This window comes from Methylobacterium sp. NEAU K, from assembly GCF_030700285.1.
GTDB lineage: Bacteria > Pseudomonadota > Alphaproteobacteria > Rhizobiales > Beijerinckiaceae > Methylobacterium.
This window is the reverse complement of the sequence record NZ_JAUYZJ010000001.1, coordinates 167,650-222,089: the sequence shown is the minus strand read 5'-3', so window position 1 is coordinate 222,089 and position 54,440 is coordinate 167,650. Positions and strand designations below refer to the sequence as shown.

Genomic DNA, 54,440 nt, shown 5'->3' with positions numbered 1-54,440 from the left:
GCCGTCTTCGGGCAAAAGGATTTCGCTCTGCCGCAGCCGGTTCCGCTCGAGGGTGACAGCGAGGGTAACGCGGATCCAGGGGCCCTCCACGGGAACGCCGTGCGTCCGCGCCATGGCGAGGATAGGGACCCAGTGCGGGACGCGCGGCGTCTCATTAGGCCGTCCCGACGGGACCGGCCTGCCCGGCGATCCAGCTCGATCCGCATGCTCCCTGAAATCCGCAGACGACCATGACCCGGTCGACGCCTTTGCCCTTCAGCGCAGTGAAGACCCGCCGCCAGGCCTCCGCGCTCCGGGCGGGAGTCCAGACCCGGCGGCCCCCGTCATTCGAGGAAGGTTTCCGGGTCGATGGCCCGCGTCGGCGCACGCGGCTCAGCCCGGAGGTGCTCCGGGCGCCTCGGCGCTGGTCTGCCGATCGCTGCCCGGCCGTTCCGCGCCGGCCTCGGGCTTGCCGCGATCGGGGACCGCGGTATCCGGGTAGCGCTTGCGATACTCGGACAGAAAGGCCGACAACGTCTCGGCTTTCGTGGCGCGGGCCGCGATGGCGCGGAATTCCGGCGCGCGGGTCGGGTTGGCGCCCGTGAGCAGCGCGAAGGTGCGCGCGTCCGGGCTGTCCGCCATCGCCTCCGAGAACTTCGCCTTGAGCCGTTCCAGGCCGATGGCGTCGCCGGCGAGGTCGTACGCGATCGCGGCGCGCACCGCATCGGCCCGGGACTTGTCGTCCAGCGGCTGGCCGGCGCGCCACACCTCTCCGAGCAGCGCCTCGTGCGCCTCGCCGGCCTCGCGCCAGCGGCGGGCGCCCCAATAGATGTCCGCCCGCAGGCGCTCGATGTCGGAGCCGCTCTCGCCCTCGATCGTCTCCAGGGCGAGATCGGTTCGGGTGAGGTCCGAGAGGGCGCGGGCGCGGACCAGGGCGCGGGCGCGCTTCAGCTCGCCGGGAAGCTCGGGCAGGTTGGTCCCGTCGAGAGTCTGCAACGCCTGCAGCGGCTTGTTGTCCATCAGCCGGATCGTGGCGAGCCGGGCGGCGACGGCGGAGCGCGCCGGCCCGGTGAGCCGGTTGTCGATCTGGTACTGAAGGAGATCTGCGGCCGAATCGAGCAGGTCCAGCCCGACCAGACGGTCCGCGAGCCTGCGCACCACCTCGTCGCCGCGCCGCCCGATCGGCGCCAGCTCGCGGAAGTCAAAGTAGAGCGCCACGGCGTCGAAGCCGGAGAGCCGGTCGCCCTGGTCGGTAAGGTAGAGGTCCTCGAATGCCGCCCGGGCATCGCGGGCCAGCGCCTGCGTGGCGGGGGCATTGGGCGCGAAGGCACTCGCCCGCCGCAATGCCGTGAAGGCGTCGCGCCAGCGTCCGGCGGCGAGATGGAGGCGCGCGAGGCCGACCGTGATGCCCTCCTCGGTCAGGCCGCCGTGCCATGCCAGCGCGAGCCGCTCCAGGCGATCGATCGCCGCCTCCGGGGTGAGCTTGCCGGCGGCTCGGGCGAGCAGCGTGCCCCGCAGCGCGGCTTCGGCCGCCACCGGCCGCTCGCCCTTCTCCTCGAGGCGGCCATAGGCGTCCAGCGCCGCCGCGGTCTGGCCGGTCGCTTCCGCCACGCGGGCGCGGACCACGGCCAGCCTGTCGCGGATCAAGGGCGTGAGCTGGGGGCCGTCCTCCGCCCGCGCGGCGGCGGTCTCGACATCACCGTTCTCGATCGCCGATTCCGCCGCCGTCGCGCGGATCGGCAACGCGAGGTCGGCGGGGTAGCGGTCGGCGAGCGGCAGCGCCTTGAGGAAGCCGGTCTCGGCCGCCTTCCAGTCGCCCAGCTCGGCGGCCGCCATCGCCCGCCAGAGGGCGGCTTCGGGGTCATTGGCGAGTTGCGGCCCGGTGAGAGCCTTCATCGCAGCCGCGCTCCGCCCCATGCGTACGAGCGCCAAGCCGCGCAGGATCGCGGTGTCGCGCTGCGAGGCGAGGAGCGGATCGTCGGCGGCCGCGGCCTCGAGGGCGGCGAGTCCCTCGGGGTCGAGGCCGTTGGCGAAATAAGCACGGGCGACCGCGAGGCGGGCCGGCCCACGCTCGGCCGGGCGCGCCGCGGCGGCGGCGTTGACGAGGCTGCGCAGGGTCTCCCGCACGTTTCCGGACCGCGCCAGCTCCCAGGCCGCCGGCGTGACGGCGAGGGCGCCGGCTTCGGCCAGAGCCGGGTCGCCAGTTCGAGTGGCCGTTGAGGCGGCCAGCCCACCCTCACGGCCGATCATGACCGCGTCGAGCTCGGGCCGCACGGCGAGGTCGTCGGCGCCGGCGAGCACCGCAACGCCGTGCCGGCTCGGCAGGATCTCGAAATCCACAAAGCGCCGGCTCTTCGGATTTCCGATGGCGCGCTGCGCCGCCGAGGTGACCACCGCGATGCGCTCGCCGTCGAGGTCGAGCCACGTCGCCGAGCCGGGCCGGGGCAGCGCCAGGGAGACGGTGATGCGGCCCGCCGGATCCGGCTTGCGGACCGGGTCGAGGCTGTCGCTCGGATTCAGAGCGTCCCCCGCCGAAAGCTCCCAGGCCACCCCACCCCCGGTCGAGACCGCCGCGAGATCGACAAGCCGGCCCTGCGGTACTGCGAAGCGCAGGACCGTGACCGGGCCGGTCCGCGCCGGCTCGCCGATCGGAGCCAGTCCCTGGCTGCCCGCCGGAACGGGCACCGGCTCGGCAGTCTCGAGCACCAGCGTGGCGATGCCGCCGCGCTCGAACAGGGCGGCGGGCGGCAGAGCGTGGAACGGGAAGACGAGGCCGGCCCCGGCCGGGCGCTTCGGCGGGGCCTCGGGGGGATTGTCCCGGGCGGCCGGCGCCTCGGCCGGCCGGCCGGCGGCGGGACCGGCAGCGACAGGCTTCGGTGCGGCCGGTTCGGCCGAGGCCGGGCCGGGCACCTCCACGGGGCCGGGCTTGGCCGGGGCCGACGGGATCTTCCGGGGGACGACGTCGAGGGTGAACGCGCCGTCCTCGCGCTCCGTGGCGACGGTGAACCCCTCGGCCGGCGTCACCAGGATGCTGGCCGAGCCCCCGTCGGATTCGGTAGCGAGCTTGGCGATGCCGGGCCGCGGACGGCCGCGGGTCTCGTCAGCGTCGATGGTCCAGGCCCCGACCACGCGCAGGCGCGTCGTCGGCCCCTCCGCGGTCACGGTCGTGACCGCCGCATCGGGAAGGCGCAGCGACAGGCGCGTCAGGGTCGGGAGCAGCGCCAGTTCCAAGGGCAGCGGCTTGCGCACGGGAGGCGGCATGCGCGCCTTCAGGGCCTCCTCGGCGACCCGCGCGCGGCGCGCGAGCTCGGCCACCACCTCCGGCGGCAGCGGCGGCGGCAGGCCCGCCCACCCCTCCGGCAAGAGGTCGACGAACACGCGCTCGCCGGCCGCCTGCACGTTGGCCCGGAACGGCCGCTGCAGGGCGATCCGCAGGCCCGACCCGTCAGGATCACGCCGGACGCTGGAGACGAAGGCCGGCATCTCGTCAGTGAGGTGCTCGGGGCCGGCCACGACACGCTCGCCGTAGCCGAGCAGCAGCACGCCGCCGGTGAGCTTCGCCTTGACGGAGACGGGCTTGTCGAAGGCGAGCACGATCCGGCCGTAGCCACCGGCGCCGCTGCCGGTCTCGCTACCCTGAGCGCTGATCAGCCGTGCGGCCAAAGCCGGGTCGATCGCCGCCAGGAGGGCGAGCACGGGCAACGTCGCGCGCAGCAGCCGCGCGGCGACGTTTCGGCCGATCCAGGATCGCCTGCCCTCCGAGCCCATCGCCTCGCCGATCCGATCCCGGCGCGCGGCCTGAATGGGGCCGCGGCGCCCGGCGCCACACATCCGACTCATCCTGCGGCACCGCGGCTAACGCTGGCTTAACCGTAACCCGGAGATTCGCCGGATCACCCGGACGTGGTTCAGCCGCTCAAGGCGACGGCCCGGTCGAACGCCTGCGGGAAGCCCTCGAGCGGCACCGTGATCATGGCGGGCTCGGTGCCGCTCGCCTTCTGGCCGGTCACGTACAGCTTCTTGGCGGTGCGCATGCCGTCGAGGGCCAGAGCCGGGAAGCTGATCGGCACGAGGCAGCCGTCGACGCTGCACAGGGTATAGGGCGCCCCTTTGCCGAGGGTCTGCTCGTCGAGCTTGAACGTCACGCCGGACTCGATGGAGAGGCCGAAGGGCATCAGCACTATGCCCTCGGAGCGCCCCTCCGCCGGGGTCTGCAGCTCGAAGCCGAACTTGCGCCGCCCGGTCTGCGAATCGCCCTGCGACTGGGCGACGATGCAGGTGACCTTCTCGCTCGGGCGCGTGCAGGTCATCGTCCAGTCGCCGTAGCTCTCGCTGACGGTGCTGGCACCGACGGGCCAGGCTGCCGCGTGCGGTGCGGCCGCGGGCGTGGCCGACGCGGACGGCTTGACCGCGGGCTTGGGGGCGGGCGGCTTCGGTCGCGGCTTAGTCTTGGCCTTGGGGGAGGCCTCGCCGGACGTCGGCGCATCGGGCTCGGCATCCTGGGCACGCGGCGGCGTGGACGGAACGGCGAGCAGCAGCGTCGCAATCAGACTGAGGCGAGCGAGCGCTCGAATCGTCGGCATGGAATCACGATCCCCCGGGGCCATTGGACGGCAGAGCCGCCTAACGTCCAAGCTGGGGCGAAGCAATCGCCCGCCCCCGCGGTCCACGCCATCGCGAGGCCTCATTAGAGCGGGCTCGGTCCGCCGACGGCCTGGGCCAGGGCGCAGCGGCGCGCGAAGGCGGCCTCGGTCCCGCTGCGGACGGCCCGCGTCAGGGCGAAAACGAGGGTCAGGATGCCGGGATCGCAGTCGGCGGTCTCCGTGACCGGGCCTGGGATCCGGGAAGCGATGAGCGCGAGCATGACGACTCCGATATATCGTGATCTCGGACGTTTCCGCGGCCCTGGATGCGACCGCTCGTTCGGGCGACCTTTGCTGCGGCGCAATATGAGCCATGCTTTCGAGGCTCGCCACGCGCGCATGCGCACAGGCATCATGCATCGAAAACATGCACATGGCCGCGCGTCGGCGAACGAGCCTCGAGCGTCCGATGCTGCGGCGCGGTTGACCGGGGGCGGGCGAGCCGCCATTGAGCGCGCTTCCGACGACCGGATTCGAAGGACGCGCCGGCCCCGCCCGCGCGGCGCGAGCTCTGTCGCCGCGCTGTCACACGTGAGCCATAACCCGCCCGTGAGCCGAGAGCGCGGATCCCAGCGGTCCGCCAGACAAGGATCTTCCGCATGACCGACCAGCCGACCCGTCACCCGATCCATGGTCGCATCAGTGGCCCCATCGTGATGATCGGCTTCGGCTCGATCGGCCGGGGCACCCTGCCCCTCATCGAGCGGCATTTCGCGTACGACCACGCCCGCTTCACCGTGATCGACCCGGTCGACACCCACCGGGCGTTGGCCGAGAAGCACGGCCTGCGCTTCGAGAAGGTGGCGCTGACGCCGGACAACTACCGCGACGTGCTTACGCCCCTCCTCACCGAGGGGGGCGGCCAGGGCTTCTGCGTGAATCTCTCGGTCGACACGTCCTCGCGGGCTATCATGGAGCTCTGCCGCGAACTCGGCGCCCTCTACATCGACACCGTGGCCGAGCCCTGGCCGGGCTTCTACTTCGACAAGAGCCGCGGCCAGGGCGACCGGACCAACTACGCCTTGCGCCAGGACATCCTCGACGCCCGCGCCCAGAATCCCGGCGGCACCACGGCGGTCTCCTGCTGCGGCGCCAATCCCGGCATGGTCTCGTGGTTCGTCAAGCAGGCGCTCCTCAACATCGCCAAGGACACGGGCGTCACCGACCCCGAGCCCGAGTCCCGCGAGGCGTGGGCCGCCCTCATGAAGACGCTCGGCGTGAAGGGCGTCCACATCGCGGAGCGCGACACCCAGCGGGCCAAGAACCCCAAGCCCCGGGGCGTGTTCGTCAACACCTGGTCGGTGGAGGGCTTCGTCTCGGAGGGCAACCAGCCGGCGGAACTCGGTTGGGGCACGCACGAGACCTGGAAGCCCGCCAACGCCCGCGAGCAGGAGAAGGGCTCGCTTTGTGCCATCTACCTGCTGCAGCCGGGCGCCGACACGCGCGTGCGCACCTGGGTGCCGACCGCCGGCGCGCAGTTCGGGTTCCTGGTGACCCACAACGAGGCGATCTCGATCGCCGACTATTACACGGTGCGCGAGGGCGATAAGCCGGTCTTCCGCCCGACCTGCCACTACGCCTATCACCCGGCCGACGACGCCGTGCTCTCGCTCCATGAGATGTTCGGCAACGCCGGCAAGGTGCAGGAGAAGCAGCACATCCTCGACGAGACCGAGATCGTCGACGGCATCGACGAGCTCGGCGTGCTCGTCTACGGCCACGCCAAGAACGCCTACTGGTACGGCTCGCAGCTCTCCATCGAGGAGACCCGGGCAATCGCCCCCTACCAGAACGCCACCGGCCTCCAGGTGACCTCGGCCGTCCTCGCCGGCATGGTCTGGGCCCTGGAGAACCCGCAGGCGGGCATCGTCGAGGCCGACGAGATGGACTTCCGCCGCTGCCTGGAGGTCCAGACGCCGTATCTCGGCCCGGTCGTGGGCGTCTACACCGACTGGACGCCGCTCTCGGACCGCCCGGGCCTATTCCCGGAGGACATCGACACGCGCGATCCCTGGCAGTTCCGCAATGTGCTGGTGCACGGCTGAAGTCTCCGGGCTCCTCCCTCTTCCAAGGGGAGGAGCCCGGCTACACGGCCTGCCACTAGGTTTCGAAGGTGTCGTTCGGCTCGATTTCGTCCGTGGGCTGATAGAGCGGCACGATCGTGCGCAGCCAGACGCGGGTCTCGCGGCCGCGGTCATCGGACCCGATCGCGTCCTGGGGAGGTAGGCCTGCAGGTTCACCGGGCCGAAATTGTATCCGACGAGGCCGCCCACGGCGACCTGACCCGGGGGCCCGTAGACGGCCACGCCCACCGTTCGGTCGCTCAAGCCGAGCGCGATGGCGCCGACCTGCCGCTTGCCGAACTTCTAGGCCGCCGTCGGGTCGCGGTTCAGGAACTCCGGGTAGCGGGTTCCGCAGGGCGAATGCGTATCGCGGAAGACGCCGTAAAGCAGGTTGGCGGTGCGATCCCGGTCGTGGCCCGTGTCGCTGACCGCAAAGCGGTGGGTCGGCGCCCCATGGCGACGCGATCGGGCACGGCCCTAACCTTTTCCGACCTCCACGAAAAAATCCGCCCGGTAGCTCGCCCCCTCCACGGGGTTCGAGACCCAGCGGCAACGCCCGACTGCGAGGTCGTGGCCCGCGTGGAAATGGCCGGAGATCCACAGGTCCGGCCGCACGGGATCGGCCAGGTCATCGAGGGCGGTCGTGGCGTAGAAGGCCGGCACCCACCAGGGGACGCCGGGCTGGTCCCGGAAGCGATCGGCGGACAGCGGGCTCGCCGGGTGATGGGTCACCACCACGGTCGGACCGTGATGCGGGGCGCGGAGCGCTTCGTGCAGCGCCGCCCGGTCGGCCCGGTGCGCCGCCATCGCGTCCTCGGGCTGCCACGGGCCGCCATCGGCCTTGCGGATCGATCCGAGATACTCGCGCGAACCCGTCACCGGATCGGTCATGCGCGCGGAAGCGTAGGCCACCGGATCGTCGGGGCGCTCGGGCGCGTCCGGGGCGAGCCAGCGCCCGGCGAGCCGCCAGTCGCTCCATAGGGTCGTGCCCACGAAACGCACGCCGTCGATGACGCAGCTCTGAGCGCCCTGGAGCAGATGGATGCGGGCGCCCAACGCGTTCACCCGGGCGACCTCAGCCGCCAGGTCAGCCAGCAGCTCCGGCGCGGTGCGCGGGTCGCCGGTCGGCGCGTAGCGCTCGTGGTTGCCGGGAACCAGCACGATCGGATTGCCCTGCGCCAGGTGCAGCAGGGCCGCCAGCCCACGCTCCGGATGCCCCTCGTAGAGGTCACCCGGGCAGGCGAGCAGATCGAATGGCTCCGCGGGTGGCGCGATCAGGTCGAGCCGCCGCCGCTCCAGGTGCAGGTCGGAGATGGGGAAGATGCGCATGCCTGTGCCTATCGCGCCGCCCGGCGCTCGTCCGCAGCGGCCCGGAAGATGTCGACGGCCGAATCGGCGTTAAGGATCGCGATGCCGGCCGAGACGACGAGGTCCGGCCACGGGGTCGGGTCGCGGACGGTCGCCGCCCCGGCGGCGGCGATCGCCGGGCTGGCGAAGGCGTCGTTACGGGCGGAGAGATAGGCCGCCCGGGTCAGGCTGCCAAAGCCGGCCCGGTGCCGGGTGAGCATCAGCGCGCGGGTGAGGTTCACGGCGAGCGTCCCGAGGCCGGTGAGCGTCAGCGGCAGCGCGGCCGGGGCTCCGAAATCGGCAACCTTCTCGTAGGCCGCATGGGCGGCCGCCAGCGCGGGCACGAGCAGGACGAACGCCATCGCAGTGCCCAGCCGCGCGCGGTTGCGCGCGCTCCAGGACAGGCCGGCGAAGATCAGCAGGTTGGTCACCGCACCTTCCAGGAAGTCGAGGCTGTCGGCGATCAGCGCCATCGATCCGATGGCGAGCGCCACCGCGATCTCGATGCCGAAATGGCCGAGGTTCAGCGCCGCCACGCCGGCGACGACCGGGCACAGGGCGGGCGGCTCGGATCGGGCGGCATCATCGACGGTCACGGCGCGCGTCATCGCCGAGAGCGGCGCACCTGTCGAGCGGATGTTGAGAAAAGCCTTTCGGCGGCTCAAGAATCTTCAAGGATCTTGCGCCTTCGTCCGGGTGGATTCGGCGGCGCGATCGTGCGAGGCGATGTGCGGGAGCCGGCCGCGAGACGCGCTACCGGCCGGAACTGGAGGTCTGCCGAGCCATGCTGCCCGAATTGCGCGTGCTCTATTTCGAGGATCTCGAGGTCGGGCTGTCGGAGACCCTGTCGAAGACCATCGCCTCCTCGGACGTGGTCGGGTTTGCCGAGATCACCGGCGACCGCAACCCGATCCACCTGTCCGAGCACTTCGCCGCGCGCACGCCGTTCGGCACCCGCATCGCCCACGGCCTGTACACGGCTGGGCTGATCTCGGCGGTGCTCGGCACACGCCTGCCGGGACCGGGTGCAGTCTACATCTCCCAGACGCTTAACTTCCGGGCGCCCGTGCGCATCGGCGACACCGTGGACGTCACGGTTACGGTCGCCGAACTCATGCCGGAGCGGAGGCGCGCGCGCCTCGCCTGCCGCTGCACGGTGGCGGGGGAGATCGTCCTCGACGGCGAGGCGCTGGTGAAGGTGCCGACCAAGGCCGAGGCCGATCCGCTGGCGGTCCGCGCCGAGCGCTCGCAGGGCTGAGGTGCCCCAGGTCGCGGAGACGATCGCGGACCCGGACGACCCACGCCTCGAACCCTACGCACGGATGCGCGAGCGCGACCTCGTCGGCCGTGCCCGGCGTTTCATCGCCGAGGGCGAGGTGACCCTGCGGCTTCTGCTCGGCTCCCGCGCCCGCTTCCGTGCGGAATCGGTCCTGCTCGCCCCGGAGCGCTGGCCGGCGCTCGCCGGGGCCATCGCCGCCTGCCCGCATCCGCCGCCGGTCTACCTCGCCGCCAAGGCGGTGATGAGCGCCGTCACGGGCTTCCCGATCCATCGCGGCGTGCTGGCGGTCGGCCTGCGCGGGCCGGAGCCCGACGCCGCCGCCGTGGTCCCGCCTCCGCCCGCACCCGCGCTGGTGCTGGGGCTCGCGGGCCTGACCAACCACGACAATGTCGGGGCCGCCTTTCGCAATGCCGCGGCGTTCGGGGCCGACGCAGTGCTCCTCGACGCCGCGAGTTGCGACCCGCTCTACCGCAAGAGCATCCGGGTCTCGGCCGGCGCCGCGCTGATTCAGCCCTTCGCGCGGCTCGCCTCCGGCCAGGACTGGCACGACCTGTCCGACGCGCTCGGCCTCCAGGCCTTGGCGCTCAGCCCCAGGGCGGCGGAGTCTCTGGACGATCTGTCCGTGCCGGTGCGCGCGCTCCTGATCCTCGGAACCGAGGGACCGGGGCTCGACGCGGCGACGCTCGGGCGGGCTCGTCCGGTGCGCATCCCCATGGCTGCGGGCTTCGATTCGCTCAACGTGGCCACGGCGGCGGGGGTCGCCCTGCTGACGATCGCCCGCGCCCAGGGCCGGCTCACCGGCGCGGGCTGAGGGCAGGCCGCCTTTTCCGTGCAGGCCCGGCACTCTACACGCGACAAAGGGCTGCAATTGCCGCCGCGCGATGCCAAGCTAGCTTGGCCGGAGATGTTCCGGGGGTCTTGAGAGGAGTCGGCTGCGTTGCTTCAGTCTGGGGATGGCTTGCGGGCGCTGACCGGTCGCCGGGTGGCCGTGGTCGGCGCCGGTCCGGGCGGGCTTGCTTCCGCCCTGCTGCTGGCCCGGGCCGGAATCCACGTCACCATGTTCGAGAAGGATGCGCAGGTCGGCGGCCGCACCAAGACCGTCGAGGCGCCTGGCGGCTACCGGTTCGATATCGGCCCGACCTTCTTCCTCTATCCACAAATTCTGGCCGACATCTTCTCGAGCTGCGGCGAGCGGCTTGAGGACCACATCAAGCTCGAGCGCCTCGATCCGCAATATCATCTGGTGTTCGAGGGCCAGGACGGAATCTCCGGCACGATCCGCGCCACCGGCGACATCGCCCGCATGGAGACGGAGATCGCCCGCATGGCGCCGGACGATGCCAAGAACGTCAAAACCTTCTTCGCAGAGAACCGGACGAAGCTCGAATACTTCAAGCCGATCCTGCAGCAGGCCTTTCACACGCTCCGCAGCATGGCGAGCCCGGCGATGCTGGCCGCCCTGCCCTATCTGCATCCCGGCCGGAGCGTCGACCGCGACCTCAAGCGCTACTTCGCCGATCCGCGGGTGCGCCTCGCCTTCTCGTTCCAGACCAAATATCTCGGCATGTCGCCGTTCCGCTGCCCGAGCCTGTTCACGATCCTGTCGTTCCTGGAATACGAGCACGGGGTCTACCACCCGGTGGGCGGCTGCGGCGCGGTCTCGGAGGCAATGGCCGGGCTCGCCGGGCGCATGGGCGTCGATCTCCGGCTCAACGCCAATGTCGAGCGGGTGCTGTTTGATGGCAAGCGCGCCAGCGGGGTCGTGGTGGATGGCGAGACCTTCAACGCGGATGCGGTGCTGATCAACGGCGACTTCGCCAAAGTGGTGCGCGCCCTGGTGCCGGAGCGGCACCGCCCGCGCTGGCGCGACGCCAAGATCGAGAAAGCTCGGCTCTCGTGCTCGACCTTCATGCTCTATCTCGGCATTGAAGGGAAAATGCCCGCGAGCCTCGGGCATCACACGATCCTGCTGGCCGACGGATACGAGCGCAACATCCGGGAGATCACCGAGGGAACGCTGCCGATGCAGCCGTCCCTGTACGTGCAGCATGCCGGTTACACCGACGGCGGCATGGCGCCCCCCGGGCACACCGCCCTCTACGTCTTGGTGCCGGTGCCCAACCTGAAGGCCGGGATCGACTGGCCCGCGACGCGGGCGACCTACCGCGCCCTGATCCTGGAGCGGCTGAAGCTTCTCGGGATCGAGGATCTCGAGTCGCGGATCCGCTACGAGCGGATCATCGATCCGACCCAGTGGGAGGAGGATTTCACGGTCCACGAGGGCGCCACCTTCAACCTCGCGCACGACCTGATGCAGATGCTGTATTTCCGGCCGCACAACCGCTTCCGGCCGGGGCTCTACATCGTCGGCGGCGGCACCCATCCGGGTTCCGGCCTGCCGGTGATCTACGAGGGCGCCCGCATCTCGTCTCGACTCCTGATCGAAGAGTTGGCCGGCGCCCGCGCCGCCGCCCAGGCGGGGATCCCCGAGACGGCGCCGCTGGCGACCTCCGGCGAGGCCTCGTGATCAGGCGATCGGGCCGGGCCGCGCCGATGGCCGGCCTCTGCGTCGTCGCGGTGCTGTCCGCCCTGCCAGCCGCAGCCGCGACCGTGCAGGTCGAGGTCGACGCGATCGAGCCCGGCGGCGGCCCGGTCCGCGTGACCCTCTGCCAGGGCGGCCTGTCGGAGCCGTTCTGCACCCGGGGCGACGAAGCGACGGCCTCCGGGGGACGGGCGCTGTTCACCTTCCGGGACGTGGCCCCAGGAGTGTATGCGGTCGCGGCCTTTCAGGATTCGAATGGCGACGGCCGCCTCGACCGCACCGGGCTCGGACTGCCGCTGGAGCCCTACGGATTCTCCGGCGCCGTCGCGCGGCGGGCGCGGCCGGATTTTTCCGACGCCGCTTTCGCGCTTCGTGAGCCGGGCGCCTCCGTGCGCGTACGCCTCGCCCGCGCCTTGCCGGGGCGGTGACGCGGTGGGCGATCCCCTCGTCCGGATCGAGGGCGTCGACCTGGAGCTTCGCGGGCGTCTGGTGCTGGAGCGGGTCGATCTCGACCTCGACGTCGGTGAGACACTGGCGCTGCTCGGGCCGAACGGGGCCGGCAAGTCCTCGCTGATGCGCCTCGTGGCGGGCCGCCTCGGCCCGAGTCGGGGATCGGTGCGCGTGGCCGGCGCCGCCCCGTTCCGGGAAGGGCGCGCACGCCGCGGCATCGGCTGGGTACCTCAGGAGATCGCCCTCTACCCGCGGCTCACCGTGTCGGAAAACCTCGGAATCTTCGGCCAGCTCGCGGGCGTGCCCCGACGCGAGCGGCGCGGGGCAGTGGATGCCGCCCTGGCGATGGCGGACATCGCCGACGTGGCGCACCATCCCGTGGGCATCCTGTCCGGAGGCTACCGGCGGCGGGTCAACATCGCGGCCAGCCTGATGAACCGGCCCCGGCTGGTGCTCCTCGACGAGCCGACGAGCGGCGTCGACCTCGCCGCCCGAGCGGCGATCCACGCGGTGCTCGACCGGCTGAAGGCGGCGGGCACCGCGATCCTGATCGCCACCCACGACTTCGCCGAGGCCGAGCGCCTCGCCTCCCGGGTCGCGTTCCTGGCGCAGGGGCGGATCGTACGGGCGGGGCAGCTGGCAGACCTGCTCGCACAGCTGCGCGCCGGAGCGCCGGAGCGGGAGTTGAGCCTGACCGTGCCGGCGGACGGGCCCGGCGAGGCGGTGCTGCGCCGGGCAGGCTTCACGCCGGCCGAATCGGACGGCTTGGTCTGGCGCACGGTCGAGCGCTCCGGCCTTGACGGCGCGGCCCTGCTCGGCGCCCTGCGGGCGCAGGGTGTGCCCGTCGCCGAAGTGCGGGTCCGCGCCCCGCGGCTGGAGGCGCTCTACCTCGACGCGCTCCGACCCCGGGGCGTGGCGGTCCGCGACGCGGCGGCCCCGCGCCTTGCGGGAGCCGGCGGATGATCGGCGCCGCTTTCCGGGTGATGGCCCTCAGCCTCCTGCGCGACCGCGCCGCTCTGGTCATGGCCTTCGTGCTGCCGACCGTCATCTTCGTGATCTTCGCGGCGATCTTCTCCGGGGCGACGGGCGACCGGATCCGCATCCATCTCGGGCTGGCCGATTTCGCCCAGACAGCAGCCACGCGGCGCCTCTCCGATGCCCTCGAAGCCGATCCATCCCTGCGGGTCACGCGCCTGCCCGCGACGGGCCTCGCGGATGTGACCCATGCCGTCCGCTCCGGCGAGGTCGACGTAGCCCTGGTTCTGCGCGGCGACCTGATCGCCGCCCCGGTGGGTGCGGCGCCCGCCGACCAGCCGGTGGTGCTGGTCGAGAACCCGGCGAAAGCCTTGGCCACGCCGATCGCCCTCGGCCAGCTCCAGCGCGTGCTGAACGAAGCGCTGCCCGACGTGGTGCTCTCCCGGATCGTCGCCGACGTGGAGCGCACCGGCAAGATCGGCCCGGACGAGCGCCGATTCCTCGAGGAAGCCTTCGCCGAGCAGCGCGCCAAGAAGGAGCCGTTCAGCTTCGCCTCTCTGGTCGAGCGCCGCAGCACCGCCGCCGGCACCGCCAACGCCCGGGTTAGCTATTACGCGGGTGCCATCACCGCGGTGTTCCTGCTGTTCGCCGCCATGCAGGGCGCGCTGTCGCTGGTGGAGGAGCGCGAGACCGGGATCAGCGAGCGCCTGATGGCCGGCCCCGGCGGCTTGCCGGTGGTGGTGCTCGGCAAGTTCGGCTTTCTGACCCTCCAGGGCGTCGTCCAGGCAGGCCTGATCTTCCTGGCCGCCGCGCTCCTCTACGGGGTCGAGATCGGCCCGCACTGGCCGGCCTTCCTGGCCGCCTGCCTGCTGGTCTCCGCGATGGCGGCCGGACTGGCACTGGCGGCCTGCGCGCTGGCAGCCTCGCGCCAGCAGGCCCACCTCGCTTCGACCTTCGGGGTGCTGCTGCTCTCGGCGGTGGGCGGCTCGATGGTACCGCGCTTCCTGATGCCGCCCTGGCTGCAGCAGGCCGGCTGGCTCACCCCCAACGCCTGGGCGATCGAGGCGTATCAGAATGCCCTCGGCGAGGGCTTTTCCGCCGCGGCGCCGGCGCTCGGAGTGCTGGTCGCGCTGACGCTCTGCGGGCTCGGCCTCGCGCTCGCCCTGGTGGCACGGCGGACGGCCTGACCCGGGGCGCGACCGGCCGCGCCGGTGCTGCGACGAGCCGTCCCCGGACAAGGCGGGCCCATTCGGGCACGGTCTCCGGCCTCACGCAACGAAAGCACTGCATGCTCCGCCTGCTCAGCGCCGACGGCAACGACCGCGCGGCCCGCGAGCGGCACGTGACGGCCACGGGCAGGACCTCGGCCGAATCCTACGCCGTGGTGGTGCAGGACCTCGCGCCGGAGGCCGCCTGCCGCCTGGTCAGCCCTGCGGATGCCGGCGCGGCCCTTCCGCAGGGGCTGTCGGATTTCGACGGGCTGATTTTCACCGGATCGACCCTCAAGGTCTCCGAGGGGACGCCGGCTGTGACCCGGCAGCTCGATCTGATGCGCGCGGCGCTGGGCGCGGGACTGGCGGTGTTCGGTTCGTGCTGGGGCGTGCAGGTCGCCGCCACCGTCGCGGGCGGCCGGGCGGCGGAGAACCCGCGCGGGCCGGAATACGGCTTCGCCCGGTCGATCACACCGACCCAGGAGGGCCGCACCCATCCCCTGCTCGCTGGCCGTCCGGCGGTCTGGGACGCACTCGCGATCCACTCGGACGCAGTGCTGGAACCGCCTCCGGGCGCCCGGGTGCTCGCCGGCAACCGGCTTCTGGGCGTCCAGGCCATCGAGATCCGGCACGGCGCCGGCTGGTTCTGGGGCACGCAGTATCACCCGGAACTCGACCTCGACGAACTCGCCGCGATGCTGCGCCTCTGCGACACGGCGATCGTCGAGGCGGGCCTCGCCGCGGATCCGCGTGTGGTGGCGACGTATGCCGACGAGGTCGCGGCCCTGCAGAAAGGCGATCCCGAGACCGTGCGCCGTCTGGCCTGGCGCCACGGCCTCGGCCCGGAGGTGCTCGAGGCGGATCTGCGCCGCAGGGAGATCGGCAACTTCCTGGCGCGCCTGTCCACAGGTGAGGCTTGATCGACCGCCTCCGCGACCGGGTGGCGCGTTGACCCGCCCGGCCCCAAGTCTAGCTTCCCTGTTGCGGGCCACGCCCTACCGGCCCGGGGAGCGACCTACCAGGATGAGCCAGGATTCCACGGTCGCCGTCATCGGCAGCGGGCTCGGCGGGCTTGCGGCCGCCTGCGTCGCCGCAGCGCGCGGCCACCGCGTGACGGTCTACGACAAGAACGGCTGGCTCGGCGGCAAGGCGGCGGTGCTGCACGAGGGTGGCTTCCGCTTCGACATGGGCCCGACCATCCTGACGGTCCCCCGGGTGCTGGAGCGGATCTTCGCGGAGGCCGGCCGCTCGGTCCACGACTACATGGACCTGCGCCGCCTCGACCCGCAATGGCGCTGCTTCTTCGACGACGGCACCCGCATCGACCTGATGCAGGATGTCGAGCGGATGGCAGGCGACATGGATCGCTTCGCCCCAGGCACCGGCGAGGGCTACAAGAAGTTCCTCTCCATCTCGGAGCACTTGCACGGGGTGTCCGAGAAATTCTTCTTCTGGAAACCGGTCGAGGACCTGTTCGACACGATCAACATCCGCGCCAACATGAATCCCGGCACGCTGCGCGACGTGCTGTCCCTGCGCATGCACGCCTCCGTGGCTTCGACGATCCGCGGCAAGGTGAAGGATGCGCGGCTCGCCCAGATGCTCGACCACTTCGTGCAATATGTCGGCTCGTCGCCCTACGGGGCGCCGGCGGTGCTGTGCGCCATCGCCCACATGCAGACCGCGGACGGGGTCTGGTACCCGATGGGCGGCACCCGCGCGGTGGCGGAGGGTCTGGCCAAGCTCGCCCAGGAACTCGGCGCCACCTGCAAGACCGGCGTCGAGGTGACCGGCATCGAGACCGCGGGCGGCGCGGTCCGGGGGGTGCGCACCGCCGAGGGCGTCACGCCCTTCGACGCGGTGATCTCCAACATGGATTCGGTGCGCACCTACCGAGAACTCGTCGGCGGCGAGGCGGCCAAGATCTATGCAAAGAAGAACCCCGAGCCGGCCTGCTCGGGCGTCGTGCTCTATCTCGGCCTGAACAAGCGCTACGAGCACCTGAACCACCACGACTTCGTCTTCTCCCGAGACCCCGAGGAGGAGTTCGACTACATCTACAACAAGGGCGAACCGGCGCCGGACCCGACCGCCTATTTGGCGGCCCCCTCCTCAACCGACCCGAGCGTGGCCCCGGAGGGTGGCGAGGCGCTCTACGTCCTGGTGCACACCCCCTACCTGCGCCCGCACCACGACTGGCGACCGGACGGGCCCCTGTTCCAGAACTACCGCCGGACCATTTTGGACAAGCTCAAGCGGACGGCGGCCATGCCGGATCTGGAGGAGCGCATTGTCGTCGAGCGCCACCTCACCCCGCAGGACATCCACGAGCGCTACCGGGTGCTCAACGGCGCGATCTACGGGCTGGCCTCGCACGGGCGGGTGATGGGCGCGTTCAAGCCCGGCAACCGCTCGCGTCAGGTGCGCGGCCTCTATCTCGCAGGCGGCGCCGCCCATCCGGGTCCCGGCATGCCGATGGTGATGATGTCCGGCTGGATCGCCGCCGACGCGCATGATCAGGACGCGCGCGGCACTCTGCGCGAATCCGCGTGACCCAGGCTGCGCCCTCCCCTCCCCCCTCATCGGGGGAGAGTGGCCCGCGAAGCGGGCCGGGAGAAGCGCATCGCGAGGGTACCATGTCGCGCGCCGGTTGCGACCCTTCCGGCAATCCCGCTCCCCGCTCGCGGGCCTTCGTCCCGGCCCGCGCCCCGCTGTCGCTTGCTCCACCGCCACCTGCAGACGGGAGAGGAAATCCGTCCGCCCCCTCGGCGGCCCGCCTGCGGCCGATCCATCCCCTGGTCTGGCGCTTCATGGTGGCGTGGTTCGAGCGCTACCTGCACCGCCATTTCGACGCCCTGCGCCTGCCTCACTGGAGCGCGCAGCCGGCCCAAGACCATCCTGGCCCGCTGGTTATCTACTGCAACCATCCCGCTTGGTGGGATGCGGCGCTGATCATCGTGCTGGCGGGCCGGCTCTACCCGGAGCGGGAGAGCCGGGCACCGTTCGACGCCTCGATGCTGGCGCGGTACCAGGTGTTCGAACGGATCGGCGCCTTCGGGGTCGACCTCGACAGTCCTCGCGGCGCGGCACAGTTCCTGGCCGCCGCCCGGGCGATCCTGACGGCTTCCGGCAGCATGCTCTGGATCACCGCGCAGGGTCGCTTCGTCGACGTGCGGGCTCGACCTCTCGGGCTGCGCCCGGGCGTGGCGCGGCTCGCCGAGATGGCCCCCAACGCGCTGTTCGTGCCGCTCGCCCTGGAATATGCGTTCTGGGACGAGCGCGGCGCCGAAGCCTTCGCGGCCTTCGGGCCTGCGATGACGGGCGCGGAACTCGCAGCGCTGCCGCGGCCGGCGCGGCTGGCCCACATGGAAGCAAGCCTGACCGCACTGCTCGACCGGCTGAGCGCCGACGTGATCAGCCGCGAGCCGGAGCGCTTCCAGGCGCTGGTCTCGGGCCGGAAGGGCGTCGGCGGCATCTACGACCTCTGGCGGCGCCTCGCTGCCAAGCTGGCGGGGCGCCGCTTCGACCCGGCCCACCGCGCCGCCGACGAGCACGATCGCGCCGCATGATGATGTTCCGCCCGATCCGCCCGCGCGCGATGCCGGATGCGGGGGGCGCCTTTTCTCTGCGCGGGCGATGACCGACCTGATCCCCACGGCCCTGGCTCTCCTCTGCCTGCTCGCAGCCCTCCTCCCGACCGTGCTGGCGGCAATGAACCTCCTGGCCCTGCGCCGGCCGGCCCCGGAGGCGGATCCCGGCCTGGTCTCGATCCTGATCCCGGCGCGCAATGAGGCCGACAACATCGACGGCACGGTCCGCGCTGCGCTGGCCAGCATCGCGGTGCCGGTGGAGGTGATCGTCGGCGACGACCATTCCACGGACGATACCGCACGGATCGTGCGCGCCATCGGCGACCCGCGCCTGCGCATCGTCCCCGTGCCGCCGCTTCCGGAGGGCTGGACGGGCAAGAATCACGCCTGCGCCCATATCGCGGGGCTCGCCCGCGGCCGGCACCTGATGTTCATCGACGCCGACGTGCGCCTGGAGCCCGACGCCGCCGCGGCGCTCGCGGCGCAGGCCCGGCGCACCGGCGCGGCCCTGATCAGCGGCGTGCCCCGTCAGCGCACCGAGACGCTGGGCGAGTTGCTGACCGTGCCGATGATCGACTTTTTGCTCGTCGGCTACCTGCCCGTTCCGCTGATGCGCCGCCGCCTCGACCCAGCCCTGGGGGCGGCCTGCGGCCAGCTCATCCTGATCGAAGCTGCATCCTACGCGGCGATCGGCGGCCACGGCGCGATCCGCGCCTTCCTGCACGACGGCGTGCGCCTGCCCCGGCTCCTGCGCGCGGCCGGGTACCGCACCGATCTCGTCGCGGGCGCCGGGCTGGCGACCTGCCGGATGTATCACGGGTTCGCGCAGGCCTGGGCGGGCTTCTCGAAGAATGCCCACGAGGGCATGGCGACGCCCCGCGCGCTTCCGGTCTGGACGCTGCTGCTGGGCTGCGGACATGTCCTGCCGCCGCTCCTGGTTCTGGCCGGCCTGTTCGGAGCGGTTCCGCCGGGTGCCCTGATCCTGGCCGCGACGGCCTGCGCCCTGTCGCTCGCGACCCGCGCGGCGATCACACTGGCCGTGCGGGCGCCGCTGGCGACGATCCCGCTCCATCCGGCGGCGGTGGTGGTGGCTCTGGCGATCCAGTGGAACGTGCTGCTGCGACGGGAGCGCGCCGGCGCCGCCACCTGGAAGGGCCGCAGCTACCCGGTCAACGGCGCCTGAACCGGGCGCGACGGTGGGGCTTGCCTGCTGGGGCCCGCCCGCCGCAGGTGGTCATCCGGTCCTGGAGCGGCAGCAGGCGGAAGCGCGATCGCGAGAGGCGGCCCGCAGGGTCAAGGTTGGGACGGCTGGCAGGGGTCCGTCGCATGCTTCCCCTTGCGAGGCTTCAGGGACACGATCAACTGGACGTTGGGCACATCGCCCACCTGACGAGTCAGATGCCCGACATGCGCCTCCGGCCCCTGCGGCGTGGATCCCATGTCGGCGTTGAACTCGACCTCGCCCGGCCCCTGCTCCAGCACTGTGCCGTCCGTGGCCTCCACCGACCAGCGGCCCGACAGGGTGATAACCCATTGCGGGCCGGGCGCTGTGTGCCAAGTGCCGACATAGCCGACCGGCAGCACCGCGTACTTGATCGATTTGACCTCGCCCGGCGGAAATCCAACGTATTGCGGCGCCGCGGGCGGCGCATAACTCTTGAAAATGAAGTTCTTCAGGTCGCAGTACTGAACATGGCTCTGTCCCTTGTCATCCGCGTAGAGGACCCCGTACCGGAGGGCGGGCGGATTCGCCGAGGCGAGGCCGGCCGGACCGGACAGAGCCGGCTCGATGGTCATCGGCGGCTCGCTCTGCTTGCCTCCGGCGGCCTGGACACCTGTGCCGCTCGCGGCGGAAGCCACCATCACCATCGCGATGTGCCCAAAGATCTTGGCCTGCTTCATGATTCCGATGCCCCCGAACACTTGGCGCCTACAGGAGCGCCCCAGCTCGTATAGTCGTCGCCTTAGACGAAGCAAAATCATCGGCTTGTAATTACGACAAATATTAATTTCAAAGATCCATTGTATCAAAATTATGATTATTAATATCGAAACATATTTGCGGAATATATAGATCCCCGCCGATCGGATCTAAGCTTATCTTTGGCCCGCGCTCGGCCCACCGATTGCGGCCGCTGACCAAGTCTACCCACAGGCAGTTGGCGATCGCTTAGGCGAACTGACAAAATCGGAGTTCAACGGCGGCCATCCCGTGCCCTGTTGGACGGAGATCGACCGGAGCGCCGCCATGCCGCGCCTCGGGACTGTCGATCAGGCCTGAACGAGCCTCGCTTCTTTCTGAAGCCGGCGGTCACCTTTCGGAGCAACACTCTACGGCGCCGCACGCTCCGGGTCGCCGGTTTGGGTCTCCGACAGGATCCAGGCCGCCGTATCGGGGTCAGCCCTGGAGATCGGCAGATGCAGGATGATCGGCGTGTCGTAGGGGTGGCGTGCCTTGAGGGCCGCCGACAGCGCATCGGCCAGGCCCTCGCGGCTCTTTAGGATCGCCGCGACCTCCTCGCCCCGCTCCACGGCCCCCTTCCAGCTGTAGACCGACATCATGCCCGGCAGCACGTTGATGCAGGCGATCAGGCGCTCGCGGACCAGGGCCTCGCCGATGTTGAGCGCCGAAGCGGCGTCGGGAAAGGTCGTGTAGACGAGGAGCGGACGCTCCATGCTATGCCTCCGGGATCGCGCATGTGCCCGAGGAGTCAGGCGCATGCGTGGCACCGACGTCAACCGGGCGGTTCGCTCATCAGACTGGAGCCGTGACGTGAACGCCGACGCGACCTCGCTGCGCCCGTCCGGCTGCGCCTGACGCCATGCCGAACCTCAAGAAGATCGCCTTCGTGGCGAGCCCGACCGGCTACGCCCGCGAGGCCGCCGCCGCCCTGATGCGGCGCTACGATCATGTCCCGCCCGAGGAGGCGGATGTCGTCGTGGCGCTCGGCGGCGACGGGCTCATGCTCCAAGTGCTGCACCGCTTCATGGACAACCCGAAGCCGATCTACGGCATGAATCGTGGCACGGTCGGGTTCCTGATGAACGAGTTCCGGGACGACGACCTTCTTGAGCACCTGGAGCAAGCCCAGCGCAGCGTCATCCACCCGTTGCTGATGGACGTGGTCGACACGGAGGGCCGTTCCCACCGGGCGCGGGCGATCAACGAGGTCTACCTGCTGCGCCAGACGCACCAGACGGCCAAGCTGAAGATCTCGGTAGACGGTAACGTGCGGCTGGACCTGCTGATCGCCGACGGGGTGCTGGTCGCCACCGCAGCCGGCTCGACTGCCTACAACCTCTCGGTGGGCGGCCCGATCCTGCCACTCGACGCGAAGCTGCTGGCACTGACCCCGATCTCAGCCTTCCGTCCCCGGCGCTGGCGCGGTGCACTCTTGCCGGATTATGCCCGGATCCGGATCGATGTGATCGACGCGCCCCATCGCCCCGTGGCGGCGGTCGCCGACCACACCGAGTTCCGCCGGGTCTGCACGGTGGAGACCTGTCTCGACCGCGCCACCGAACTCGTGCTGCTGCACGACCCCGGTCACAGCCTCGACGAGCGCATCCTGCGCGAGCAATTCGGGTGAACCTGCGGATCAGGCAGCCATCGGTCCGATCATCCTGCCGACCAAGCGGGCCGGCCTGACCTGCGTGCTCGGACGAGCCCTCAGCGAGGCCGACGCTCACTGGACAGGCGGGGACCGCGAGACCTTCGTGGCGGACCTGGATCAGGCGGTGCTCGGCACCTGTTGGCCGTGCGCCAACTGGTCGGACGGGGGCGCCCGAGTCGCCAATGGCGGCGTCATGACAGACGCGGCGCGCGGCATCCCCCGGGTTATGCGCAGGCACGCCCTGGCCCGGGGGCGTGAGCGCGGAGTCTCGACAACGCAGTTCAACAGCGTGGTGAACACGAACGTCATGTCCGTGAGGCTGTGGCAGAGCCTCGGCTTCAGCGGGCCTTCCGGCACCCGAAGCTGGGCGGTGTCGACGCCCTGGTGACGTTCAGGACGCCGTGAGGCGCGGACCGATCAGATACGCCGGGCCGCGACCAGCTCGCTCTCGCGGATCGCCCGCTCACCGCCTTCCGTGCGGATCCGGTAGGAGGGCTCGCCGGTCTGGTCCTCCGGCATGAGCCGAAGAACCTCGAACACCTCGCCGGTCCCCTTGTCATCGGGAAGCCCGATCCGGGCCCGGCAGACGCGCTGGCCGATCTTGAACTTGTGAGACATGCCAGGCTCCTGTGGTGGGTTTCAGTGCGAGGATGCCCTCAGCGCCGCTTCTGGGCCTTCGCCTTTCGGGCGAGGTAGCGCGCGTCGCGCTGGGCCTTCTGCTCGGCCTGCAGGGCCTTGGCGCGCTCCTGGGCAGCCAGTTGCTCGGCGAGCTTACGCTCGGCCTCAGCCTGGCGCTCGGCCTCGGCCATCACGGCGGCGCGCTCGATCTCGGCCTGGCGTTGTGCAGCGCGCTCGGCCGCGCGGGCCTCGCGGGCATCGACCACGGCGCGGCGGGCGGACTGGCGGGCAAGGACGACCGGATCGTCGGCAGACGGGCGCGCCCGGAACCGGGCCAGCATCTCGGACCGCGCCTTCGCGGCGGCCTCCAGTCGATCGACGACGCCCTGCTTATTCGGAAAGCTCACAGACACTCCTGAGTTGGGCGCGGCCCGCGGCCGCCGGCCCGAAATCGGATTTAGATACGAAGAAGCCGCTCCATCGGGAGCGGCTTCGGATTGGGCCGTCGGAACGGCGATTAGGCGGTCTGGAGCTGGCCGGCGGACTGCTTGCCGCTGCGGCGGTCGGTCTCCAGCTCGTAAGAGACCTTCTGGCCTTCGTTCAGGCCACGCAGGCCGGCGCGCTCGACAGCCGAGACGTGAACGAACACGTCTTTGCCGCCGTCATCCGGCTGGATGAAGCCGTAGCCCTTGGTCTCGTTGAACCACTTGACGGTTCCGGTGCTCATGGAATTCCTCGATCTTCGCAGGCGTAGTGAGAGAAGGCACCCGCTCAATCGAGTTGGCGCCGGCATCGACCGATAGCGATAGGAAAGTCAGAACCGCCCTGCGAAGGCGTAACGGTCCAAGATATCCGGACACGTGCCGATGAAGGTTTAGATAGACCTTCATCGGCCCATTGGCAAGTGCGAAGAAATATTCCGACCGGGACCAGCATCGCCGCCGCGAGAGTGTCTTCGGCCGAAATAGACCCGCGTCACCGCCAGAAGAGGCGCAATTACAAGACGATAGCGATTTGCTCCGGCGTCGGATGACCCGAACTCTGTGGCGTGCGAGCCGGGCCGGCGCGGCGGGCGGGCTCCGCTCAGGCTGGCAGCAGGCGCAGCACGCCTTCGCCGCGGCGATGGCCGACCGTGGTCACCGCGACCTCGCGTGCGGTGCCGGCGGCCACAAGTCCGGCGGCGAGCGCCGCTCCGAACGGCGCCGCGACCTCGAGTCCGTGCCCGATCAGGTCGCCAAGCGCCCGGACGCGCGCGCCCGACGCGAGCCGCGCCAGGGCATCCCGCTCCTCCACGGTGATCGGCGCGAGGCCGGTGGCGCCCGATAGGACGCGATCGGGGTCCACGAGCCCCGCTTGCCGCCAGAGAACCTCAAGGCTGCCGGCGACGCTGCCGGGCACACGCCGCGTCCGGTCGCTCGCCACCCGGTCCAGCCGGGCCAGAGCCCGGGCGCCGCGGGCGACCGCATGCGATTCGGATTCGAGCATCAGGAAAGCGGCACAGCTGCCGAGGATGAACCCACCGGCGTCACCACGCTCGAACACCGGCCGGTAGGAGCCGCGGGCGAGGTGGCCGCCCATCTCATGGATCACCAGCACGTCCGGCCGCTCGGCGCTGTAGGAGCCTCCGACGAGGATCGCCTCGATCTGACCCGAAGCGATTCGCGCCTGGGCGATCCGCAGGGCGTCGACCCCGGCCGATTCCTCGCCCATGAAGGTGCGCGACGCCCCCGTGACCCCGTGCACGATGGCGATGTTGCCGGCGAGTAGGTTCGACAGTTGGGCCAGGAACAGCGTCGGACGCAGATCGTTCTGGAGCCGTTCGTTCAGGTAGGCGCCGGGGTCGGGTGCGTCCCGCAGCCCGGTCAGGATCGCCCCGTCGACCGCGTAGTCGCGCTCGCCGCCGCCCGCCGCGACGACGAGGTGGAGCGCCTGCTTGCGGGCGGCGTCCTCCTTCAAACCCGCGTCGTCGAGGGCGAGCCCGGCAGCGTAGACGCCGAGCCGCTGCCACGCCTCCATCTGGCGCTGGTCGCTGCGCTTGGGGATCTGCCCGTCCCACGCGATCGGCGGCGCCGGATGCACCGGATAGGGCGCGAAGGCCTCCGTGTCGGTCCGCGGGGCCGCCTCCAGGTCGAGGGCCGCGAGATGCGCCGCGATCCCCTCTCCGGCGCAGGAGACGAGGCCGAGGCCGGTAACGAGGACCGGGCGGCTCACGGCTGCCCCACGTCCGGGAACAGGCCGATCGCCCGGGCCCGCGCACGCATCGGCGCATCGAGCCCGTCGGGGAACGGCATCGTGCGGAAGCGCAGCTCCGCGTCGCAGAGCGCCTTACCGGCGTGGCTGATCGCGGCCTTGGTCACCGCATAACCCGAGCCGTCGTGTTCCAGGCTTGCCGTCACGGTCAATTCAGCCCCCGGTCCAACGAAGGCACGGAACCGGGCCTTGTCGACGCCTGTGAGGAAGGGCATCCGGGCGAAATCGAGGTGGGCCAGCACGAGGTAGCCCGAGGCCTGCGCCATCGTCTCTGTCAGCAGGACCCCTGGCACCAGGGGGTGGCCCGGGAAGTGCCCCTCGAAGACGGGGCTCTCCAGCGGCACCCGGGCGAGCGCCTCGATCCGGCCGGCGGCCCGGTTGAGGTGCCGCACGGAATCGATCATCTCGAAATATTCGAGGCGCATGGGGGCTGCGTCGGGCTCGCGGGCGTCAGACCTTGGCGGCCTTCTCGGCCACCAGGGCGTCGATGCGCGCGCACAGGTTCTTGAGGACGAAGTACTGCTCCGCCGGGACCTTGCCCTCGTTGACTTCCTGGGTCCAGCGCTCCAGCGGCAACTTGATCCCGAAGGCCTTGTCGACCGCGAAGGCGATGTCGAGGAACGCGAGGCTGTCGATGCCGAGGTCGTCGATGGCGTGACTCTCCGGGGTGATCTTCTCCCGCGGAATGTCGGCCGTCTCGGCTATGATGTCGGCCACACGCTCGAAAGTGGCGCTGCCGTGGGAGGGCTCGTCGGACATGTCTTCTCGCGGGCTGTTCGAATTCGGGATCGGCCGGGCGGGGAGCCCCCTCGATGCCGGGCGACCCGGCGCTCACGCCCCGCGCGGCCACCCTGCGCGTACGGGGCCCTCACACGCGGCCCCGTCGGACGGCCGCGACCTCTACACGAGGGGGTCAGGGGCGGCAACCGCGGCCGTTCCTGACGCGTTGCAGCGCTGGTCCGGATTTGCCGGCCGGGACGTGCGCAGCCACGTGTCCCGGTGCGCGCGAACCGGCCTAAGGACAAGCGCGATCATTCGAGCGTCGCCAGGAGAATCGACGGATGCTACCGATAACCCAGCCCGTCACCGACCCGGCGCGGATCGACGCGCCGACTCTCCCTCCGGCGGAGCGCGCGCGCTCGCAGGAGGCGGCCCGGGTCATGCTGGTCCTGGCGCTCTCCGCCCTGGGCCTGTGGATTCTGCACGAGTTCCTGCCGGCCCTCGCCTGGGCGGTCGTGCTCGCCATCGCCCTCTGGCCGGTCTATGCCCGCCTGGAGCGGCGCTTCCCGCCGGGACGCCACAACCTGCTCCTGCCGACGCTCATGACGATGGCCGTAGCGCTGGTGTTCCTCGCCCCCCTCGTGGTCCTGGGCGTGCAGGCGGCGCGGGAGGCCCACGACGTGGCCGAGTTCGTGCGCAACGCCGAGGCGAGCGGTATCCCGGCACCTGACTTTCTCCAGCATCTTCCCTTCGGCGCCGCTCAGGCAACGGCTTGGTGGAACGACAATCTGGGGCACGCGCAGGCGGGTTCCGACCTGATCCACCGCTTCGACAACGGCTCCGTGCTGGGGGCATCGCGCAATTTCGGGCGCGAAGTGGTGCACAGGATCGTGCTGTTCGGCTTCAGCCTGGTGGCCCTGTTCTTCCTGTTCCGCGACTGGCGCACGGTGACGGGTCAGGCCCTGGCCGCCTGCGACCGCCTGTTCGGGCCGCGCGGCGAGCGGGTCGCCCGGCAGATGGTGGCTTCCGTTCACGGCACCGTCGACGGCCTCGTGCTGGTGGGACTCGGCGAAGGATTCCTACTCGGGATCGTCTACTATTTCGCCGGTGTACCGCATCCGGTGCTGCTCGGTGCGCTCACCGCCGTCGCGGCGATGATCCCGTTCGGCGCAGCGCTCGCCATCGCCATCGCCGCGCTGCTCCTGGTGGCGGCGGGCTCGGTGACAGCGGCGCTGGTGGTGGCGGCTGCCGGCCTCGTGGTGACCTTCGTGGCCGACCACTTCGTGCGTCCGGCTCTGATCGGCGGCACCACCAAGCTGCCTTTCCTCTGGGTGCTGCTCGGGATCCTCGGCGGCGTCGAGACCTTCGGGCTGCTCGGCCTGTTCGTCGGTCCGGCTGTGATGGCCGCCCTCGTGCTGCTGTGGCGGGAATTCACCGAAGGGCACGAACAGGAGGCCTGAGTCGCCTAGTCGGCCGTGCTCGCCCCGGCCGACGCCTCGATGCGCCGCCGGTCCTGGCGCCAGTCGGCGGGCTTCTCGAAGGTGCCGGCCCATAGGCCGCGGCGCGTCGCCCAGGCACGGCCCTCTTGGCGGGTATAGGCTGCCGGCACGTGCCGGCTGGCCAGGGCGTGGCCCTGCGCGACCATCCAGGCGGACAGGTCCTCGCCATGTGCGTGGCAGAGGCCCGAGACGCGGCCCGCGGCAGCTTCGCGCCGCTCGCAGGTGACGAGGGCACCGGCGATATGCGCGCCAAGCGCCAGCGCGGCGTCGCGGCCGCAGCGGTATTCCTGGCCCTTGGCGGTCTCGCAACTCTGCGCCGGCTCGGGGGCGTCGATGCCGTAGAGATGGATGCGGGTGCCGTGCACCTCGATCGTATCGCCGTCGATCACCGTCGCCGGACCGCTGATCGTCCCGGCCGCGGCGGCGGGACCGCAGAGGAGGAACAGGGCGAGTGTCGAACGCATCATCACGCGGATGTCCACGAAGGGGCGGAAGAGGTTTTTGGAAGGCCTCAGGATCGTCGGCCATTGTGGCGATTTTCCCGGATCGGCTGCATCCGGTGCAATGCTCCGGGCGGATGATGCCCCCTCGGCGCTACGAAAGCGTTCCCGGGAACGGGCCGGGAACGGCGATCCCGAGCGATCGTTGAGCCGTCATGATGCTGCTCAAGACCCTACTCGGCGCCTTAGCTTTATGTGCAGCGCTCTTGGTCTGGGGCAGTTACGCCATCGGACCCGGCCTTCCGGCCGCCGACGCGACATCGGGGCTCACGGCGGCCACGGTGCTCGCGAGCGACGGGATCACCCCGGATGGACGGCCCGGCGAGGCCACCCGAGACCGCGCGGGATCGGGTCGGCTCGCCGGCGCTCGATCGATTCAGGATGCCCTCGCCGCGCAGAAGCCCGCGGGCTGATCGCCGGCTCGATGACCGGGGTTCAGGCCCGGTATTTGCCGTTGCGCTTCACCAGTACCCGGGTGCCGACCGGCACGCGCTCGTAGAGGTCGGCGATGTCCTCGTTGAGCATCCGGACGCAACCGGACGACATCTGCTCGCCGATGCTCCACGGTTCGTTGGTGCCGTGGATACGGAACAGGATGTCGCGATTGCCCTGGTACAGGTAGAGGGCGCGTGCCCCAAGCGGATTGTCGAGGCCACCCTTGCGGATGCGTGGCAGGTCGGGGTTCAGAGAGACCATCGTGGTGGTCGGGCTCCAGTCCGGCCAGACGCCCTTGCGGCCGACCCGCGCCTCGCCCTTCCAGGAGAAACCGGCCTTGCCGACGCCGACACCGTACTGCATCGCGGTCCCATCCGCTTGCACCAGGACGAGTTGGCGCTTGTCGATGTCGACGACGATCGTGCCGGGCTGCTCCGGGCCGTTGTAGCTCACTTGCTGGCGGCGATACTTCGGGTCGAGGCGCTGGGTGTCGACCAGCGGAATGTCGTAGGGCTTGTCGGGCTTCGTGCCGACATACCAGGCTGATTCGTCGTCCTGCGCAACCTGGACGGAGCGCGTTTGGCAGGCTGCCAGCGGGGCAATCGCCACCACGGCGAGCAGAATTCGCGAGAGCAGGAGCCGGCGAATTCGGCTCCAGGCCGACGGGCTGGATACGATCATGGGTCCTGTCATACGGGCTACGGTCCTCGGCCCCATGCCTACCGTCTCCCCGCCGGCGACGATGTAGCTTTTGCGCCGCAGCGCACCGCGAGCGCCTGCTTCCGCGGCCATGGTTGCGCCCTAATTCGGTCCGGTGGCCCGGCTCCAATGTGCAGGCCGCGGAGGTGAGTGATGCCAGAGACCGAGACTCTTCCGATCGAGGCGATGGTCGTGCCCGCGGTACCGCTGCGTCCCGCAATCCACCTCGACCATTGCGTGATCCACGTCACCGATTGGGCCCGGTCGAACGCCTTCTACCGGGATGTGGTCGGTGCCGAGCTGATCGAGCGGGACAAGGGCTTCGCCTATCGGTTCGGGGGTGTGCAGCTTAACTGCCACGGTCCCGGGGTGAACGCGGATCCGGTGGCGGCGAAGCCCGTGCTGCCCGGCAACAGCGATCTCTGCTTTCGTTGGTCGGGCACCATCGAGGACGCGATGGCGCATCTTGAGGCCGCGGGCGTGGCGGTGGAACTCGGCCCGATCGACCGGCATGGCGCTGCCGGACCCGGCCGCAGCGTCTATTTCCGCGACCCGGACGGCTCGCTCCTGGAGTTCATCACCTATCCGACGGAATGAAGCCCGCCTCAGCCCCGGCTCTCGGCAAGGGCTTGGTTGGTCTGTTCCAGCCGCAGAGCCAGAACACGCATCAGCGCGATGCTGATCTGGGGAAACTGCGCCAGCAACTCCAGGAACACCCCGCGGTCGATGCGCAGGGCCGTCACCGCCGACTCGGCCGTCACGGTGGCCGAACGGGGCTGCTCGGCCAGGATGCCCATCTCTCCCACGAGGGCATCCTGGCCGAGCAGCGCCAGCCGCACCGGGCCGGCCGGCCCGTCGATACTCACCTCCGCGGTCCCCTTGAGGATCACGTAGGCCGCATCCGCCACGTCGCCGCGGGCGAAGAAGCGCTGGCCGGGCTCGAAATGCACGCGCTCGCTGGTGAACGCCAGGAGCTTCAGGCGCGCCGGTTCCACCTCGCGGAACAGGGGTACCTGCCTTAGGGAGGAAACCTCGGTGTCGAGGGTCATACGCAGGCTCCGCGACGGGTTCGACGCCCTCACGGGCATGACTGGCATTGGGATGGCCGGACCGGCCCGCACATCCATGCGGTTCGTCAAGCACTTGTCCAGCCCCACACCCGGCGCGGCCCGTACCGTCCTGCGCCTGATCATCGGCGGGCCGCTGCTCTCGGGCGGCCTCCTGGGCTGTCTCCTGCCGGCCGCCGGCCCGGCCAGCGCGCGCTTGGTCCAGGCCGACCTCGCCCGCGTCGCGGCAGCCCCACGGTCTGGCGCCCGGGCTCCCCTGGGTCTCGACGTCACCGACGCGCGGACGGGACGGGCGACGACGCTCGGGCAGGCACTCGGCGGGCACCCCGCCCTGCTGCTGCCAGTGGACTACACCTGCGGCAACGTATGCGACCCGATGGTGGCGATGTCCGCCGATGCGCTGGCCGCGACCGGCCTCGCCCCAGACGACTACGCGCTGGTTCTGGTCGGAATCGACCCCCGCGACGATGCCGCGGCCGCACGCCGCATGCTCGAGGAGACGCTCGGAGAGCGCGCGGCCGGCCCTCGCCCACAGGCGCTGATCGCCTCGGAGGCCGCTCTTGCGAGCCTCACCGGCGCGCTGGGCTACACGGCGGTCTACGACGCCGGCACCGACAGCTTCGCGCATCCTGCCGCGGCCATGCTGCTCGCCGCCGATGGGCGGGTTGCCCGGGTGCTGTCACCCCTGGCGATCACCGGACGGGACCTCCGCTTCGCCCTCACCGAGGCCGGCGAAGGCCGGATCGGGGGATTGACGGATCGCCTCGCCCTGCTCTGCTACGGTTACGATGCCGCACGCGGCATCTACACGCCCCTCGTCCAGCGGATCCTGACGATGGCCGGACTCGTGACCATCCTGGCGATCGGCCTGCTCGTCCTCGGCCTGACCCGGCTCACGCGGTCCCGCACCGGCTGACCTCGGCCCCGATCAGCGCTTCGTCGACAGGCCCTGCTCCCCAGGCGCCGGCACCTCACGCTTCAGGCTGGCATTCAGGTGCGGCGAGTCGACCGGTTCGTCGCGGGTCGTGGGCGTCGGTGAGCCCTCTGGCGCGGGCATCGGCGGCAGCGGCGGCGTGTTCGGCCTCACCTCCGGTCCGGCCCCGTCCCTCACCATGTTGCGGTTCGTCATTCCGAAAAATCCCCTTTCCAAGCCCCTGCCGGCCGTTCCGCGCCGCGCCCCCGGCGACACTTCGACAGGCTTCACCCGTCGCGCCGGGCGCCCTGAGAGGTGCACCCAGGTCGATCGTCGATCAACGCCGTGGACAAGACCGCGGTTGCCGCCAAGCTTAGCCTTGCGAAGCTTGGCCATATCTCGTCACAGGAACCTTGGTTATTGCTGAAGGTTATTGCGGGGTGAAGCGAAGCCTGAGGAGGAACTGATGGCATCCGGAAATTCGACCTCGAAGCGGGGCTTTGCCTCGATGGATCTGGAGCGGCAGCGCGAGATCGCCAGCAAGGGCGGACGCAGCGTGCCGGCTGAGAAGCGCTCGTTCTCGCAGGATCGCGAGTTGGCCTCGTCCGCCGGGCGGAAGGGCGGCCAGTCCACGGGGACCGGCCGAGCCGAGTGACGCGCCACGACGAGCGAGTTGCGTAGCGGCGCCGCGTCATCGAACCGGCGCCGTTCGTATTTGTAGCAAGGTCCCGACAGCAAAAGGCCCCGCTTCATCGGCGGGGCCTTTTGCTGTCGGGTCGTTATCAAATCCGGGATCAGGAAATGCAGCGGCCGGGAGTCATGCGCCGCGCTTCTGGCCCGACGAGCGAGCTAAGCGCCGTCTCGCAGCCTTCGCGGACCGCGCGGCGGGGCGTCTGCGGCTGCTTTAGGATCGGTTGAATCCCGAGTTCCTGCGCCTCGTCGGTGACCGGGACCGGACGGCTTTCTGCGCGCTGAACGCCAGCGACGCGGGTCGGGCTCAAGGCCAGAGAGACCGGCCGCATGCCCGGCAGCGGCACCTGCATCGCCGGAGTGGCCGTGATCACCGGGGGTGTCCAATGATCGGCCGTTTCCCGAACGACCGGCTGAACGAGAATTGTCAGAAACGCGGCGGGAGCACTCAGACCCAGAATGAAACCAGACCTCAGCATAGCCCCGACCTCGTTGCGAGAGCTTGACAGGATATCCCGACAACGCGCACTGCAATCGCAGGTTCCTAAACTATCCCGCCTTTGATTCATCCGAGTATTCATGAAACGCTCGGCGGTCCGTGCGGTGGTGCACCCGCGTCGTCCACAACCGTCCCGTGTCCCAAAAGTCACGTTCGCCGAAAAAGCGCATTTTCTGGAACCTCGGGGGACGGCGGCCGTTCTCTGATCACCCGGCCATCTGGTCCTCCCCGCATTCCCCTTGTGCATCGGCCGGAACCTTCGCGACGGGCTGGAGCCTTCTCCGGCCCGTTTTTTTGTGCCCGTCGGCTCGCGCGGCGAATAACAAAAAGCCCCGGCTCGCGCCGGGGCTTTATCAGGATCCGATGGGGGACACCGGCGCGGCGAACCGCTGCGGCCTCGCGCGGGTTCAAGGGCCGTGAGGGTCAGGCCGTCTTGGCTTCCCGGCGACGCGCCGTCTGCTGGAAGAACAGCGCCTGGCTGATCACCGCCGAGACGTTCGCCGGCTGGAACGGCTTGGCGATGAGGAAGGCCGGCTCGGGCCGCTCGCCCGTGAGGAATCGCTCCGGATAGGCGGTGATGAAGATGACCGGCACCTCGAAGGTCTTCAGGAGGTCGTTTACGGCGTCGAGGCCGGAGGATCCGTCGGCGAGCTGGATGTCGGCCAGGATCAGGCCCGGCCGCTTGCCCTCGCCGGCGATCTTGATCGCCTCGGTGCGGGTCCGGGCCACCCCGATGACGTTGTGGCCAAGCCCTTCGACCAGCGCCTCGAGATCCATGGCGATCAGCGGCTCGTCCTCGATGATGAGGATTTCGGTGGCCATGTCGGCGGCGAGTTCGCGGCCGGCCTCGTCGACGAGGTCGCGCACCTCGGAGACGTCGACGCCGAGGATGATGGCGGCGTCCTCCTCGGAGAAGCCCTCGAGGCAGGAGAGCAGGAATGCCTGCCGGGGCAGCGGGGTGATCTGGCCGAGGCGAACCTCAGCGGGGAGGTCGTGCTGCACCTGCTCGCTGCGGCCGTTCACCGAAAGAGAGTTCCAGATCCGCGTGAAGACCCGGAACAAATCGGCCTTGATGTTGGCGCTGCGGCCGAGCGTATCCGGCTCGTTGACGAGGGTCTCCAGGGTGGCGGCGACGTAGGCGTCGCCCGCCACTTGGCTCCCCGTGAGCGCCCGCGCGTAGCGGCGCAGGTACGGCAGGTGCTGTACCACGAGTTGCGATGTCGACATTCGATCCCCTGTGCCTCGCCGTGTTGCCCGGCCGCGATGCCACGGTCCTCGACCGAGGTCATGCCGGGGCCGGCTTATATCCTGCGCAGCCTACCGCCCAACGCGGAGGCAGGCACTCCGTTCCGCCCCCAGCGGAACCGATCCGGCGGGCGGGCGTTGCAGCCGCAGCCATGGCGTATGTCGAGCCGCAGCACAATGCGGCCCCGCCGACTTCGGCAACAAGGGGCGTTGGATGGTGGACCAAGGAAAGGAGGCGGATCTCCGCACGGGAGACCCGCGTGCCGCAACTGCTGCGGATCGGTCATCCCATACCCAGAGTGTGCCCGACGAAACCCGACGCGCAGTCGTCTCGAACGCGGCCAGCCGGCCCGCCTTGCGGGGTGGGCTGAGCGAGCACACCCGCAACCGCCTCGCCGTCCAGTTGCGTACGATGTATGACATGGTCGCCCTGGAGCCGGTTCCGGACCGTTTTGCCGAACTCATCGCAAAGCTCGACGACGGGGATCGCGGGAAGGCCTGAACTGACGGCCGCAATTCCGCGCGCCGCTATTCGGCGCGCCGCATGCGCCCAGGACGATGAAAGCCGCCGCGCAGGCGCGGCGGCTTCAACCTATCTCATCGTCAGCTCGGCGCGAGGGCCAGCGTCCACGAGAAGGTCTATAGGGTCGGCGAGCGGCCGCGCATCAAGCCGACGACGGCCGAGATCGCGAACAGGACGATCGCGACGAAGAACACCAACTTGGCAGCCTCCATTGCCGTGCCGGCAATGCCGCCGAAGCCGAGCAGAGCGGCTACCAGAGCGACGACGAGAAAAGTTACAGCCCAACCGAGCATTGTGCGTATCCTTCGAAAATACCGGCGCGGCCGGGCCGCGTCGTTCTGAACACGAAAACGCCAAGGTTTGGCTACGGTTCCGCGCACTTGGCAGCGGACGCAACGTTCGTTTGGCCGATCGATCCGGCCGCGACGATGCGTGACGGAACGGGACGAAGACGATAGCGTTCGAAGATAGGTCGTAGGTCCGAGGCGGGATACGAGATGCTGCAAGCTGCCAAGAGAGCCATTCGATCCAAGGCCGCCGCATTGGCGGCGCGTGTGGCGGAAATCGTCGATGGCGCCGCTGACGCCGCGCGGGCCGCGGCCCTCGGGCTCGGGGTGATGCCCGCTCCGGTCCCGGTCCGCGTGCGTGCCGGACGTTCCAACCGCGCCGGCTGAGAGACCCAGCTAGACGGGATCGGCGGCCTCCGGGCCTGGTCCCGTCCTGAATTCTACGTGGCGAAGGCACAGTCGCGCAGACGCGTCCGTTCGGCGGTAAACTGTTCTTGCAGGTCGTCGAGCCCGCGCCGACGAGGCCCCGAGGTCTGTCGGGCCGGTGGCCATCCGGCGCCGAGCCGTGACGTGGGCATCCTTCCCAAAAGCGACCTCCGGTTCCACTGAAGAGTGTGTGTCGAAGTCGGGATTTAAATCTGCTCTCGATCGCAATGCATTCGGGCAGAACTCCAGGGGCTTCACGACGGGGTCCTGCGTCGAGAACCTGCAATAGTCCAAACTCATAGGCGGACGAAGCATTGGCTTGCCTCGGCAAGTCTGCTTAGTAGCGTCGGCGGTGTTGCACGGGGTGCTGATGGCGGCTGGGAACGAGAGCGGGCCGGCCTTCGAGCCGACGATGCCGCAGGCCGGGTTCCTGGAGACGGTGGCGCCCCTGATCCGCCGCCGGGTTGCGCCGAATGGCGGCCCCTTCACGGCGAGCGGCACCTGCACATATGTGGTCGGCCGCGACCGCGTCGCGGTGATCGATCCCGGCCCGGACGACATCTCCCACGTCGAGGCGTTGCTCGCCGATCTCGCCGGCGAGCACGTCGAGGCCATCGTGGTCACCCACACACACCGGGACCATTCGCCCGGCGCGCGGCTCCTGGCAGCCCGCACCGGCGCGCCGATCGTCGGCTGCGCTCCGCACCGGCCTGCGCGCGCGCTGGCGGCGGCCGAAGTCGCGATTCTCGACGCCAGCGCCGACCGCGCCCATGCTCCCGACCGCGTGACGGCGGAGAACGATACGGTCGCCGGGCCGGGCTGGACGCTCGTGGCTGTGGAGACCCCCGGCCACACGATGAACCACCTCGCCTTCGCGCTGCCTGAGGCGCAGGCGCTGTTCTCGGGCGACCACGTCATGGCTTGGTCCACCACGATCGTCGCGCCTCCGGACGGAGCGATGCAGGCCTACATGGCATCGCTCGACAAGCTGCGCGGTCGCCCTGAGACGACCTACTGGCCTGGACATGGCGGCCCGGTGCGCGAACCCGCGCGCTTCGTCCGCGGCCTCGTCGGCCATCGCCGCCAGCGAGAGGCCGCGATCCGGGCCCGGCTCTCCGCCGGGGATGCACGCATCCCGGAGATCGTCGCGGGGATCTACCAGGGGATCGACCCGCGCCTGAAGGGCGCGGCCGCACTGTCGGTCCTCGCACACCTTGAGGATCTCGTCGGGCGCGGGCTCGTCGCGAGCGAGGGGCCGCCGACCCTCAGCGGCACCTACGCGCCCGCCTAGAGCATCCACCAAGCCCTTGTAACCGGACATCGATTTCGAAAACCGGCTGCCCCGATCCCGCTCACACTCGAACCGGTGTCGCGGCCGCCGATCCGGCTATTTTACCGCCAGCGCCAGGTTGGCGACGTCGTCGAGATAGGCGCGGATGCGGTCGGCATTGCTGCCGAAGTCGCGGCCGCCCAGCCGCGAGGCCGAGCGCACGTCGATCCTAGCCCCATCGGCCCGGGGGCGGATCCGCACCGTCAAGTCGTCGGGCAAGTTGAGGATCAGGCCGCGCGCTACCGCCTCGATCCGGCCGTTGCCGGTCCGTCCGCCCGGACGGATCGCCTCGACGATCTGCCAGTGCCGGTTGAGGGCCGCCTTGCGGGCGAGCTCGAATGCCTCGTCGGCGCCGATATCCAGGGTCAGCGGTGCAATCTGCGGATAGGCACCGCGCTGGCGCTCACGGATCGCGGCGCCGGGATCGGGCGGGTAGCGCCCGCCACGGGTCGCGAAGGCGGCGCGGGAGCGCGAGAAGGCGGGCGGATTGTCGATGTCGGTGGTGACGTCCGACAGGACCGGAAGGCGCAGGCCGCGCAGCCCGATATAAGCCGGGTAGCCCAGGACGGCGAGCGCGAGGACCAGCCCGGCGAGCGCGGCCCCGAGCCCGCGCGCGCCCTCGCGCCAGACGCGCACGAAGGCGAAGGCGGCCGCCACCGCCGCGGCCAGCGCGACGCAGAGACCGGCCAAGAGCGCGGCCAACGCCGCGTCGGTGTCGGCCCGCGGGTCACGGACCAGGATCAGAGCGAATCCGGTGGCGAGAAGAGAGAATACCGCGAGCCGGCGGGACAGCGGCCCAGCGCGGGTGACGGGTTCCTCGATGAGCAGACGGCGCATGGGGATCACGGACGGGTTCGGAGCCGGATCTTAGAGCTTGGCCGGCTCAGGCGCCATCACCCGCGTCACGGCGCGTAGGCTCGGGCGTTGCCGGTGAGCCCGAGCGCGGCAGGGAGCTTGAGGGGATCCGAGAGCATCGTCTCGCCGGACCGGCTGGGCAGCTCGGCGCCCTCGCCGCGGGGAAGGGTCTGGGCGTTGAGCGCATCCCAGGGGCCCGAGACCTCGAACAGGAGGCCGCGGGAGGGGTCGGCCGGGACTCGAAGGGTCAGGTCGCCCCTGGCCCGGAGCCGCCGCTCCGGCAGCGAGACCTGGCCATACAGGGTGGCCCCGACGCTCGGCCCGCGCAGGCCGCACTCGGCGATCTCCCCGATCCCGTCGGAGAAGCGCAGCGTGACGGCGGCCCGGTCGAAGGCGGTCCGGCCGTTGCGGCGCGCGAGGGCCCCCGCCGCGATGGCGCCGTTGCGGTGGACGACGTCCGCCAGATCGAGCCCCGCGATCGCCCCGCCCTCGACGGCGAGCGACGCGCGCCCTCCGAGATGGGCGAGAAGCCCCGCACTGTCGCGGGCATTGCTCTCCAGGGAGAACTGGCCCTGCAGAGGCCCGACCATCCAGCGCGCCGTGCCGAACTCGCCCAGAAGGCTGCCGAGGTCGACCCGGTCGAGGCTTCCCTGCACCCGCATCTCGGTATCGGCCGGATCCGCGCCGCTCTCCAGAGTCAGACGCGCCTTGAGCGTTCCGTCCTGCAACCGGGCACGGTTCAGGGCGATCTCAATCGCCGCGTCGCGCACCAGGACACTCGCGGCCAGATCCTGAACCTGAACCGGCCCGATCTGGCCTTCTGCGGCCGACAGGCGCAGGTCGAGGTCGCCCCCGGTGAGCGGTGCCAGCGCCAGGGGCGTCGGCTCCGGATCGAGCAGCCGCGCCAGATCGCCCATCAGCGGCGCGAGATTGAGCGTCTCGGCCGCCAGCGTCGCCTGCACCGAGAGTCGCGTCGCGGTCCCGGACACGAGGGTAACGGCCCCCGCGCCCTCGAGCACATTGTCGCCGAGACCGACGCGCAGGCTCGGCCAGGAGACGGATCGGTCTGCGGTCTCGAAGCTCCCGGCGAGCGAGAAGGCGCCGGCGAGCAGCGAGAGCGGCGCATCGCGGCCGATCCAGGCCAGGGTCTCCGGAAGCGAGCGAGTCTCGAACCGGGCCTGTCCGGCGAGGGCGGGCAGGCCCGCGCCCTCCGGCATGGCCGCAGTCCCGTCGGCCGCGAGGCTGCCGCCGGGCCAAGTCATCTGGGCGGTGAACGGGCTGCGCCGTCCCTGGGCGATGTCGGTCGGCCGCAGATGCGTGAGCGCGATCCGCGCCGGCACGCCCCGCCATGTCAGGCTCGCGCGGGCCTCGGCGGACGCGCTCCAGAAGGGCCAATCCAGTTCGACTTCGATGTCTCCGGCATCCCCGCCCCCGGCGAAGCGCGCGCCGGTCAAGGCGATCCAGCGCGGACGCTCCGTCGCGCCAGAGCGCACCCGCTGGGCGAGGCGCGCGAGGGGCTGGCTCCAGGCACCGGCGTCCGGCGACAGACGTGCGCCTTCGACACGGAGCCCGCCGATCGTCGCCCGCCCGGCGAGGAGGCCGCGGGGATCGAATTCGACAACGAGGCGGTCCGCCTCGGCGAGCGCCGGACCGGCGGGCCCGGCGGCGATGCGGACGCCGCCCAGGGCCAGGCGCGGGAGCGGCAGAAGCCTGAGCTTCGCCGGGCCTTCAGCGGTCAGGGCGACACCGAAATCGGTGAGCGCACGGTCCGCGAAGATCATCGCCCGGCCGCCATCGACGGGCCAGTCCCTCAGTCCGAGGCCGGCAAGGATCAGGCTTGCGAGAGCGAAGGCGAGGATCGGGCGGCGCGGTGACATCATGCTCCGGACGGGCGGGCCGCGGATGCGGCCGAAGGCCGGGTGTCGCGTCAGGCCCACTCAAGCCACCGCGGCCCGGTCTGGGTCAGCTCGTCTAACGAGACTCATAGCGCGCCCCGCCGGGCTTGTCTGCTGCGCCTTCGTGGAACGGCGTCGCCCTCCCCAGGGTGGTGGGGGTTACGGATCGCCCCCGTCGCCATGCGCACCGGGGGACACGGTACTGGATTTCAGCCGCGGAATCGGGAAGAGCAGGCGCGAGGAAACGCGCTTCCAGAGATTTCGGCCCGGCCAAGCCGGGTGGGAAAAGGACGGTTCGATGAAGAAGGTCTACACGGATCCTGCTGCAGCCCTGGCCGGACTCCTGCGCGACGACATGATGGTGATGTGCGGCGGCTTCGGCCTGTGCGGCATCCCCGATGAGCTGATCGAGGCGGTTCGCCTCTCGGGAGCCAAGGGCCTGACCATCGTGTCGAACAATGCCGGCATTGACGGCGTCGGCCTCGGCAAGCTCCTCGACACCCGGCAGGTGCGGAAGATGATCTCGTCCTATGTCGGCGAGAACAAGGAGTTCGCCCGGCAATATCTCGGAGGCGAGTTGGAGATCGAGTTCAACCCGCAGGGGACGCTGGCCGAGCGCATCCGCGCGGGCGGCGCCGGCATCCCGGCCTTCTTCACCAAGACCGGCGTCGGCACCAAGGTCGCCGAGGGCAAGGAGGTGCGGGAGTTCGACGGCGAGCACTACGTGATGGAGCGTGGCCTCTTCGCCGACCTCGCCCTCGTGCACGCCCATACCGGCGATACGGAGGGCAACCTGCGCTTCCGGATGACTGCGCGCAACTTCAATCCGATGATGGCCACAGCCGCCCGGATGACGGTCGCTCAGGTCGAGCACCTCGTGCGGCCGGGCGAGATCGATCCGGACACGATCCACACACCCGGGATCTTCGTGAAGCGGATCGTCGAGGTGGGCGCGCGCGAGAAGCGCATCGAGCAGCGCACGACGCGCAAGCGCGCCGACAGCACGCCCGCGGCCGCCGCCGGCGGCGGCACGCACTGATCGACGGGATAGGGAGACGAACGATGGCCTGGACCCGCGAGCAGATGGCGGCGCGCGCCGCCAAGGAGCTGGAAGACGGCTTCTACGTGAACCTCGGCATCGGCATCCCGACGCTGGTATCGAACTACATCCCCGACGGCATGTCGGTGCAGCTGCAATCCGAGAACGGCATGCTCGGCATGGGCCCCTTCCCGTATGAGGGCGAGGAGGACCCGGACCTGATCAATGCCGGCAAGCAGACGATCACCGCGCTGCCGACGACGAGCTACTTCACGTCGGCCGATTCCTTCGGGATGATCCGCGGCGGGCACATCAACCTGTCGATCCTCGGCGCCATGCAGGTGGCCGGCAACGGCGACCTCGCCAACTGGATGATCCCCGGCAAGATGGTGAAGGGCATGGGCGGGGCGATGGACCTCGTCGCCGGTGTCAAGCGCGTCGTCGTGGTGATGGAGCACGTCGCCAAGAACAAGGACGGCACCGAGAGCCCGAAGCTCCTGAAGGCCTGCGACCTGCCGCTCACCGGCACCCGCGTGGTCGACCTCGTGATCACCGATCTCGGCGTGTTCGAGATCGACAAGAAGGGTGACGGCGGCATGAAGCTGATTGAGCTTGCCGACGGGGTCACCGCGGAGGAAATCCGCAAGAAGACCGAGGCGGATTACACGGTGGCTCTGGCCTAGCCGCAGATCCCCTCTCCCCGCCTGCGGGGAGAGGGGCGGATCCGGCTTACATCGGCGGGGTCAGGCCGTCCTTGCCCACCGCCACGAGCTTGCCCTCGGCCTTGGCGCCGTCCTTGGCGACCACCGCGAAGACCTTGGCGCCGGGGGTCAGGATCGCCTTGTCGGCGGGCTCGAAGGCGACGATCGGCGCCGAGGACGGCACCACGATCTCCTTGGATCCGTCCTTGCCGTAGCTGACCGTCAGCGTGCGCTCACCGCCGGAGGCGGCCTTGTCGGCCTTTACGGTGCCGTTGGTCATCGCGCTCTTCACCTTGGCGGCATTGGCCGTCTCGGCCTTCACGGTGCCGTTGGTCATGGCGCTCTTCACCTTGGCGCTCGCACCGCCGGTCTGGTCGGTGATCGTATCCCAGCCATAATGGCCCTCGCCGGTGCCGCGCATCGACTCGGGGAACAGCACGACTTCCAGCGCGGTCATCGGGTTCTCGCCCTTGGTGGCGGTTCCGATGAAGACGCCGTCCTTGATGGCGTCGAGGCTCGAGGGAACCACCCAGGCGAACTTGGCGCCGCCGACATCGACCGTCTCGGACTTGCCGTCGTCCGTCTTGATCGTGAGCGTGCTGCCCTCGGCCTTGTCGATGGTGCCGCGGACGCGCTCGATCTGCGCGGCGAAGGCCGCGCTCGACAGCAGGGCTGTCAGTCCGGCGGCGACGAGGGTCTTGCTGATCTGCTTCATCGGGGTCCCATCCTGGCTTCGGGAGCCGGGTTATGGGGCCGGACACGCGCAAAACAAGGTTGTGCGCAAGACAACCAGGCGGGTGTGGCTCACGAAAAAGGCGGCGCCGGTCGGGCGCCGCCTCGTAGGCCGTATGAGGGCGGCCGCTTGGCCGCCCCGCCATAGGTCAGGCCGCGAGCGAGCGCAGCACGTAGGGCAGGATGCCACCGTTGCGGAAGTATTCCAGCTCGTCGAGCGTATCGATCCGGCAGGTGAGCGGGACCTCCTTCTTCGATCCGTCCGCCGAGGTGATCTCCGCGACCAGAGTCTGGCGTGGCTTCAACTCGCCCGACAGGCCCTTGATGGTGACGGTCTCGTCGCCCTTGAGGCCGAGCGAGGCCCAGGAGGTCTCACCCTGGAACACCAGCGGCACCACCCCCATGCCCACGAGGTTCGAGCGGTGGATGCGCTCGAAGCTCTCGGCCACCACGGCGCGGATGCCTAGCAGCTTCGTGCCCTTGGCCGCCCAGTCGCGGGAGGAGCCGGTGCCGTATTCCTTGCCGGCGAAGACGACGAGCGGCGTTCCTTCCGCGGCGTATCGCTGCGCCGCGTCGTAGATGAACATCTTCTCGCCCGAGGGCTGGAACAGCGTCCAGCCGCCCTCGACCACGGTGCCCGACGGATCCCGGACCATCTGGTTCTTGATGCGGATATTGGCGAAGGTGCCCCGCATCATCACCTCGTGGTTGCCGCGCCGCGTGCCGTACTGGTTGAAGTCCTGCACGCGCACCTGATGCGACTGCAGGTACGCGCCAGCCGGCGAGGCCGCCCGGATGTTGCCTGCGGGCGAGATGTGGTCGGTGGTGATCGAGTCCAGGAAGAGCCCGAGGATGCGGGCGTTCTCGATATCCTCAACGGGCTTCGGGGTCTTCTCCATGCCGACGAAGTAAGGGGGGTTCTGCACGTAGGTGGAGCCGGGGTTCCACGCGAAGGTCTCGGCCTCGGTGACCTCGACGTCCTTCCAGTTCTGGTCGCCGCCGAACACGTCGGCGTAGCGGCTCTTGAACAGGGCCGAGGTGATGTTCTCCTCGATGAACTTCTGAACCTCGGCCGACGAGGGCCAGATGTCCTTGAGGTAGACCGGCTTCCCGTCCGAGCCCTGGCCCAGCGGTTCCGTGGTGATGTCGATCTGCATCGAGCCGGCCAGCGCGTAGGCGACCACCAGCGGCGGCGAGGCGAGGTAGTTCGCCCGCACGTCGGGGTTCACCCGGCCCTCGAAGTTGCGGTTGCCCGAGAGCACGGCCGCCGCGACCACGTCGTTGTCGTTGATCGCCTTGGAGATTGCCTCCGGCAGCGGGCCTGAATTGCCGATGCAGGTGGTGCAGCCGAAGCCGACGAGGTTGAATCCCAGCGCGTCGAGGGGTTCCTGAAGGCCGGCCTTCTCCAAATACTCGGCGACGACCTGCGAGCCGGGCGCCAGGGAGGTCTTCACCCACGGCTTCGAGCGAAGGCCCCTGGCGACGGCGTTCCGGGCGAGCAGGCCCGCGCCGATCATCACCGAGGGGTTCGACGTGTTGGTGCAGCTCGTGATCGCCGCGATCACCACGTCGCCGTGGCCGATGTCGAAGTTCGTGCCCTCGACCGGATAGCGGCTGGCGAGGTCGGCGGCCTTCTTGAACTCGGTCTCCATCGAGGTCGCGAAGCCGGGCTTGGCGGCGTCGAGCAGGACGCGGTCCTGCGGGCGCTTCGGGCCGGCGAGCGAGGGCCGGACCTCGCCCATGTCGAGCTCCAGCGTGTCGGTGAACATCGGATCGGGCGTGGCGGCGTCGCGCCACATGCCCTGCGCCTTCGCGTATGCCTCCACCAGGGCGATCCGGTCGTCGGACCGGCCCGTGACCTTCAGGAAGTCGATGGTCTTCCGGTCAACCGGGAAGAAGCCGCAGGTGGCTCCGTATTCGGGGGCCATGTTGGAGATCGTGGCCCGGTCGGCGACCGCCATGTCGTCGAGGCCGGGGCCGTAGAATTCCACGAACTTGCCGACCACGCCCTTCTTGCGCAGCATCTGCGTGACGGTGAGCACGAGGTCGGTGGCGGTGGTGCCCTCGGGCAGCTTGCCCGACAGCCTGAAGCCAACGACCTCGGGTATCAGCATCGAGAGCGGCTGGCCGAGCATCGCCGCCTCGGCTTCGATGCCGCCGACGCCCCAGCCGAGCACCGCCATGCCGTTGACCATGGTGGTGTGCGAATCGGTGCCGACGAGGGAATCGGGATACGCCACGTCGGAGCCGTTCTCGGACTTCGTCCAGACGGTCTGAGACAGATACTCGAGGTTCACCTGGTGGCAGATGCCGGTGCCCGGGGGAACTACGGAGAAGTTGTCGAACGCCGATTGACCCCACTTGAGGAAGGTGTAGCGCTCGCCGTTGCGCTCGTATTCCAGCGCCACGTTGTCGGCCAGCGCCTTCGGGGTGCCGAACTCGTCGACGATCACCGAGTGGTCGATGACGAGATCAACCGGCACCAGCGGGTTGATCTTCTGCGGGTCGCCGCCCAGCGCCACCATGGCGTCACGCATGGCTGCGAGATCGACCACGGCGGGAACGCCCGTAAAATCCTGCATCAGCACGCGGGCGGGTCGGAACGCGATCTCGACCTCGGCCTTGCCCCTCTGGTCAAGCCAGCCGACCGTCGCCTCGATGTCGGCCTTCTTGACCGAGCGGTCGTCCTCGTGGCGGAGCAGGTTCTCCAGCAGGACCTTCATCGAGAAGGGCAGTGCGGTCGCCGAGGCGAGGCCGTTCTTTTCGGCCTCGGGGATCGAATAGTACGTGTAGGTCTTGCCGCCGGCTTCGAGCGTCTGGCGGGCCTTGAAGCTGTCGAGTGAGGGCACGGCTGGTTCTATCCTCGCTGCGGGTTGTCGAACACGCGCAGGCAAATCCTGCGCTAGGATGTCTGTGTTCGGCCTGTGTAGCGCCCGACGGGCGCGCGCCGCCCCGGGAGTGCCCGGGCAGGACGATGCGCGGGGGCGATTTGGACGCCCTGGAGCCGCGCGGCGCAGCCGGGGGAGGATATAGAACTTTTCGAATCTGGCCGCTACCGGGTCGCGATGACAGCGGCGTTTCCCTGTCGGGCCCGCAGCGATGCGGGCTCAGGAAGTCCCGGCGCGAGTCGCGCTCGGGCGCCCGTCGGCGCCGTCTCAGCCCTGGCCCGGGGTGCCCGCGCCGGACAGGGTCTTGAAGCGATTCGGCTGTGCGGCGAGCTTGCGCAGGGACGCCACGTTGGCCGCGGCCTCGTCCGGGCTCATGTCCCGGCGCAGCACAGTCTCGGCGTCGGCGAAGCGGCCCTTGAGGCCGAGTACGAGGGCGAGGTTTGCCCGCACGCGGGCATCGGCGCCGGGCTGGTCGACGGCGAGGCGCAGGGTCTGCTCGGCCTGGTCGAGGTTGCGCGACAGCGCGTAGGACAGGCCGAGGTTCGAGAGAAGCGAGGGCTCGTTCGGCCGGATCTTAAGGGCGGCCTCGTAGAAGCTCTGGGCGCGGGCCTGGTCACCCAGCTGGGCGGAGGCCGAGCCCTGGGCCGACAGGATGCGCCAATCGGGCGAGGCCGGGGAATGGGCGTTCGCGAGCACATCGATCGCCTCGCGGTAGCGGCCGGCCTCGACCAGCGACTTGCCGTAGGCGCCCAGTATGACCGTGTCGCGCGGGTTGCGCAGGGCCGCCTGCTGCAGGACCGCGGACGCTTGGCTCGCCTGGTCGTTCGCCCGCAGGGCGCGCGCGTAGGCGATCGCTGCCCGTCCATCGCCGGGGCTGGCATTGAAGCGCTCGGCGAGGCCGTCGAGATTCTGGCGCGACGCCGTCTGGCGGCCGCCGAGATCGCCGATCGAGCCGGTGGTTTCCGGCGAGCGGGTGTTGCAGCCGGCAAGGCCCAGCGCGACGAGCAGGGCCGCGGCGAGGCCGAAACGGCATCCGGCGGTAGCCTGGGTCCTGGTGACCCGGATCGGGGCCGTCATCATGCTACGCTCCGCCAAGGCCGGGCCGCTCTGGCTCGCGCTTTCCGCTCCCGGCCGGCCGGTGATAGAGCGTTAACCCTAATCACCGGTTAAGCCGCTGCCGGCCCGACCGCTGCACGAGAGGCACATGCCCCAGGCCGACGCCACCGCGACGACGCCCGCCCTGCTGCCCGGTGACACCCAGGCCGTGCCGGTCACCCTGGTCACGACCGGGAGCTGGGCCGGGATCGAAGCTGCCCTGGAGCCCGGCCAGCGCAGCTTCGCACGCGCGCTCGGCTTCAAGCCGAAAGCGGGGAGCCTCACGCTGCTACCGGCTTCCGACGGGAGCCTCGGCCGGGCGCTGTTCAGCCTCGGCGATCCCGAGACTCCCGCCTACGATCGCCTGATCGTCGGGAAGCTGCCAGGGCTGCTACCGGAGGGGATTTTCCGCCTGGAGAACACGCCCGAGCCCGCCGAGGCGGCGCTGGCCTGGCTGATGGGAAGCTACCGCTTCGGCCGCTACCGATCCTCCGGAGGCACGAAGGCCCGGCTGGCGGCCCCGGCCGGCATCGACGCCGCCGAGGTGGAGCGGATCGCCGCCGCGGTGGCGATGGGCCGCGACCTGATCAACACGCCAGCCAACGACCTCGGACCCGCCGAAATCGAGGCCGCCGCCCGCACGCTGGCCGAGCGCCACGGCGCCGCGATCAACGTGACGCAGGGCGATGAGTTGGCACAGGAATTTCCCTTGATCCACGCGGTCGGGGTCGCCTCGCCTCGGGCGCCCCTTCTGATCGACCTGACCTGGGGTCCGGCGGACGCGCCGCGGGTGACCCTGGTGGGCAAGGGCGTCGCCTTCGACACCGGCGGGCTCGACATCAAGCCGTCCTCCGCAATGCTGCTGATGAAGAAGGACATGGGCGGCGCCGCGGCGGCTCTGGCGGCCGCCGATATGATCATGGGCGCTTCTTTGCGCGTGCGCCTGCGGGTCCTGATACCTGCTGTGGAGAACGCGGTCTCGGGCAACGCTTTTCGCCCCGGCGATGTGCTGCGGAGCCGGTCCGGGCTCAGCGTGGAGATCGGCAACACCGACGCCGAGGGCCGGCTGATCCTGGCCGACGCGCTCACGCTCGCCGACGCGGAGGGCGCGGATCTGATCCTCGATTTCTCGACGCTGACGGGCGCCGCGCGGGTGGCGCTCGGACCGGACCTGCCGGCCTTCTTCACCGAGGACGACGCCCTGGCCGGGTCCGTCGCGGAGGCGGCGCGGACGGCCATCGACCCGGTCTGGCGGATGCCCCTGCATGCCCCCTACGCGAGCCTGCTCGATTCCAAGGTGGCCGACCTCAACAACGTCTCGGGCGGCCCGTTCGCCGGGGCAATCACCGCGGCCCTGTTCCTGCGCCGCTTCGCCCCGAAGACCAAGGCGCACGGTCATTTCGACCTCTACGGCTGGAACCCGTCCACCAAGCCCGGCCGGCCGGAGGGCGGCGAGGTCCAGACCGCGCGGCTGACCTACGCGCTGCTCAAGGCCCGATACGGGCGCTGAGTCCGCCGGCTCAGGCGAGCCCGCCCAACCGCAGCAGCATCCCCGCCCCCGCACTGAGCGCGAGGGTCGGAAGCACTCCAAGGCCGAGCCGGAAGACCGCCAGGATCGCCAGCAGCGTCAGCGCCAGGGCGGCGATGTCGAGGCTGGCGGGCACCGGCAGGTCGAGGTGCAGCGGCCCGAGCGGTACCGTTTCGACCTGCGCGAACAGCGTCCGCAGGCCGAACCAGACTGCGAGGTTCAGGATCACCCCGGCCACGGCGGCGGTGATCGCCGACAGCGCGCCCGCCAGCCGGCGGCTGCCGCGCAGGCGCCCGATCAGCGGCGCGCCTGCGAAGATCCAGAGGAAGCAGGGCGCGAAGGTGACCCAGGTGGCGAGCAGCCCGGCGAGCGTTCCCGCGAGCAGGGGCGGCAGGGTCCCGGGCGCCCGGTAGCCGGCCAGGAAGCCCACGAACTGGAGCACCATGATCAGCGGCCCGGGGGTCGTCTCGGCGAGGCCGAGGCCGTCGAGCATTTCCCCCGGCCGCAGCCAGCCGTAATGCTCGACCGCCTGCTGCGCCACGTAGGCGAGCGCCGCGTAGGCGCCCCCGAATGTTACGACCGCCATCTTCGAGAAGAACAACGCCACCTGCCCGAAGACCGGAGGCGGCCCAGGCAGCGCCAGCACCGCGGCCACCGGCAGGAGCCAGATCGCCAGCCAGAGGGCGGCCGCGCGCAGCGAATCCGCGGCGCCGGCGCGCTCCCGAGCCAGCGTCGCCTCGCCGATGAGGAAGCCGGCCTCGTCGCCCGCTTCCGACTCCGCGGAGGTCGCGGCGGGTGCCGATCCCTGCCGGCGGGCGAAGCCCAGCACACCCGCGGTGACGACGACCAGGGGGAACGGCACCGCGAGCGCGAAGATCGCCACGAAGGCGACCGCCGCGATGATCCGGTCCGTCCGGTTGCGCAGGGCCCGGCCTCCGAGACGCCAGAGCGCCTGCAGCACGATGGCGAGCACCGCCGCCTTGAGGCCGAAGAACAGGCCGGCGACCACATCGATGGTGCCGTACAGAACGTAGAGCCAGCTCAGGGCCATGAGAGCGAGAAGCCCCGGCAGCACGAACAGCCCGCCCGCAACGAGGCCCCCCGCGGGACCGTGCATCAGCCAGCCGATATAGGTCGCAAGCTGCTGCGCCTCCGGCCCGGGCAGCAGCGTGCAGAAGCCGAGCCCGTGCAGGAAGCGCCGCTCCGAGATCCAGCGCTGCTCGTCCACCAGGATGCGGTGCATCACGGCGATCTGGCCGGCCGGACCTCCGAACGACAGGGCCGCCACGCGCAACCAGACCGGTACGGCCTGGGCGAGGGTCGGGCAGGGGCCCGAGCCGTCCGCGCTCAAGCCCCCAGCGGCAGCGCCGTCTCGATCAGACGCGCCCACAGCGAGGCCCCATATGGCGCAGCGGCGTCATTGAAGTCGTAATGCGGGTGGTGGAGCGAGGCACTGTCGCCGTTGCCGATGAACATGTAGGCGCCGGGGCGGCGGTCGAGCATGTAGGAGAAATCCTCCGCGGTCATCATCGGCGGCACAGTCCGATCGACATTCTCCGCGCCGACCAGCGCCTCGGCCACGTCGGCCATGAAATCCGTCTCGGCGGGGTGATTCTCGGTGACAGGGTAGCTGGAGCCAAACTCGACCACACCGCTAGCGCCGAAGCCGCCGGCGATCTCCCCGACGAGGGTCGCGATGCGCGTCTTGATCAGCGTGCGCATATCCTGAGAGAGCGTGCGCATGGTGCCGCGCATGGTCACGCGCTGCGGCAGCACGTTGAACGCCTCGCCGGCCTCGAGGGTGCAGACCGAGACCACGGCCGATTTCAGTGGATCGAGGTTGCGCGACACGATGCTCTGCAGGGCGATGATCACGTGGCTGGCCACCAGCACGCTGTCGACCGCGTTCTGCGGCAGCGCGGCGTGGCCGCCCCGGCCCTCGATGGTGAGGGTGAAGCGATCGGTGGAGGCCATGATCGGGCCCGGCCGGATCGCGAAGGTCCCGACCGCCATGCCGGGGATGTTGTGCATCCCGTAGACCGATTCGATCCCGAACCGCTCCATCAGGCCGTCCTCGACCATCGCTTCGCCGCCGCCCCCGCCCTCCTCCGCGGGCTGGAAGATCAGTACTGCGGCGCCGTCGAAGTCCCGGGTCTCGGCGAGGTATCGGGCGGCCCCGAGCAGCATGGTCGTGTGCCCGTCGTGGCCGCAGGCGTGCATCTTGCCCGCAACGGTGGAGCGGTAGGGCAGGTCGCGCACCTCTTGGATCGGCAGTGCGTCCATGTCGGCGCGCAGGCCGATGGCACGGTTGGACGACGTGCCGTTGCCGCGGATCACGCCCACGACGCCCGTGCGGCCGATGCCGGTCACCACCGCGTCGCAACCGAACTCCCTGAGTCGGTCGGCGACGAAGGCCGCCGTCCGTTCCACATCGTAGAGCAGCTCCGGATGAGCGTGTAGGTCGTGCCGCCACGCAGTCATCGTGTCGGCGAAGTCGCGGATCCGTTCGAGGACGGGCATGGGTCCGGGCTTTCGTGGCCTTCAGGTCTCGGCAGGGACAGCAAAGCCGGGGCCAGACGCGCCGTCAACGGCCGCGCTTGTCGCGCTGATGCGCCGCGTGGGTCGCCAGCGCCGCCGATGCCGGGGATCGCCGCGGCGGCGCGGGCGCTCTGTCCTTCGCGGCGAGATCGTCCAGGATCGGGCATTCGGGCCGGTCGTCGCCGCAGCAGCTCTCGGCGAGGCGCTCCAGGGTCCGGGCCATGTCCTCCATCTCGGCGATGCGACGCCGGAGATCCACGATCTGCTCCTGGGCGATCGCCTTCACGCCGGCGCTCGGCCGGGCGCGGTCGCGCCAGAGCGCCAGCAGGCCCGCGATGGCCTCGACGCTGAAGCCGAGGTCGCGGGCGCGGCGGACGAAGCGCAGGGTGTGCAGGTCAGCCTCATCATAGTGGCGGTAGCCGGCTTCGGAGCGGGCGGCCGGCGGCAGCAGGCCGGTGGCCTCGTACCAGCGGATCATCTTGGCCGAGACGCCGGTGCGCCGCGCCGCCTCGCCGATCGTGACCGTCTCCGCGCTCATGCGGCCCTCGGCGCCAGGAAGGTCCCGTCGACGGGTGCGGCCCGGCCGCCCGCCCGGCGCAACCGCAAGGCGTTGCCCAGAACGAAGACGCTCGAGACCGCCATGGCACCGGCGGCCAGCACCGGCGACAGGGCCGGCCCGCCGAACGGCACCAGCACCCCGGCGGCCACCGGGATCAACGCCGCATTGTAGGCGAAGGCCCAGAACAGGTTCTGGCGGATATTGGCCATCACGGCCCGGGAGAGAACCAGCGCCTCGACCAGCGCGTCCGGCGCCCCCGACATCAGGACCACGTCGGCGCTGTCCACAGCGATATCGGTGCCGGTGCCGATGGCCAGCCCGACATCGGCCTCGGCCAGCGCGGGCGCGTCATTGATGCCGTCGCCCACGAAGGCCACGGGTCCGTGCGCCGCCCGGAATCGTTGGACCGCCTCGACCTTCCCGCCGGGCAGGATCCCGGCAGCGACCTCGTCGATGCCGAGGCCCTTCGCGACGCCCGCCGCCGTGCGGGGATCGTCGCCCGTCACCATCGCCACGACGAGGCCGCTCGCCTTCAGGGCCGCCACAGCCTCGCGGGCGCCGGCCTTAACCGGATCGGCCACCGCCAACACGGCCGCGTGGCGACCGTCCAGGGCGAGATGGACGGGGCTCTTGCGCGTGCCGGCCAGCTCCTCGGCGCGGGCGGCGAGAACCGGGTCTCGCGGGATGCCGAGCCTGTCCAGGTAGCGTGGCGCACCGAGCGCAACGCTGCGACCCGCGACGCGCCCGGAGACGCCGAAGCCCTCGACCGCCTCGAAGCTCTCCGGATCCGACCATGCGAGGCCCCGTGCGCGCGCGGCCTCCACGACGGCGCCGGCCAGCGGGTGCTCGGAGCGGCTCTCCAGGCCGGCGGCGAGCGCGAGCGCCTCGTCCTCCGCAACGCCCGTGCCCGCGACGAAATCCGTGACGCGCGGGCGGCCCTCGGTGAGCGTCCCGGTCTTGTCGAGAGCGACAACCCGCACGTCGCGCAGGCGCTGCAGCGCCGCGCCGTCGCGGAACAGGATGCCGCGCGTGGCCGCGCGGCCGGTGCCGACCATGATGGCGGTGGGCGTGGCGAGACCCATGGCGCAGGGGCAAGCGATGATCAGCACCGCCACCGCGTTGACGAGCGCCGGCCCCAGAGCGGGAGCCGGAGCCAGGATCAGCCAGGCCAGGAAGGTCGCCAGGGCGATCCCGATCACCGCCGGCACGAAGCGTCCGGTGACGCGGTCGACCAGCGCCTGGATCGGCAGCTTGCCGCCCTGGGCCCGCTCCACCATGGCGGCGATCTGCGCGAGGACCGTGGCGCTCCCGACCGCATCGACCCGCAGGTCGAGGCTGCCGCGGCCGTTGAGGGTTCCGCCGACCATCCGGTCGCCCGGCCCCTTGCGCACCGGTACCGCCTCGCCGGTGACCATGCTCTCGTCGACGTGGCTCAAGCCGGAGACGACGAGTCCGTCCGAGGCCACCCGCTCCCCCGGTCGTACCCGGACCAGGTCGCCGACGCGGAGCGCGCCGAGCGGCACCTCGGCCTCGACGCCGTCGCGGACCACCCGGGCGGTCCTGGGCGCGAGATCCATGAGCCGGGCGATGGCCTGTCCTGTCCGGCCCTTGGCCCGGGCCTCGAGGGTGCGCCCGAGGAGGATCAACGTGACGATGAGCACGCTCGCTTCGAAATAGAGATGCGCCGCGCCGGCAGGCAGAAGGCCGGGCGCCGAGACAGAGACCAGGGAGTAGAGGTAGGCGGCCCCGGCCCCGAGGGCGACGAGGGCGTTCATGTCCGGATGTCCACGCAGCAGGCCCGGCACGCCCCGCAGGAAGAAGCGCCGGCCGGGCCAAGCGAGGACGAGGGTCGCCAGGATAGCCTGGACCAGACCCGTCAGCGCACCGCCATGCAGGCCGGGCAGGACGTGGCCGCCCATGTCGAGGAACACCACGGGGGCGGAGAGCAGCGCGGCCGCGGTCAGGTCGCGGCGCAGGGCGCGGCCCTCGGCCTCCTGACGCGCGCGAGGATCGACCACCCCCGCATCGTCGAGCGGCCGGACCTCGTAGCCCGCCGACTCAACAGCTGCGACGAGGGCGGGGATCGCGACGAGCCCCTCGGGATGGCGGATCGCAGCGCGCCCGGTGGCGAAGTTCACGCTGGCACCGCTCACGCCCGGGACAGCGGCGAGCGCCGTCTCGACGCGGCCGACGCAGGAGGCGCAGGACATCCCCTCGATGGCGAGCAGGCTCTGCGTCTCCGGGACCGGGTAGCCGGCTTCCGCCAGCGCCACCGCGACGTCCTCCGGGCTCGCGCCAGCATCGAGGACGAGGCTCGCGCGGTTGGTGGCGAGGTTCACCGCGACGTCGCGGGCGCCGGGCAGCGCCTTGAGGGCGCGCTCGACCCGGCCGACGCAGCTCGCGCAGGACATCCCGTCGACGGGAAAACTGAGGGGGGCGGCTTCCGGCATGGGGGCGGTTCCGATCGAAGCATCCATGCCTATCCAGATGGGGCTTCCCATCATGGTAAGGTCAAGGGCTCTGGATTTGCGCGAATGCGACGTCTCGTTGCGTTACAACGCGCAGCGGCGTCGTTCCGGGCCCGCGTAGCGGGCCCGAAATCCAGATCCGCCGATTAGGAGCCTCTCACAAAACTCAGGATCACCGGGAGTTCTCTCTCCGAGGGTGAGGGCGAAGCGGGATTTCGTCAGAGGCCCCAAGCCAGCTGTTGATCTGTCATCGGTTAGGATTCCGGGCTCCGCTCCACGGCCCCGGGGTTGACGCGGCGGACGTCAGAGGCCGGGCCTCCGCCATTGTCGAATCGCGAGCCGGCCGACAGAGTTGCCCTGCCCTAGGCAGACGAGGGAGCGGATGACCGCGCCGCTGACGATTTACGGCGATCCGGGTTCCGGGAACTGCCTGAAGGTAAAATGGGTGGCCGACCATCTCGGCATCCCCTCGGTCTGGCGCGACGTGGACGTCCCGGCCGGTGGGACGCGGACCCCGGCGCTCCTGGCGCTGAACCCGGCCGGCCGGGTTCCGTTCGTCGTCCTTCCGGATGGCACGACCCTGTCGGAGTCCAATGCCATCATCGTCTACCTGGCGGAAGGCTCGGCGCTCATCCCGGAGACGCCGTTCGGGCGCGCCCGCATGCTGCAATGGATGTTCTGGGAGCAGTACAGCCACGAGCCCTACATCGCGGTGCGCCGCTACCAGCTCCATTACCTCAAGCGGCCGCCGGAGGATCTCGATCCCAGGCTCGCCGAGCGCGGAGTGGACGCGCTTCGGCTGATGCAGGCGACGCTCGAACGCTCCGCATTCCTGACCGGTGACGCGCTGACGCTGGCCGACGTGGCGCTGGTGGCCTACACCCGCATGGCCCATGAGGGCGGCTTCGACGTGGCCGCCTATCCGGCCATCCGCGCCTGGATCGCCCGGGTTGAGACCGGGCTCGGGATCGGCCCCTATGCCGGACCGCCCTGATCGGCGGCAGGCCCGTATTCCGGAAGACTGACCCGCACGGTCGTCCCCCGGCCGACCGTGCTCTCGATGGCGAGACGGCCGCGGTGCCGGTTGAGGCTGTGCTTGACGATGGCGAGGCCGAGTCCGGTGCCGCCGCGGGCGCGGCTCGAGGCGACGTCGACCCGGTAGAAGCGCTCGGTCAGGCGCGGGATGTGTTCGGGCGGAATGCCCGGTCCGTCATCGGCCACGGACAGCACGATCCGGCGACCGAGCCGCGGGTCGTCCTCCCGGACCAGGCCGACACCGACATGACCGCCGCCGTATTTCACGGCATTCTCGATCAGGTTCTCGATCACGCGGGCCAGCTCGTCGGCATCCCCGGCCACGGGGTATGACCCATCCGCATGCTCGAACTGCACTGTGGCGCCCCTTGCCTTGGCGGGGGGCCCCTGCGCGTCGACCATCTGGCGCGCGAGCGCTGCGAGATCGACCACGGCGGTCGGCGCCACGTGTTCCCGCAGCTCGATCCGCGAGAGCGACAGCAGGTCGTCGATCAGCCGCGTCATCCGCTGGGCCTGGACGCGCATGATCTCCAGGAAGCGCTCGCGGGCCTGCCCATCCTCGCGGGCCGGACCCTGCAGGGTCTCGATGAAGCCGATCAGAGTGGCGAGCGGCGTGCGCAGCTCGTGGCTCGCATTGGCCACGAAGTCGACCCGCATCGCCTCGAGGCGCCGGGCCGAAGTGAGATCGCGCAGGAAGAGCACCGCGCTGACCCCCGATCCGTCGGGCATCGGCAGGGCGCCGATCTGCACCTCGAAGGTCCGCTCCAGCGGCACCCGCGTCGCGAGGGCGACGCGGCGGGGCATGCCGGAACTCAGGACGGCCTCGACGCCGTCGAGGACCTCCGGGCTGCGGAGCGCGAAGGACAGGGGCCGGGCATGGTGCAGGGCCGGCAGGAGGGCGCGGGCGGCCGGGTTGGCCTCCACCACCAGCGTGCGCCGGTCCACCAGGATCACCGGATCGGGAACATGGGCCAGCAGCGCCTCGGCGACCGCGTGGCGCTGGGCCGTCGTCGCCGGCCGCGGCGGCGGGGCTGCCTGCCCGCGCCCGCCGAGCCAGCCGCCGAGGCAGACCGAGCCGAGGCCCGCGAGGATCAGCGGAAGGTCGAGGCGTCCGGCGAGCGCAACGGCGATTCCCAGCAGACCGGCGGCGATCGCCGCGCCCGTCCAGGCCGGGGAACTGCGCGGGCGCTCGAGCATGGCAGGGGTGCCGAACGGATTACCGGGATCCGGAATCATCGGACCACGACCGCCCGGACGGACCGGCCGTGCCCTCCGGAGGTCCCGGGTCCCGCGTCCCGCCGGCGCGCTTCACGATCTCGTAGAGGCCGAGCATCGCCAGGGCGACCACGAACGGCACCACGTAGTAGCAGCCCCGGAACAGGAGCAGCGAAGTCAGGACCTCGTTGCGCGGTAGGCTCGACAGGGCGAGGAGCACGGTGGCCTCGAACACCCCGATCCCGCCGGGAGCGTTCGACGCGATGCCCAGCATGGCGGCCAGCACGTAGATCGCCAGGAAGGTCGTGAAGCCCAGCGTCAGCTCCTGCGGCAGCAGGACGTAGAGCACGGCGGCGGCGGCGCAGACGTCCCCGATCCCGACGATCATCTGGCCGATCGAGACCGAAGCGCCGGGCAGTTCCAGGCGCCAGTGCTTGACGGTGATGCTGCGCTTCTTGGCCGAGACCCAGGCGAGATAGCCCAGGACAAGTCCGAGTG

The 54,440-nt window shown here is 70.6% G+C and carries 56 protein-coding genes (2 of these 56 only partly in view); 24 read left to right on the top strand and 32 right to left on the bottom strand.

Translation table 11 applies throughout. The features are described from left to right. From Q8W67_RS01045 to Q8W67_RS01030, 4 genes are all read right to left on the bottom strand, one after another. Positions 1-114 carry the 5' end (the start) of a hypothetical protein gene (locus Q8W67_RS01045; RefSeq protein ID WP_305539343.1) on the bottom strand. 159 nt of this gene lie to the left of the window's left edge, so the window shows 114 of its 273 coding nt (coding positions 1-114); the start codon lies at positions 112-114; the stop codon falls past the left edge of the window. Between the two features lie 258 nt (positions 115-372). Continuing rightward, positions 373-3,747, bottom strand: coding sequence for a hypothetical protein (locus Q8W67_RS01040; protein ID WP_370693794.1), 3,375 nt, complete (start codon positions 3,745-3,747; stop codon positions 373-375). Positions 3,748-3,887: 140 nt separating this feature from the next. Further along, positions 3,888-4,562: an invasion associated locus B family protein gene (locus tag Q8W67_RS01035; RefSeq protein ID WP_305539339.1), complete on the bottom strand. Its 675-nt coding sequence runs from the start codon at positions 4,560-4,562 to the stop codon at positions 3,888-3,890. A 104-nt stretch (positions 4,563-4,666) separates the two neighbouring features. Then, positions 4,667-4,843 carry a hypothetical protein gene (locus Q8W67_RS01030; protein ID WP_305539337.1) on the bottom strand — a complete coding sequence of 59 codons (177 nt, stop codon included), beginning with the start codon at positions 4,841-4,843 and terminating at the stop codon, positions 4,667-4,669. 378 nt (positions 4,844-5,221) lie between these two features. Between Q8W67_RS01030 and Q8W67_RS01025 the strand changes: the two genes are divergently transcribed. Next, the gene (locus tag Q8W67_RS01025; protein ID WP_305539335.1) at positions 5,222-6,667 is read left to right on the top strand and encodes a homospermidine synthase; all 1,446 of its coding nucleotides are present in this window, start codon (positions 5,222-5,224) and stop codon (positions 6,665-6,667) included. 495 nt (positions 6,668-7,162) lie between these two features. Here the strand turns inward: Q8W67_RS01025 and Q8W67_RS01020 are convergent, their stop codons facing one another. Both Q8W67_RS01020 and Q8W67_RS01015 read right to left on the bottom strand, forming a co-directional pair. Next, complete coding sequence (locus Q8W67_RS01020) at positions 7,163-8,014, bottom strand: metallophosphoesterase (RefSeq protein WP_305539333.1); 852 nt, start codon at positions 8,012-8,014, stop codon at positions 7,163-7,165. An 8-nt stretch (positions 8,015-8,022) separates the two neighbouring features. After that, positions 8,023-8,640, bottom strand: coding sequence for a cation transporter (locus Q8W67_RS01015; protein WP_305539664.1), 618 nt, complete (start codon positions 8,638-8,640; stop codon positions 8,023-8,025). A 176-nt stretch (positions 8,641-8,816) separates the two neighbouring features. On the opposite strand from Q8W67_RS01015, the gene croR reads away from it, so the two are divergent. From croR to Q8W67_RS00965, 10 genes are all read left to right on the top strand, one after another. Next, positions 8,817-9,290 carry a 3-hydroxybutyryl-CoA dehydratase gene (gene croR / locus Q8W67_RS01010; RefSeq protein ID WP_305539331.1) on the top strand — a complete coding sequence of 158 codons (474 nt, stop codon included), beginning with the start codon at positions 8,817-8,819 and terminating at the stop codon, positions 9,288-9,290. Between the two features lie 64 nt (positions 9,291-9,354). Beyond that, a complete protein-coding gene (locus Q8W67_RS01005; protein ID WP_305539661.1) occupies positions 9,355-10,122 on the top strand; it encodes an RNA methyltransferase in 768 nt (255 codons plus the stop codon). A 126-nt stretch (positions 10,123-10,248) separates the two neighbouring features. Continuing rightward, on the top strand, positions 10,249-11,838 hold the full coding sequence (crtI, locus tag Q8W67_RS01000) for a phytoene desaturase family protein (RefSeq protein ID WP_305539328.1): 1,590 nt from the start codon (positions 10,249-10,251) through the stop codon (positions 11,836-11,838). A gap of 26 nt (positions 11,839-11,864) precedes the next feature. Continuing rightward, positions 11,865-12,281, top strand: a complete 417-nt coding sequence (locus tag Q8W67_RS00995) for a DUF2141 domain-containing protein (RefSeq protein WP_305539658.1) — start codon at positions 11,865-11,867, stop codon at positions 12,279-12,281. A gap of 4 nt (positions 12,282-12,285) precedes the next feature. Beyond that, positions 12,286-13,266: an ABC transporter ATP-binding protein gene (locus Q8W67_RS00990; RefSeq protein ID WP_305539326.1), complete on the top strand. Its 981-nt coding sequence runs from the start codon at positions 12,286-12,288 to the stop codon at positions 13,264-13,266. Beyond that, on the top strand, positions 13,263-14,465 hold the full coding sequence (locus Q8W67_RS00985) for an ABC transporter permease (protein ID WP_305539324.1): 1,203 nt from the start codon (positions 13,263-13,265) through the stop codon (positions 14,463-14,465). The genes Q8W67_RS00990 and Q8W67_RS00985 overlap by 4 nt, the downstream gene beginning before the upstream one ends. A 101-nt stretch (positions 14,466-14,566) precedes the next feature. Further along, on the top strand, positions 14,567-15,409 hold the full coding sequence (locus Q8W67_RS00980) for a type 1 glutamine amidotransferase (protein WP_305539322.1): 843 nt from the start codon (positions 14,567-14,569) through the stop codon (positions 15,407-15,409). A 103-nt stretch (positions 15,410-15,512) separates the two neighbouring features. Continuing rightward, entirely contained in the window at positions 15,513-17,042 is a 1,530-nt protein-coding gene (locus Q8W67_RS00975) for an NAD(P)/FAD-dependent oxidoreductase (protein WP_305539320.1), read from the top strand. A 257-nt stretch (positions 17,043-17,299) separates the two neighbouring features. Then, positions 17,300-18,058, top strand: a complete 759-nt coding sequence (locus Q8W67_RS00970) for a lysophospholipid acyltransferase family protein (RefSeq protein WP_305539656.1) — start codon at positions 17,300-17,302, stop codon at positions 18,056-18,058. Between the two features lie 67 nt (positions 18,059-18,125). Further along, positions 18,126-19,262 (top strand): glycosyltransferase family 2 protein, encoded by a 1,137-nt coding sequence (locus Q8W67_RS00965; protein ID WP_305539318.1) that lies wholly within the window; start codon positions 18,126-18,128, stop codon positions 19,260-19,262. Positions 19,263-19,372: 110 nt separating this feature from the next. Here Q8W67_RS00965 and Q8W67_RS00960 read toward each other — a convergent pair whose 3' ends face one another. Both Q8W67_RS00960 and cutA read right to left on the bottom strand, forming a co-directional pair. Continuing rightward, positions 19,373-19,981: a hypothetical protein gene (locus Q8W67_RS00960; protein WP_305539316.1), complete on the bottom strand. Its 609-nt coding sequence runs from the start codon at positions 19,979-19,981 to the stop codon at positions 19,373-19,375. 429 nt (positions 19,982-20,410) lie between these two features. Further along, entirely contained in the window at positions 20,411-20,755 is a 345-nt protein-coding gene (gene cutA, locus Q8W67_RS00955) for a divalent-cation tolerance protein CutA (RefSeq protein WP_305539314.1), read from the bottom strand. 146 nt (positions 20,756-20,901) lie between these two features. Between cutA and Q8W67_RS00950 the strand changes: the two genes are divergently transcribed. Together Q8W67_RS00950 and Q8W67_RS00945 are read left to right on the top strand one after the other, a co-directional pair. Then, positions 20,902-21,669, top strand: coding sequence for an NAD kinase (locus tag Q8W67_RS00950; protein ID WP_305539312.1), 768 nt, complete (start codon positions 20,902-20,904; stop codon positions 21,667-21,669). Positions 21,670-21,733: 64 nt separating this feature from the next. Then, positions 21,734-22,081, top strand: a complete 348-nt coding sequence (locus Q8W67_RS00945; RefSeq protein WP_370693789.1) for an N-acetyltransferase family protein — start codon at positions 21,734-21,736, stop codon at positions 22,079-22,081. A 29-nt stretch (positions 22,082-22,110) separates the two neighbouring features. Here the strand turns inward: Q8W67_RS00945 and Q8W67_RS00940 are convergent, their stop codons facing one another. From Q8W67_RS00940 to Q8W67_RS00915, 6 genes are all read right to left on the bottom strand, one after another. Beyond that, a complete protein-coding gene (locus tag Q8W67_RS00940; RefSeq protein WP_305539310.1) occupies positions 22,111-22,311 on the bottom strand; it encodes a hypothetical protein in 201 nt (66 codons plus the stop codon). Positions 22,312-22,349: 38 nt separating this feature from the next. After that, positions 22,350-22,718, bottom strand: coding sequence for a DUF6481 family protein (locus tag Q8W67_RS00935; RefSeq protein ID WP_305539308.1), 369 nt, complete (start codon positions 22,716-22,718; stop codon positions 22,350-22,352). A gap of 110 nt (positions 22,719-22,828) precedes the next feature. Further along, the gene (locus tag Q8W67_RS00930; RefSeq protein ID WP_305539306.1) at positions 22,829-23,038 is read right to left on the bottom strand and encodes a cold-shock protein; all 210 of its coding nucleotides are present in this window, start codon (positions 23,036-23,038) and stop codon (positions 22,829-22,831) included. A 356-nt stretch (positions 23,039-23,394) separates the two neighbouring features. Next, entirely contained in the window at positions 23,395-24,522 is a 1,128-nt protein-coding gene (locus tag Q8W67_RS00925) for a beta-ketoacyl-ACP synthase (RefSeq protein ID WP_305539304.1), read from the bottom strand. Beyond that, the gene (locus Q8W67_RS00920; protein ID WP_305539302.1) at positions 24,519-24,986 is read right to left on the bottom strand and encodes a 3-hydroxyacyl-ACP dehydratase FabZ family protein; all 468 of its coding nucleotides are present in this window, start codon (positions 24,984-24,986) and stop codon (positions 24,519-24,521) included. Before Q8W67_RS00920 ends, Q8W67_RS00925 begins: the two co-directional genes overlap by 4 nt. Before the next feature lie 25 nt (positions 24,987-25,011). Then, positions 25,012-25,320: an acyl carrier protein gene (locus Q8W67_RS00915; RefSeq protein WP_305539300.1), complete on the bottom strand. Its 309-nt coding sequence runs from the start codon at positions 25,318-25,320 to the stop codon at positions 25,012-25,014. Between the two features lie 302 nt (positions 25,321-25,622). On the opposite strand from Q8W67_RS00915, the gene Q8W67_RS00910 reads away from it, so the two are divergent. Then, positions 25,623-26,741, top strand: coding sequence for an AI-2E family transporter (locus Q8W67_RS00910; RefSeq protein WP_305539298.1), 1,119 nt, complete (start codon positions 25,623-25,625; stop codon positions 26,739-26,741). A 5-nt stretch (positions 26,742-26,746) separates the two neighbouring features. Here the strand turns inward: Q8W67_RS00910 and Q8W67_RS00905 are convergent, their stop codons facing one another. Then, positions 26,747-27,247 carry a thermonuclease family protein gene (locus tag Q8W67_RS00905; RefSeq protein WP_305539296.1) on the bottom strand — a complete coding sequence of 167 codons (501 nt, stop codon included), beginning with the start codon at positions 27,245-27,247 and terminating at the stop codon, positions 26,747-26,749. A gap of 188 nt (positions 27,248-27,435) precedes the next feature. Here Q8W67_RS00905 and Q8W67_RS00900 point away from each other — a divergent pair, with 188 nt between their 5' ends. Continuing rightward, on the top strand, positions 27,436-27,693 hold the full coding sequence (locus tag Q8W67_RS00900; protein WP_305539295.1) for a hypothetical protein: 258 nt from the start codon (positions 27,436-27,438) through the stop codon (positions 27,691-27,693). A gap of 22 nt (positions 27,694-27,715) precedes the next feature. Here Q8W67_RS00900 and Q8W67_RS00895 read toward each other — a convergent pair whose 3' ends face one another. Next, entirely contained in the window at positions 27,716-28,396 is a 681-nt protein-coding gene (locus tag Q8W67_RS00895) for a L,D-transpeptidase (RefSeq protein WP_305539293.1), read from the bottom strand. Between the two features lie 171 nt (positions 28,397-28,567). On the opposite strand from Q8W67_RS00895, the gene Q8W67_RS00890 reads away from it, so the two are divergent. Then, positions 28,568-29,011, top strand: coding sequence for a VOC family protein (locus Q8W67_RS00890; protein ID WP_305539291.1), 444 nt, complete (start codon positions 28,568-28,570; stop codon positions 29,009-29,011). An 8-nt stretch (positions 29,012-29,019) separates the two neighbouring features. On the opposite strand, the gene Q8W67_RS00885 is transcribed toward Q8W67_RS00890, so the two are convergent. After that, complete coding sequence (locus Q8W67_RS00885; protein WP_305539289.1) at positions 29,020-29,463, bottom strand: cyclic nucleotide-binding domain-containing protein; 444 nt, start codon at positions 29,461-29,463, stop codon at positions 29,020-29,022. On the opposite strand from Q8W67_RS00885, the gene Q8W67_RS00880 reads away from it, so the two are divergent. Continuing rightward, the gene (locus Q8W67_RS00880) at positions 29,450-30,397 is read left to right on the top strand and encodes an electron transporter (protein ID WP_305539287.1); all 948 of its coding nucleotides are present in this window, start codon (positions 29,450-29,452) and stop codon (positions 30,395-30,397) included. The two genes, Q8W67_RS00885 and Q8W67_RS00880, sit on opposite strands and share 14 nt — an antisense overlap. Positions 30,398-30,409: 12 nt before the next feature. Here the strand turns inward: Q8W67_RS00880 and Q8W67_RS00875 are convergent, their stop codons facing one another. Continuing rightward, entirely contained in the window at positions 30,410-30,610 is a 201-nt protein-coding gene (locus tag Q8W67_RS00875) for a hypothetical protein (protein ID WP_305539285.1), read from the bottom strand. A 250-nt stretch (positions 30,611-30,860) separates the two neighbouring features. Here Q8W67_RS00875 and Q8W67_RS00870 point away from each other — a divergent pair, with 250 nt between their 5' ends. Beyond that, positions 30,861-31,049 carry a general stress protein gene (locus Q8W67_RS00870; protein ID WP_010683678.1) on the top strand — a complete coding sequence of 63 codons (189 nt, stop codon included), beginning with the start codon at positions 30,861-30,863 and terminating at the stop codon, positions 31,047-31,049. A gap of 139 nt (positions 31,050-31,188) precedes the next feature. Here Q8W67_RS00870 and Q8W67_RS00865 read toward each other — a convergent pair whose 3' ends face one another. Further along, positions 31,189-31,563, bottom strand: a complete 375-nt coding sequence (locus Q8W67_RS00865) for a hypothetical protein (RefSeq protein ID WP_305539279.1) — start codon at positions 31,561-31,563, stop codon at positions 31,189-31,191. Between the two features lie 443 nt (positions 31,564-32,006). Continuing rightward, a complete protein-coding gene (locus Q8W67_RS00860; RefSeq protein ID WP_305539277.1) occupies positions 32,007-32,810 on the bottom strand; it encodes a response regulator in 804 nt (267 codons plus the stop codon). 319 nt (positions 32,811-33,129) lie between these two features. On the opposite strand from Q8W67_RS00860, the gene Q8W67_RS00855 reads away from it, so the two are divergent. Further along, on the top strand, positions 33,130-33,330 hold the full coding sequence (locus Q8W67_RS00855; protein ID WP_305539275.1) for a NepR family anti-sigma factor: 201 nt from the start codon (positions 33,130-33,132) through the stop codon (positions 33,328-33,330). Between the two features lie 137 nt (positions 33,331-33,467). On the opposite strand, the gene Q8W67_RS00850 is transcribed toward Q8W67_RS00855, so the two are convergent. Further along, on the bottom strand, positions 33,468-33,644 hold the full coding sequence (locus Q8W67_RS00850) for a DUF1328 domain-containing protein (protein ID WP_007568853.1): 177 nt from the start codon (positions 33,642-33,644) through the stop codon (positions 33,468-33,470). 790 nt (positions 33,645-34,434) lie between these two features. Between Q8W67_RS00850 and Q8W67_RS00845 the strand changes: the two genes are divergently transcribed. Next, a complete protein-coding gene (locus tag Q8W67_RS00845; RefSeq protein ID WP_305539267.1) occupies positions 34,435-35,355 on the top strand; it encodes an MBL fold metallo-hydrolase in 921 nt (306 codons plus the stop codon). A gap of 96 nt (positions 35,356-35,451) precedes the next feature. Here Q8W67_RS00845 and Q8W67_RS00840 read toward each other — a convergent pair whose 3' ends face one another. After that, complete coding sequence (locus Q8W67_RS00840; protein WP_305539265.1) at positions 35,452-36,231, bottom strand: DUF1499 domain-containing protein; 780 nt, start codon at positions 36,229-36,231, stop codon at positions 35,452-35,454. 65 nt (positions 36,232-36,296) lie between these two features. After that, entirely contained in the window at positions 36,297-38,129 is a 1,833-nt protein-coding gene (locus Q8W67_RS00835) for an AsmA-like C-terminal region-containing protein (RefSeq protein WP_305539263.1), read from the bottom strand. 313 nt (positions 38,130-38,442) lie between these two features. On the opposite strand from Q8W67_RS00835, the gene Q8W67_RS00830 reads away from it, so the two are divergent. Beyond that, entirely contained in the window at positions 38,443-39,183 is a 741-nt protein-coding gene (locus Q8W67_RS00830) for a CoA transferase subunit A (RefSeq protein WP_305539261.1), read from the top strand. A gap of 23 nt (positions 39,184-39,206) precedes the next feature. After that, a complete protein-coding gene (locus Q8W67_RS00825) occupies positions 39,207-39,866 on the top strand; it encodes a 3-oxoacid CoA-transferase subunit B (RefSeq protein ID WP_305539259.1) in 660 nt (219 codons plus the stop codon). 46 nt (positions 39,867-39,912) lie between these two features. Here Q8W67_RS00825 and Q8W67_RS00820 read toward each other — a convergent pair whose 3' ends face one another. The 3 genes from Q8W67_RS00820 to Q8W67_RS00810 all read right to left on the bottom strand — a co-directional run bounded on the left by Q8W67_RS00820 (position 39,913) and on the right by Q8W67_RS00810 (position 44,584). Continuing rightward, positions 39,913-40,599, bottom strand: a complete 687-nt coding sequence (locus tag Q8W67_RS00820; RefSeq protein ID WP_305539257.1) for a metal ABC transporter permease — start codon at positions 40,597-40,599, stop codon at positions 39,913-39,915. Positions 40,600-40,765: 166 nt separating this feature from the next. After that, entirely contained in the window at positions 40,766-43,465 is a 2,700-nt protein-coding gene (acnA, locus tag Q8W67_RS00815; protein WP_305539255.1) for an aconitate hydratase AcnA, read from the bottom strand. 306 nt (positions 43,466-43,771) lie between these two features. Continuing rightward, positions 43,772-44,584: a CDC27 family protein gene (locus Q8W67_RS00810; protein ID WP_305539253.1), complete on the bottom strand. Its 813-nt coding sequence runs from the start codon at positions 44,582-44,584 to the stop codon at positions 43,772-43,774. Between the two features lie 124 nt (positions 44,585-44,708). Here Q8W67_RS00810 and Q8W67_RS00805 point away from each other — a divergent pair, with 124 nt between their 5' ends. Next, positions 44,709-46,109, top strand: a complete 1,401-nt coding sequence (locus Q8W67_RS00805) for a M17 family metallopeptidase (RefSeq protein ID WP_305539252.1) — start codon at positions 44,709-44,711, stop codon at positions 46,107-46,109. Between the two features lie 10 nt (positions 46,110-46,119). Here the strand turns inward: Q8W67_RS00805 and chrA are convergent, their stop codons facing one another. The 4 genes from chrA to Q8W67_RS00785 form a co-directional block, all read right to left on the bottom strand. Beyond that, a complete protein-coding gene (gene chrA, locus Q8W67_RS00800) occupies positions 46,120-47,517 on the bottom strand; it encodes a chromate efflux transporter (RefSeq protein WP_370693788.1) in 1,398 nt (465 codons plus the stop codon). Beyond that, on the bottom strand, positions 47,475-48,647 hold the full coding sequence (locus Q8W67_RS00795) for a M20 aminoacylase family protein (protein WP_305539248.1): 1,173 nt from the start codon (positions 48,645-48,647) through the stop codon (positions 47,475-47,477). Before Q8W67_RS00795 ends, chrA begins: the two co-directional genes overlap by 43 nt. Positions 48,648-48,711: 64 nt before the next feature. Next, positions 48,712-49,203 (bottom strand): Cu(I)-responsive transcriptional regulator, encoded by a 492-nt coding sequence (cueR, locus tag Q8W67_RS00790; protein WP_305539246.1) that lies wholly within the window; start codon positions 49,201-49,203, stop codon positions 48,712-48,714. Beyond that, positions 49,200-51,701: a heavy metal translocating P-type ATPase gene (locus Q8W67_RS00785; RefSeq protein ID WP_305539244.1), complete on the bottom strand. Its 2,502-nt coding sequence runs from the start codon at positions 51,699-51,701 to the stop codon at positions 49,200-49,202. Before Q8W67_RS00785 ends, cueR begins: the two co-directional genes overlap by 4 nt. A 373-nt stretch (positions 51,702-52,074) precedes the next feature. On the opposite strand from Q8W67_RS00785, the gene Q8W67_RS00780 reads away from it, so the two are divergent. Next, complete coding sequence (locus Q8W67_RS00780) at positions 52,075-52,686, top strand: glutathione S-transferase family protein (RefSeq protein ID WP_305539242.1); 612 nt, start codon at positions 52,075-52,077, stop codon at positions 52,684-52,686. On the opposite strand, the gene Q8W67_RS00775 is transcribed toward Q8W67_RS00780, so the two are convergent. Then, on the bottom strand, positions 52,668-53,924 hold the full coding sequence (locus Q8W67_RS00775) for an ATP-binding protein (protein WP_305539240.1): 1,257 nt from the start codon (positions 53,922-53,924) through the stop codon (positions 52,668-52,670). The genes Q8W67_RS00780 and Q8W67_RS00775 overlap by 19 nt on opposite strands. A 19-nt stretch (positions 53,925-53,943) precedes the next feature. Next, on the bottom strand, positions 53,944-54,440 hold the 3' end of the coding sequence (locus Q8W67_RS00770) for a lysylphosphatidylglycerol synthase domain-containing protein (protein WP_305539238.1). The gene runs 592 nt beyond the window's last position; 497 of the gene's 1,089 nt are visible here — the last part of the coding sequence; its start codon lies off the right edge, out of view; it ends in the stop codon at positions 53,944-53,946.

Excerpts from the sequence above, each read along its gene's own strand:
- Q8W67_RS01040 (WP_370693794.1), bottom strand. The coding sequence starts at position 3,747 with ATGGGCTCGGAGGGCAGGCGATCCTGGATCGGCCGAAACGTCGCCGCG.
- Q8W67_RS01035 (WP_305539339.1), bottom strand. The coding sequence starts at position 4,562 with ATGCCGACGATTCGAGCGCTCGCTCGCCTCAGTCTGATTGCGACGCTG.
- Q8W67_RS01030 (WP_305539337.1), bottom strand. The coding sequence starts at position 4,843 with ATGCTCGCGCTCATCGCTTCCCGGATCCCAGGCCCGGTCACGGAGACC.
- Q8W67_RS01025 (WP_305539335.1), top strand. The coding sequence starts at position 5,222 with ATGACCGACCAGCCGACCCGTCACCCGATCCATGGTCGCATCAGTGGC.
- Q8W67_RS01020 (WP_305539333.1), bottom strand. The coding sequence starts at position 8,014 with ATGCGCATCTTCCCCATCTCCGACCTGCACCTGGAGCGGCGGCGGCTC.
- Q8W67_RS01015 (WP_305539664.1), bottom strand. The coding sequence starts at position 8,640 with ATGACGCGCGCCGTGACCGTCGATGATGCCGCCCGATCCGAGCCGCCC.
- croR (WP_305539331.1), top strand. The coding sequence starts at position 8,817 with ATGCTGCCCGAATTGCGCGTGCTCTATTTCGAGGATCTCGAGGTCGGG.
- Q8W67_RS01005 (WP_305539661.1), top strand. The coding sequence starts at position 9,355 with ATGCGCGAGCGCGACCTCGTCGGCCGTGCCCGGCGTTTCATCGCCGAG.
- Q8W67_RS00995 (WP_305539658.1), top strand. The coding sequence starts at position 11,865 with ATGGCCGGCCTCTGCGTCGTCGCGGTGCTGTCCGCCCTGCCAGCCGCA.
- Q8W67_RS00985 (WP_305539324.1), top strand. The coding sequence starts at position 13,263 with ATGATCGGCGCCGCTTTCCGGGTGATGGCCCTCAGCCTCCTGCGCGAC.
- Q8W67_RS00980 (WP_305539322.1), top strand. The coding sequence starts at position 14,567 with ATGCTCCGCCTGCTCAGCGCCGACGGCAACGACCGCGCGGCCCGCGAG.
- Q8W67_RS00975 (WP_305539320.1), top strand. The coding sequence starts at position 15,513 with ATGAGCCAGGATTCCACGGTCGCCGTCATCGGCAGCGGGCTCGGCGGG.
- Q8W67_RS00970 (WP_305539656.1), top strand. The coding sequence starts at position 17,300 with ATGGTGGCGTGGTTCGAGCGCTACCTGCACCGCCATTTCGACGCCCTG.
- Q8W67_RS00965 (WP_305539318.1), top strand. The coding sequence starts at position 18,126 with ATGACCGACCTGATCCCCACGGCCCTGGCTCTCCTCTGCCTGCTCGCA.
- Q8W67_RS00960 (WP_305539316.1), bottom strand. The coding sequence starts at position 19,981 with ATGAAGCAGGCCAAGATCTTTGGGCACATCGCGATGGTGATGGTGGCT.
- cutA (WP_305539314.1), bottom strand. The coding sequence starts at position 20,755 with ATGGAGCGTCCGCTCCTCGTCTACACGACCTTTCCCGACGCCGCTTCG.
- Q8W67_RS00950 (WP_305539312.1), top strand. The coding sequence starts at position 20,902 with ATGCCGAACCTCAAGAAGATCGCCTTCGTGGCGAGCCCGACCGGCTAC.
- Q8W67_RS00940 (WP_305539310.1), bottom strand. The coding sequence starts at position 22,311 with ATGTCTCACAAGTTCAAGATCGGCCAGCGCGTCTGCCGGGCCCGGATC.
- Q8W67_RS00930 (WP_305539306.1), bottom strand. The coding sequence starts at position 23,038 with ATGAGCACCGGAACCGTCAAGTGGTTCAACGAGACCAAGGGCTACGGC.
- Q8W67_RS00920 (WP_305539302.1), bottom strand. The coding sequence starts at position 24,986 with ATGCGCCTCGAATATTTCGAGATGATCGATTCCGTGCGGCACCTCAAC.
- Q8W67_RS00915 (WP_305539300.1), bottom strand. The coding sequence starts at position 25,320 with ATGTCCGACGAGCCCTCCCACGGCAGCGCCACTTTCGAGCGTGTGGCC.
- Q8W67_RS00910 (WP_305539298.1), top strand. The coding sequence starts at position 25,623 with ATGCTACCGATAACCCAGCCCGTCACCGACCCGGCGCGGATCGACGCG.
- Q8W67_RS00905 (WP_305539296.1), bottom strand. The coding sequence starts at position 27,247 with ATGATGCGTTCGACACTCGCCCTGTTCCTCCTCTGCGGTCCCGCCGCC.
- Q8W67_RS00900 (WP_305539295.1), top strand. The coding sequence starts at position 27,436 with ATGATGCTGCTCAAGACCCTACTCGGCGCCTTAGCTTTATGTGCAGCG.
- Q8W67_RS00895 (WP_305539293.1), bottom strand. The coding sequence starts at position 28,396 with ATGATCGTATCCAGCCCGTCGGCCTGGAGCCGAATTCGCCGGCTCCTG.
- Q8W67_RS00890 (WP_305539291.1), top strand. The coding sequence starts at position 28,568 with ATGCCAGAGACCGAGACTCTTCCGATCGAGGCGATGGTCGTGCCCGCG.
- Q8W67_RS00885 (WP_305539289.1), bottom strand. The coding sequence starts at position 29,463 with ATGACCCTCGACACCGAGGTTTCCTCCCTAAGGCAGGTACCCCTGTTC.
- Q8W67_RS00875 (WP_305539285.1), bottom strand. The coding sequence starts at position 30,610 with ATGACGAACCGCAACATGGTGAGGGACGGGGCCGGACCGGAGGTGAGG.
- Q8W67_RS00870 (WP_010683678.1), top strand. The coding sequence starts at position 30,861 with ATGGCATCCGGAAATTCGACCTCGAAGCGGGGCTTTGCCTCGATGGAT.
- Q8W67_RS00865 (WP_305539279.1), bottom strand. The coding sequence starts at position 31,563 with ATGCTGAGGTCTGGTTTCATTCTGGGTCTGAGTGCTCCCGCCGCGTTT.
- Q8W67_RS00860 (WP_305539277.1), bottom strand. The coding sequence starts at position 32,810 with ATGTCGACATCGCAACTCGTGGTACAGCACCTGCCGTACCTGCGCCGC.
- Q8W67_RS00850 (WP_007568853.1), bottom strand. The coding sequence starts at position 33,644 with ATGCTCGGTTGGGCTGTAACTTTTCTCGTCGTCGCTCTGGTAGCCGCT.
- Q8W67_RS00845 (WP_305539267.1), top strand. The coding sequence starts at position 34,435 with ATGGCGGCTGGGAACGAGAGCGGGCCGGCCTTCGAGCCGACGATGCCG.
- Q8W67_RS00840 (WP_305539265.1), bottom strand. The coding sequence starts at position 36,231 with ATGCGCCGTCTGCTCATCGAGGAACCCGTCACCCGCGCTGGGCCGCTG.
- Q8W67_RS00835 (WP_305539263.1), bottom strand. The coding sequence starts at position 38,129 with ATGATGTCACCGCGCCGCCCGATCCTCGCCTTCGCTCTCGCAAGCCTG.
- Q8W67_RS00830 (WP_305539261.1), top strand. The coding sequence starts at position 38,443 with ATGAAGAAGGTCTACACGGATCCTGCTGCAGCCCTGGCCGGACTCCTG.
- Q8W67_RS00825 (WP_305539259.1), top strand. The coding sequence starts at position 39,207 with ATGGCCTGGACCCGCGAGCAGATGGCGGCGCGCGCCGCCAAGGAGCTG.
- Q8W67_RS00820 (WP_305539257.1), bottom strand. The coding sequence starts at position 40,599 with ATGAAGCAGATCAGCAAGACCCTCGTCGCCGCCGGACTGACAGCCCTG.
- Q8W67_RS00810 (WP_305539253.1), bottom strand. The coding sequence starts at position 44,584 with ATGATGACGGCCCCGATCCGGGTCACCAGGACCCAGGCTACCGCCGGA.
- Q8W67_RS00805 (WP_305539252.1), top strand. The coding sequence starts at position 44,709 with ATGCCCCAGGCCGACGCCACCGCGACGACGCCCGCCCTGCTGCCCGGT.
- Q8W67_RS00795 (WP_305539248.1), bottom strand. The coding sequence starts at position 48,647 with ATGCCCGTCCTCGAACGGATCCGCGACTTCGCCGACACGATGACTGCG.
- cueR (WP_305539246.1), bottom strand. The coding sequence starts at position 49,203 with ATGAGCGCGGAGACGGTCACGATCGGCGAGGCGGCGCGGCGCACCGGC.
- Q8W67_RS00785 (WP_305539244.1), bottom strand. The coding sequence starts at position 51,701 with ATGGATGCTTCGATCGGAACCGCCCCCATGCCGGAAGCCGCCCCCCTC.
- Q8W67_RS00780 (WP_305539242.1), top strand. The coding sequence starts at position 52,075 with ATGACCGCGCCGCTGACGATTTACGGCGATCCGGGTTCCGGGAACTGC.
- Q8W67_RS00775 (WP_305539240.1), bottom strand. The coding sequence starts at position 53,924 with ATGCTCGAGCGCCCGCGCAGTTCCCCGGCCTGGACGGGCGCGGCGATC.